Here is a 52,503-nt window from a genome sequence, read left to right as displayed (position 1 = left end):
CACCAGGGAATTAAGGGTAAAAAACCGGCGGAAATGGTCAATATAAATAACAAAAAATAAACTCTAGTTCATTACCGAATTACTAAACCTTTACAATTGCGAGGAGGTACGACGAAGCAATCTTTCATGCTAGCGCCGGTTCTTGCTCGAGAGATTGCTTCGTCGGCTGAAAAAGCCTCCTCGCAATGACGACTTTTTGATATTCCTATTCTTTTTCCAGATCAGCGGCGCCTTTTTTAAATAATTCAGCCTGTTTGCTCAGCTTTGTTTTAGCCTCTCCGCTTACTGCGGCAGCTTGTTGTGTTTTAGCCTGCGCAGCTGCGGTATAAGCACCCGCAAGTTGCTTATTTAAATAAGATTGCAATTTTAATCTTCCAATGGCGCCACCAATGTTCGTAATACCTCTCTCGGTAACTACAGGATTATTGTTGGCCCGCAGATATTGAAAATACTGACCAACTACTGCAAAAACTTCATTCTTATCGCCTGTTAGCATAATGCCATCGTAAAATGCCTGGTATTCATCCTTTGGTTCGCTGATGTATAACGATGCAATTGAGGGTGCAATATGTGCTCTGGTATCTTCATCTAAAGATGTTAAAGCAGCAATACTCTCTTGCGGAGCCAGTTTGGCCAAACCATCAACACCGGCTGCAATTACCTTATACGATCTATCTTTTAAACTTTCTAACACTAAAGTTTTGTAAGCCTGATCGCCAGTTTCAGCTAATTTCAAAATTGCAGCTGATCTTGTTTCGGTATTTTTATCTGTTTTCGCAATCTGGAGTAAAATTGGTAAAGCTGCTGCTTTAATCTGGGCATCTTCTAAATTAATGCCATCTATACTTAAAGCACGTAAATCTGCCGATTTATCTTTTAAACCTTCTAGCAATACCAGTTGACCGCTTTTGGCTTTACTCTGCATAATAAATTGTAAGGCTTCAATTCTATTGGCATAACTAGGCGCATTTTTGTATTGGAAATAATAATTTTCAGCAGTTTTATTATCATTGATTTCGCCAACTAAAATTTTATCTACATCAAAATCGATTAAATCCGGTTTAGTACTCACCTCAAAACTAAAATTCTGCTCGCGACTATTAATCAGAATCTCTTTTCTGATTTTTTGACCTCCCACGTAAATATCAATTTTGATCGGCAGTGTAAAAGTCTGCACGCTCGAATCCTGTGTTTGTTTAACTTTAATTGTTGCTTTGCCGTTTTCGTAGCCATAATCGATGCTTAAAACCGGGTGACCGCCATTGTAATACCACTGATTAAAATACGGACTCCAATCTTTTCCGGTAACATCTTCCATTGCCAAACGCAATTGGTGCGTTTCGCCATTTTTAAAGGCATTTGTAGTGAGGTAGCGGTTAAGCGACTTATAGAAAGCTGCATCGCCCATCTGGTTTTTTAAGGCATACAGAATAATCGAGCCTTTGGCATAGCTGATATTATCGAACATATCTTCTTTATCGTTGTAATAGAAGCGGGCCAAAACCGGACTTTCACCTTTTTTAGTTGAGCCCAGATAAGACTGAAGTTTTTCGTAACGCGATTTATCTTCAGCATCCTGACCTGCATCATGCCCATGCCAGATTACTTCGCCAAAGGTGGCAAAAGATTCGTTCATGGTTAAATTAGACCACGATTCGGCCGTTACATAATCGCCAAACCACTGGTGAAAAAGCTCATGTGCAATGGTTCCTTCTTCATTTTCGTCCAATAATTCACGATCGGTTTTTTGTACCTGCTCACCATGCAAAGTAGCTGTAGTATTTTCCATTGCGCCCGAAACATAATCTCTGGCTACTACCTGTGCATATTTGTTCCACGGATAATCTACACCTAACAGATTACTATAAAACTGGATCATATCAGGCGTTTTACCAAAAATCTGTTTGGCATAAGGCGCGTATTTAGGCTCCAGGTAATAACTCACTTCCTTACCTTTATAGGTATCTTTTGTAATTTTGAATTCACCTACAGCCATCATAAACAAGTATGGCGAGTGGGGAAGTTCCATTTTCCATGTATCGGTTCTGGTTCCATCAGCATTGGCTTTCTGGCTCACCAATTTTCCGTTAGAGAGTGTTGTATATTTCGATTTTACCGTTATTGAAATCTCTTCAGTCGTTTTCTGATCAGGTTTATCGATAGTTGGAAACCATGCCGAAGATGATTCAGTTTCGCCCTGAGTCCAGATCTGTGTTGGTTTGTTTTTATCCGTACCATCCGGGTTGATAAAATATAAACCTTTAGCATCGGTTATGGCCGCACTCCCTTTTACTTTCAGTTCATCAGGTTTGGCAGTATAAGCAATGTAAACCGTATACTTTTCAGTATTAGTGTACTTTTTATTTAGTGTGATGTACAGTTTATTATCCTTATAAACATATTTAAGCGGGGTATTTCCTTTTACGCCAACCAATGCAACAGTTTTAATATCCATTCCCTGCGCATCGAGTGTTAAAGAGTCTGTAGCGTAAAAATGAGGCTTTAAAGTAACCCATTCCTTACCATATAGGTACCGCTTAGCGTAATCAAAAGATACATCGAGTTTGGTATGTACCAGATCGTTAACTTTAGTTGCAGTTACACGATAAATATTTAAGTTGTTCAATTTTTCTACAGGCTGTTCCTGCGCAAAAAGTGGTTTAGCCATAAAGGCCGAAGCCAGCATTATGCCACAGGCAATAATTTTTTTATTCATTTTTATGTTGTTACAGTTAGTTTTGCTTTAAACCAGCGATTTGTACTAAAGTTAAAACGCAAATGTAGTTCCCTTTCGTTTGTTTTTACAAACACATTAAAACATTTAATTGGTTGCTACAGGCTTCAAGATGTAACCTTTAAGTTGTAGTCCTTTTATCAAACCTTCGGTACCTACTAAATGACCTGCCCCGACCGCTATAAACAGCGACTGGTTTTGCATTAAGGCAGGTAATTGATCCAACCACCTTTTATTCCGATTTTTTAACACTTCGGTCATAAACTCTTTCGTTTCCTCGTCTTGTATTTTAAAAAAATCAGTTAATTTATCGATGTCCTGGGTGATATAATAAGTTTTCAGCTCTTCCATTTTTTGTTTGCTTTTATCTCCCTCCCTAATCGATTTCAGCAGTGCTTTTTTTGTTTTTGCAGATCATTGTCGAATAAAAGTGCGCCCTGATACTCGGCTGTTTCTAATCCGTACAATGATTTACCATTGTTTTTAGCATATGCCTGGAAACTATTATCAATTCCTTCTCCTACATCTTTTAATATATCTGCATTGTCAAAAAACACAATCATAAACGATACCATTGCAGGCTTAAAGTTGTTTAGTTGCTTTAATTCAAAATCAGGTTGTTTGGTTTTGAAATAATCTTCTACCTCTTTAAATTCTGCTTTTGTTAATAAACTATCGAGTGTGTTGTTTTTCATCATTAAAAAAGGCGCCATTTTCTGCTGTATGGTACTATCCATTACAATTTCACCTACTACCGCATCGGCCGATTTCAATTTCTCCTGCAAAACCTTCATGGTATCAGCAAATTTTGCTGCTATTAAGTGGTGCGTACCAAACAAATAGGATGTTTTTTTTAATCCGTTACCAGAAATTTCCCACAGCAAGGTGTTGGTAGCCTTTTTAGTTTGTGCGTTAAGGCTGAGCCCGAAGCCTAAAAGGGCAATGAATAATAGTTTAATGTTTTTCATTGAACAGCTGTATTGAGTAAAATTAGGGTAAGATATTAAGAATTATGCTAAAGCTAAGCTAATGTAGCCCAATAGAAACTGCGCCCTTATAAAATATTGTTTTCGTAAAGGCAAATCCTTATTTTGGTCAAATATGAAAAACGCACTATTACTCCTTATTGCAATTTGCATCACCACTCTCGTTTCTGCCCAGCAATATGTTATTAATGCACAAATCACTGGCTTTGAAAATGGAACTAAGTTTTACTTAAACGATTCGGAGCTTGATACCGATATTGATAGCGCCATAATCAAAAATAACGTTTTAAATTTCAAAGGTACGCTTAGGAAAACACCTCAATCGTTATGGGTAAAAACAACTGTAGCCAACGAGTTTTATTACTTTACCTTACTAATGGGGAATGAAAAAATTAATGTAAGGGGAGATATTAAGGATTTTCCTTTTGACCTGAAGATAACGGGATCGAAAACGCAGGACATGCACAATAAAATGATAGACTTGACTAAAGCAGGCTATAAGCAACGGAACAAATTAGTAGCGGAATATTTTGCACTGACAGGCGATAGCGCAAAATTAAAGGGTAAAGCGATATGGAAGGTAATTGGGAAAATAGATAGTACAGACAGGATTACAAGAATGAATTTTGTAAGGCAGAATTTAAATAGTTTTGAAGCACTCGATGCTCTTTTCTATCTTAAAAGTGACTTTCCGAGAGATACAATACGTAAATTTTATAATTCTCTCCATGCAGATTTTAAGAATACCTTATATGCAAAAAGAATTGATACGTATTTAAAGGTTGGGGAGATTATCGATAAAGGAGATAGTTTCTACAATTTTTATGCTTTCGATAAAGATGGCAAGAAACATTCTTTATCTGAAGTATCGGGCAAATATATATTATTAGATTTTTCAACTACTTTCTGTGGCCCGTGTATTGAATCCATTCCAGAGTTAAGGGAAATCTCTCAAAAACTCAAAGATCATTTATCAGTGGTCTCCTTTTCATGTGATGCAGGGAAGGAAACCTGGTTGAAGGGCTTAAATAGAGATCAACCACAATGGCTAAGCCTCTGGGATGGGAAAGGATTTTATGGCGAAACAATCATCAAATATGGTGTTTCAGGTTACCCTACTTTTGTACTAATCAATCCACATGGAAAAATCGTCTCCAAATGGTCGGGTTATGAACAGGGAGCGCTATTTAAAAAAGTTCTTGGACAGATCTCTACAAAATCTAATTAATATTCTGTTTTGCATTTAAGCCCAAACCCAATGTGTAAAAGAGAATCACGAAGAATTTGATCTTTCTATTAAGTAAAGGTTTTCAGCCAATTGTGATAAGATAAGTGGTAAACATACCTACTTTCCTTTATTTTTTTGTTTTTTTGTGTAAACCGATAGAAATATGGCTACAGATATTCAATCTATTTTAAACAGATTAGGCGTAAAAGCAGACAATGCAGCCTATAGTACAGGGAGTAATTGGGGCGGAGCAACAAATGCAAAAACATTGGAAAGCTATTCTCCCGTTGATGGCAAGCTGATTGCTTCGGCTAAGGTCGCAAGCGCTGCTGATTATGATACTGTTGTAATTAAAGCCGAGGAGGCCTTTACTACCTGGCGTTCGGTTCCTGCGCCCAAAAGAGGAGAAATTGTGCGCCAGTTTGGTGATGCGTTACGCGAAAACAAAGATGCCTTGGGTGCCTTAGTTTCTTACGAAATGGGGAAAAGTTTACAGGAAGGTTTTGGCGAAGTACAGGAAATGATCGATATCTGTGATTTCGCCGTAGGTTTATCAAGGCAACTTTATGGTTTAACCATGCACAGCGAACGCCCAAACCACCGCATGTACGAACAATGGCATCCTTTGGGAATTGTAGGCATCATTTCTGCATTTAATTTTCCTGTAGCCGTATGGAGTTGGAACACCGCCCTGGCCTTGGTTTGCGGGAATGTTTGCATCTGGAAACCGTCAGAAAAAACCCCTTTAACGGCCATTGCGTGCCAACATATTATTGCGAAGGTTTTTAAAGATAATGATATAGCAGAAGGTGTTTGTAACCTTGTTTTAGGCGATAGGGAAGTTGGTGAACTAATGACAAATGATGGGCGTATCCCTTTAATTTCTGCCACTGGTTCTACAAGGATGGGCAAGGCAGTTGGTGCTGCTGTTGGCGCACGATTAGGAAAAAGCCTGTTGGAGCTTGGCGGCAATAATGCCATTATCATTTCAGAACATGCTGATTTAGACATGAGTTTAATTGGTGCCGTATTTGGTGCCGTTGGTACCGCAGGCCAACGTTGTACTTCTACCAGGAGATTAATTATACACGAAAGCGTATATGATGCCTTTACGGCTAAACTGGTTAAAGCTTACGGACAGTTGCGCATAGGCGATCCATTAGATCAAAATAACCACGTTGGTCCGCTGATTGATACCGATGCGGTTGCAGCCTATCTAGATTCTATAGCAAAATGTAAGGCTGAAGGCGGTAATTTTGTGGTAGAAGGTGGCGTTTTATCTGGCGATGCTTATACAAGCGGGTGTTATGTAAAACCATGTATTGCCGAAGTTCAAAATGATTTTAAGATTGTTCAGCATGAAACATTTGCACCGATTTTATATCTGATTAAATACAAAACACTAGATGAGGCCATTGCTTTGCAAAATGCCGTTCCTCAAGGATTATCATCGGCTATTATGACTTTGAATTTAAGAGAGGCTGAGCAGTTCTTATCGGCTAAAGGATCTGACTGTGGCATAGCCAATGTAAATATTGGTACTTCAGGTGCAGAAATTGGCGGTGCTTTTGGCGGTGAGAAAGAAACCGGTGGCGGCCGTGAAAGCGGATCGGATGCCTGGAGGGCTTACATGCGCAGGCAAACCAATACCATTAATTATTCTAACACGCTGCCTTTAGCACAGGGGATAAAATTTGATTTGTAATTCTGTTGGTCAAGATTTGAAATCCCGACCAGCTTGATTTGTAAATGCAGGTCACACAGAACCATCTTTTTAAAATAAAAAAGGCACTAAATTTAAAATTTAGTGCCTTTCTGGTAAAATATATGATGGAGTTAGAATAGTTTCTCTAGTATATCTACTTGTATATCATCGTAACGGGATTTGTTGTTGTTTGCCAAAAGTGATTTTCCTGTTAATCTGATACTACTTTCCTGAGCGGTAAAACCGGTCATGTCTATTTTGGATGCTACACCCAAAACAGCCTGGTGTGTATCAGTAGTGCCTTCTAATTTTAAGGATGCGCCATCTTTAACATTTGTTGATAAATTAACGGTATTGGCTTTAATATCTGCCGATGCCTCATCGTTTAAAACAATGCTTAAGTTTAACAGGTTGAAATTTCCGGTGGTGCTTACACTTGCCGTATTTGAAGCTTCGATAGCAGTTAAATTATTTACGTGGGCAATTACGGTTAAAGTATTTTTATCAAAAGAACTGATTCTAAGTTCTTCGCCCTGCTGTTGCACCAACGCATTTTTGGTATAATACTGATCATAAACCTCAACACGCTCTTTGGCATCCTGAACAAGGATCAGTTTCACATTTCCTGAAACTGCAATTTTACTGATGTTTTTAACTGTTGTTAATGCAGTGTAGTTGGCATTATTTTCTGTTGCGTTTGCTACTACTGTTGCGCTGCTTAAAGTAACCATTACTAATGCTGCTGCGAATAAATTTTTGATAGAAGTTTTCATGACCTTAATATTTTTATGTTTATAAATCTTTATTTTAAATCCCTAATTATTAGGTGGTTTTGTAATTAAGACTATAGACTATCAAAAACGTTTCAGCCAATTATGGGCTATTATACCATGCACTTGTATTTATAGACGAACGCCAAATTAATCTATACGAAACGGTGTTGATTTTTTGAAAGATGGACAAACAAAAATGGCCAGTCTGTTTAACGACCGGCTATTTTTATTGAAAAAAGGTTTAGCTTAAAGCTTTTTAATGAGCAGGTAACTTTTTGCCTCAAACCACGAATCGGCATCAAGATCATTTTCATAATATCTACCCTGCAATGAGGTAACTACAATGACATAATTATATCCATTAATGGCTTTAGAAACCCTCATCAGCCTTGCTGGATATAAGTATTTCTGTTTCTCATTAGAAGCCTTCAGCGTGCCATTTTTATATGCTTTAATGGCCTGAGCAAACAATTCTTTTAAATCGATATGTAATGCCTGTTGATTATTAACCAATAGCGAAATTTCTGATTTTATTTTATTTGTGGTTAAATCTGTACTGTATATACGGGTTACTTTTTTCTCTGGGTATCCGTTTAATTCGATCAGGTAATCGTAGCCCTTGATGTTTAAAACCTGGTTTTCATCATTTTGCAGGGTAATGCTAATGCCCGGGTCATATTTCAAATCGCCTTTAACCTTAAAAATTGCCAATGCCGTATCTACTTTTTCCATCCGCATGCTATAGCGATAGTTATTGGTACCGTCTATCTTTTCCTCTATTTTGGCAAGGTCTTTTTTGGTAAAAGGCTGTAGCGTTTTTAATCCATGTGTATAAACCAGATACCTGATTACGGCCGGTTTTTTTTAATATCGTCTTTTTTCTTGCTGTCCATTATCCGCTTTAAACGGTTTAACTGTGAATATTTAGACACCGAAAAAGCACTCTGTGGGCCATAAGTAGCCAGTAGCGAAATAATACACAAACTTATTGGGATTACCTTAATGTTCTGCTTTTTACTAAAAAGAAAATAGCTAGTTATACCTGCAAGCCATAGTGCCAGGGCCGTTAAAACATATCGGCTTTCTGTTATGCCATAATGACCAACCCTTTTCCAAACGGCAAGCAATAAAAGCACTACCAATGGAATCATCATAACATAAAAGAATCTGGAAAATAATTTAATCCAACTGTTGCCGTCCGTTTCTTTAACCGGATAAACCAATAGTAGCGATAGGATCCCAAAAACGGCGTAACCTAAAATCAGGCTTGATACCAAACCTTTAGGCAGCTCCCATAACACAGCAATTTTAATCTCATACACCAGCAAAATCGCTAAATATATTGTTACCAGCGGAATAAGCACAAACTGCGCAAATATTTTTATGCCTTTTGGATAGCTATGATCTTCTTCCAGCAATTGATAATCTGTTGGGACCCCTGCTAAAAAGAAAGTAGTATTAAATCCGGCACTAATAACGGCAAATAAGGTCATATATGTTTGCCATTTTATATTGGCATTAAACAATCCATCAATGGCAACCAGGGCAATTGCTAAGCCGGCATATAGTACAGCTGAATAAAGTGCCGAAGTTAGGAACCTAAGGAACAATGCTTTATTAAACTGCCAGAACCCGTTTACTTTCTCTTGACGGATAAAGGGAGCAAATGCGACCAGCAAATGAAACGCAAAGGCAAATAAGAAAATACGATAAAGATCTGCCGAGTAGTTTGCAGGATCGAGACTGAAGTAAAGCAAAACACAGATCAGTAAACCTCCCAAACGTAGCAGCCATTTTTTCTTTTGTGGGTATTGATTGCGCTCTGAAATTAAATCGAGCGCTAAGACTAATGTAAGTGCCAGATTTAAAATGGCAATAGCCTTTATTAAATGATCTTTTAAATTCTCATTTTGCTCTGAATAGTTCCGATAATCAGAAATATGGATATAATAACACCAGCACAACGTAGCGGCAACCGTAAAAATAAATTGCAGTGGAAAACGCTTAATCACATTCACAAATCCACTGTATAGCTGTTGGAGAGAGGGTAATTTCATCTGATTTTTTTATTAAAGATATGATCTTTTGTGTGTATGGTGATGCACGGGTTTTTAAATTGTTAAAAAAGGTTAAATCACCACAAGCAACTAATATATTAGTTATATTCGGCAAACAAAACCAAATCCTATCTATGAAACGCCTATTACTCTCACTGTGCTTTTTTGTTTTTATTACGACTTATTCCAGGGCACAGGGTCTCCATACGATTAAAGGCCGGACGATTGATACCGCATCGACAACGCTTTTATCAGGAACATCTATTGCCGTTTTAAATGCAAAAGACTCTACTTTGGTAAAATTTACCCGTGCAGCAGAAAATGGCTCATTCGAACTTACTGGCATTAAAAATGGAAAGTTTATCTTATTGGTTTCTTATCCTAAGTATGCAGATTTTGTAGATCATTTTACGCTCGATTCTACCACTCAGGTTAAAGATTATGGAAAGATTAATCTTACAGGCATGGCCAAAATCCTTGCCGATGTAATTATTAAAGGGAACAGAACAGCCATAAAAATTAAAGGAGACACCACAGAGTTTGATCCAAAAGCATTTAATATAGAACCCAATTCGAAGGTAGAAGATCTGATTAAACAGTTTCCAGGTTTTCAGGTAGATAAGGATGGGAAAATTACAGCCCAAGGCAAAACTGTTCCGAAGGTACTGGTAGATGGTGAAGAATTTTTTGGCGACGACCCCACGCTGGTAACTAAAAATCTTAGGGCTGATATGGTAGAATCTGTTCAGCTTTACGATAAGGCCAGCGATCAGGCTAGTTTTACCGGCATTGATGACGGCGAAAAAACCAAAACACTTAACATTAAACTAAAAGAAGATAAAAAGAACGGCTATTTCGGTAAAGTACAAGGTGGTTATGGCACCAAAGATTTTTATCAGGGACAGGCCATGTTCAATAAATTCTGGGGCAAAAAGAAATTTTCTGCCTATGGCATTTTAGGGAATAATGGAACGGTTGGTTTAGGTTGGGATGACCGGGATAAATACGGGGCATCGGGCGGGCTGACGATGAGCGATGATGGTGGAATGTATTTTAGTAGTGGAGGCGATGATTTTGATAGTTATGACGGACAATATAATGGTGATGGTATACCCGTGGCGAGAACTGGCGGCCTGCATTTTGATAACAAATGGAATAAGGATAAAGAATCGTTAAATACGAATTATAAAATTGGATCGATCAGGGTTCAGGGTAATAGAAACTCAATAAGTCAGAACAATCTGGAATCGGGCGTACAGAACAGCACATCTGATGAATCATTCGACAAAGACATGTTCAGACAAAAGCTTGATGCGATGTATGAGCTAAAAATCGATACGACTTTAACCATGAAAGTTAATGTTGATGGCGCGTTGAAAAAAAGTAACTCCTCAAGTCATTTTGAAACTAAGACTCTTGGTAAAAATGATAAATTTCTAAATTCATCAGACAGAACGCTAAGCAATGAGGTGGATGATCAAAGCTTTAACATGAACGTTTTATTCACCAAAAAACTGAAGAAAAAAGGCCGTACGTTATCCTTAAACTTAAATCAATCAATCAACAAAAGTAATAGTGAAGGGTACTTAAACTCACTTAATAAAAGAGTAGATACGGCTGGAACAGGGACAATAGATATCCATACGAACCAATTAAAGACTAACGATATTACTAACAGTGCCTTCAAATTAAACGCAGCTTATACAGAGCCTCTATCTAAAACCTTAACTGTAATTATAAACTATGGGTTAAGTTTAATGAACGGCAAATCAGATCGTTTATCTTTTAACCAATCTGGAAGTGGCAGGTACGATATTTTAGATACGCTTTACAGTAATAATTTCGAACTGAACCAAACCATCAATCAGGCAGGCGCAATTTTCAATTATAAAAAGGGTAAAACCGTTATCAATTTTGGATCGAAGTTTAGTGACGTAAATTTTAAACAGGATGATATTTACCACAATAAAACGTATGTAAGAAACTTTATTAATTATATGCCGCAAGCATCTTATCAATACCGTTTTTCTCAGCAAAAATCATTACGGATTAATTACAACGGTAATACCAATCAGCCTTCGCTTGATCAAGTACAGCCAGTTAGGGTAAATAATGATCCATTTAATGTTGTGGAAGGAAATCAAGATTTAAGACCATCGTTTAGAAGCAATGTCAGTGCTAGTTATAACGCTTACAAAGTTTTAACCGACCAATCGGTTTGGTTAAGTGCTTCTTACAGCTTTACTGCAAATCCAATTGTTAGTGATGTAACCACTGATGGTGTTGGTAAAAGCACCTATAGGTACATCAATTACAATGATAAAATGCAAACCAATTTCTATTTGTATGGACAAGTAAGCAGGAAAATAAATGCGCTTGGCGAAATAAATGTTGGTTTAAATGCAAACACCAGTGGGAGTTCTGCTTATAGCTTTATTACTACCAATTTGGGCCGGGCCTTAAATAACACCAAAAACTATAGTTATAGCGGGGGCATCAATTTTTCGAAGTATAAAGATAAAAGTTATAGTTTTTATACGCGTTTTGGCCCATCATACAATATAGCGAGAACAAGTGTTGGCAGTAATAGTGATGGATGGGGATGGAGCGGCTATGCTTCAGGTAATGTCCAATTACCTGGCAAATTTGAAATATCAACAGATGCAGAATATCGATACAATGGAAAAACACAGGTACTTAAAGAAAGCTTTGAGCGCCTAATCTGGAATGCATCGATTAGCAAAAAATTCTTTAAATCGGAAAATTTAAGATTTTCAGCAACTGTAAATGATATTTTAAATCAGAATATCGGTTTCAATCGTTCGGCATATAATACCATGATTAGTCAAAGCAGTTATACTACCATCAGAAGGTATTTAATGTTCTCTGTATCATGGGATTTTAATAAAATGGGCGGTGGTATTAAAACTCAAAAATAACTATTATGAAAACTACACTAAAATATATCGTCTTATTTGCTGTTATTTTCATCAACAGCAATCTTTTCGCCCAAAATATACACTTCGTAAAAAATGGCGTGATCGAATTTGAGAAAAAGGCTAATATATATGCTATAATCAAAAAGAAAATCAATAAAGATAATGAAAGCTATATGGCGCCTGCTTTAGATCAGTACAAAAAGAACAATCCTCAATTTAAGGTTGCTAAAAGTATTTTAAGCTTTAATAGCGATAAGAGTTTATATAAATGGCCAGCTGTAGACGAAACGCTAAATCCAAACTGGGCTGCAAGAGACGCTCTTGTTGACCTAAAAAATACCATCGCCACTGATTATACGACCAATACAAGCATTTCTCAAAAAGCGGTTTATGAAGATACCTACCTTGTTAAAGACAGTTTGCGTAAGATTAATTGGAAAATTACCGACGAAACACGGGAAATTGCAGGTTACGAATGCCGTAGGGCAAATGCCATTATTATGGATTCGATTTACGTAGTGGCTTATTACTCAAACCAGATTGCAGTTTCTGGCGGACCAGAATCTTTTACCGGATTGCCAGGGATGATTTTAGGTTTGGCATTGCCACATCAAAATATCACCTGGTTTGCTACTAAAGTAACAGAGGTTACCGTTCCCGAAAAAGACCTAACCCCACCAACTAAAGGAAAACCAATCAATAACAAAGATTTAACAGATAAAATAACTTCAGCTTTAAAAAATTACGGCCCTGAAGCGCTATCTGAGCTAAAGGCTTTTACATTTTAATAAGTATATTCATTCTTATAATTATGCCTATTTTAGCTAATCAATAGTATAGTAATGGGTAGCGCACTTTATAAGCACATAAATAAATTTATAGATTTGAGTAACGATGAACAGGAAATTCTTGCACCGTTTCTCAAATCTTTTTCCGTTAAAAAGAAGGCGTTTTTATTAGCGCAAGGACAAACCTGCAGGGCAAATTATTTTGTAGTAAAAGGCTGTTTAAGGCTTTATTTCATTGATATAAAGGGCGCTGAGCAAACTACTCAATTTGCCATAGAAAACTGGTGGATTACCGATCTAACCAGTTTTCTTTTTCAGGAACAGTCTGAATTTTATATCCAGGCGGCAGAAGCCACCGAGGTAATTGCCATTGAGCATCAACATTACGATGAAATGTTCCATAAGCTGCCTAAACTGGAAAGGTACTTCAGGTTAATCTTGCAAAAAAACCATCAAGCCTCCCAGCGGAGGATAAAATTCCTGTATAGCCAAACCGCCGAGGAAAGATATCGTCATTTTAATAGTTTATTCCCTGAATTTGTACAACGTGTACCACAGTATATGCTGGCATCCTATCTGGGCTTTACACCAGAGTTTCTGAGCAAGATCAGGGCTAAAAAGTAATTCTTTGTTATTCTCCTAGCACACAGTCTTAGTCTCATTTAACCTGGGCCACGGAGACACAGAAAGCACGGAAAAAATAATAAGGGTATTGGAAAAGTAAACAAATGATCTGTGAGACACAGACCATGGAACACTCCGTGTTAATCCGTGCATCTTTGGCAAAAAATTAGCCCTTTGTGTTAGCTAATCATTTCTTAAACTACATTAAGTTTTTTGATCGTTAAGTTGCAGACCTTTACATCGTAATCAAAAAACAAATAAAATGGAAAACAGAATCAACATCCAAAAAGTAGAACCTGCAGCTTATCAAGCCATGTATGGTTTAGAGAAATATTTATCAACAAGCAAACTAGATCCAATTCTTTTAGAACTGATTAAAATGCATGCCTCACAAGTTAACGGCTGTGCATTTTGTTTAAATATGCACTCAACTGATGCCCGTAAAATAGGAGAAACCGAACAACGTTTGTATTTATTAAATGCCTGGAGAGAAACAACTTTATTCACTCCGCAAGAGGAAGCTATTTTAGCTTTAACAGAAGAAGTAACCTTAATTAGTCACCATGTTTCTGATGCAACTTATCAAAAAGCGGCAAGTTTTTTTAACGAACAGGAATTGGCACAGATTATTATGGCTATAGTTACCATTAATGCCTGGAACAGACTTGCTATTACCGCTAAAGTAATGGTTGGCTAAGCAAATGCTGGTTTCAGCTTATCACAAAGACACGAGAACACCTGGTTAACATTCAAAATAACTTCGTGTTTTGGTGTCTTTATGGTTTAAGTAAATTAGTAAGTGATAAATTTATAGTACCCTTAACAACAATCCCTTTAAGTATTCTCCTTCTGGAAAAGAAATCCGAACGGGATGATCTTCTGGCTGGCAAAATTGTTTAATAATCTGAACTTCCTTGCCTGCATCGAGCGCTGCCCAGGCAATTATCTGTTTAAAGGTTTCGATATCAACTGCACCCGAGCAAGAGAAAGTAGCTAATAAGCCTCCTTTTTCTAGCAATAGCATGCCTAAACGATTTAAATCTTTATAGGCTCTTGCCGCGCGATCTAATGCCGAACGCGATGGTGCATATTTAGGTGGATCAAGTACAATTACATCAAACAGTTCGCCCGATTCTTTAAAAGCTCTGAGCTGTTTATTTACATCTGATTGAATGGCGGTTACTTTAGCTGCATCAAATTTGTTTAGGGCTACATTCTGTTTTAATGTTTCGACTGCCAAACCCGAACTATCAACGCTGGTAACGCTGGCGGCATCATTTGCCAGGCTATTTAAGCTAAAACCACCACTATAACTAAAACAGTCTAAAACCTTTTTACCTTTTGTATAACTGGCTAAAATACTTCGGTTATCACGCTGGTCGCAATAAAAGCCAGATTTTTGTCCTTCAGCAATATTGATGTTATAAATAATCCCATTTTCTTTTACGGCTAAAAATTCTGGAGGATTTTCGCCCCAAAGTAATCCATTTTCAATGGGTAAACCTTCGTGGGTACGGGCGGTTGCATCACTTTTATCAAAAATTCCTTTTGGACTTAACTCAGTTTTTAAAATTTCTACAACCTCCGTTTTAACCTTTTCGATCCCAGAACTTAAAATCTGCAGCGACAGGAAATCGGCATACTGATCGACAATTAAACCTGGTAGAAAATCAGCTTCACTAAACACTAAACGACAGGTATTGGTCTGTTTGCCTAAAATAAACTGACGGGAAGCTATAGCCTGTTTTAACCGTTTTTGATACCAGCTGGTATCAATGATTTGTGTTTCATCCCACTCTAATAAACGAACGGCAACACGCGAATTGTTGTTGAAATATCCATAGGCCAGAAATTCATGATCAAAAGCAAAAACTTTTACTACATCACCATCTTCAGGTTTTCCTTTAACTTTTTCTAATGCACCAGAAAATACCCATGGATGTCTTTGTAATGCCGCTTTTTCTTTGCCCTTTTTTAATGTGATTTCTACCATGGTGCAAAGGTAATAATTAGTTTGGAGTTGAGCGGCGGGAGTTTGGAAAGCTGGGTATAGAGCGCTTGGCCTAGTGTTAAGCGCCTAGTGCTTCGGCATCTTAACTAGTTCGGTATCTAAAATCCTGGTTTCAAATTCCGTAATCGGCCTTTTAGCTTCAATCATCGAGATTAACAGTTCAGTGGCCACCTGCCCCATTTCGAATGCCGGTTGTTTAACCGAGGTTAAGGATGGCGAAAACAATTCGACCAGATTAGAATTGGTAAAACCTGCAATCGCAATTTTATGTGCCACCTCAGGATTGGTTTTCTTCAGGGCCATAATACAGCCTGTGGTTAAGCGATCGCTCGAGATAAAAATCCCATCTGGCTGCAGTGGCAAAAGTTCTTTCACCGCTTGCTCCAGTTCTGCGCTATGCATCCCGCCATGCTGGCAATATTTAACCAGTTCGGGTCTAAATTCGATATGATATTTAACCAAGGCCGCTTTATATCCTTTTAATCTTTCTTTCGTAATCGAAAGGTTTTCGGAATTAGTTAAATGGGCAATGGTTCTTTTTCCTGATAAAATAAGATGTTCTGTAGCATCAAAAGAGCCCTTAAAGTTATTGGCAATTACTTTATGGGTTTCAAAATCTTCAGGCACACGATCAAAAAATACAATTGGTAAGCCCTTAGTGTATAAATCTCTTAAATAATCGATATCCTGTGTTTCTGAAGAAAGCGCAATTAGCAAACCATCAATAGAACGTGATGCCAAGTGTTCTACATTTAGCTTTTCCTGCTTGTACGATTCGTGGCTTTGAGAAATAATAACATGATAATCTTTATCGTAAGCGATTGATTCAATGCCATTTATAACCTGCGAAAAAAAGTTGTTGGCAATTTCACTTGCAATAATGCCGATAGAATAGCTACGGCGCTCCTTTAAACTTCTGGCAATCGGATTGGCACGATAATTTACCTTTTCAGCATAAGCTAAAACCAGCTTTTTTGTTTCCTCACTAATTTCGTAACGATCTCTTAAAGCACGGGAAACTGTAGAAGTTGACAATCCCAATGCTTTAGCAATATCCTTTATGGTAGATGTTTCAAATCTCATTTTTCGTATTGCGTACAAGTTACAAAAAATATCTCTTTAAGGGGATTTGCTCACCAATATTAATAAACGTTAAATTAACGTTTTTGGGAACGTTTGCACACTTTTTTAGTTAAATCTGGTTTCAATTGCTTTTTAGTTTGTAAAATTGTTACCTCAACGTAACCAAATATAAACTAACTATAACACCCCGAAATAGAATTATATTCTATATGCAAGCGATTGCAATATCCTAAATAACCAAATTACTTAAATAAATAACTATGAGCAGAGTTTTACTCTTTTTAGCACTTCTCTCTTTTTTTGGATTATCTGTGGTCCAAGCACAAAACAGGCAATTAACCGGAACTGTAAAGGATAAATCGGATGGGCAGGTATTGGTAGGAGTTAGTGTATCGATAAAGGACTCAAAAATTGGAGCGAGTACTGATGCGAATGGGGTTTATAAAATTACCATTCCGGCCAATGGCGCAACCATAACTTTTACCTATATAGGTTACAAAACCAGGAACGTCACTGTAACCAACCAAACAAAAGTTGATGTTAGCCTGGAAGAAGATGCAAACAACCTTCAGGAGGTAACTGTAAATGTGGGTTATGGAACGGTTTCAAGGGATAAACTTTCTTCTGCAGTATCGAGTGTAACAGCTAAAGATCTGGCCGATTTTCCGGTAAGTACTGCTGCACAGGCATTGGCTGGTAAACTTGCCGGCGTTTCGGTAACCACAACCGAAGGATCTCCAGGTGCAGAAATCGAGGTTAAAGTAAGAGGCGGTGGTTCATTAACCCAAAGCAATGCCCCACTTTATATCGTAGATGGGGTTCAGCTGGATAATGCGCTATCGTTGTTATCTCCAAACGAGATCCAATCAATAGATGTATTGAAAGATATTGCTTCTACAGCCATTTATGGTGCGCGTGCGGCCAATGGTGTGGTTATTATTACGACGAAAGGAGGTAAGGAAATGAAAACTGCCGTTTCTTTTGATGCTTATGCAGGCGCAAGGCAGATTGTTAACGAACTATCGGTGATGAATCCTTATGATTACGTTTCTTACCAATACCAGCTTTATAATTATAATACCTCGCAGGATGTAAAAGATGCATTTACCAAACGTTATGGTACTTTTGAAGATCTCGACATCTACAAAAACATCCAAAATATCGATTGGCAGGACAAAGTTTTTGGTCGTCAGGCTTTTTCGAATACGCAGGTGGTAAACTTAGCGGGCGGAACCAAAACCACCACTTTCAATTTTACTGCAAATAACACACAGGAAGATGGGATTATGCTAAACTCGGGCTATAGACGAACTTTTGCTTCGTTTCGTTTCGACCATAAAATTTCCGATAAATTCCGTACGGGCATCAACATACGTTACAGCCGTCAGCGCATAGATGGTGTGGGTACTTCGAGCACTGGCTCGCAAGGAACCAACCGTTTACGCAATTCGGTACGTTACCAACCTTACAACGGTGCAGGCGATTCTGGCGATCAGTTTGATGCCGATTATGGTGCAACTTTATTAACCAATCCGATTACCTTGGCTAATCAGGAGCTTAAATATGATTACCGAAATGATTTTATCAGCAGTGCCTATTTAAGCTACCAGATCTTAAAAAACCTAAGTTTTAAAAGTACGCTTGGTTTAAACTTTAGCGATCGTAAAACAAATACCTTTAACGGTCCTTTAAGCGGAGTGGCTCGCAACGCAGCTGGTTTACCAGTTGTGGTTTTAGCCAATTCGAGTACTAAAACCCTAACCAATTCCAATACGCTTAATTACCGGCCAAATCTGGGTGGCAAGCACGAACTTGATATTTTGATCGGTCAGGAGATCAACCAGTCAGACAATAACCAGAACAGCACCACAGTTAAATATTTCCCGGTTAACATTACTGCCGAAGAAGCTTTCGGAAACATTCAGAAAGCCAGCCCAGGAACAGGACAGGTTCAGGATGCACCAACAACCGGCATAAGTGGTTTTAGGTTGTTTTCTTATTTTGGCAGGGCAACTTACACGTTTGATAATAAATACATCTTAACCGCTTTGGTTAGGCGCGATGGTTCTTCTCTATTTGCCGCAAATAACCGTTGGGGCACTTTCCCTTCAGCACAATTTGCCTGGAGGGCCTCAGAAGAAGGTTTCATCAAAAATGCACAGTTAAACTGGTTAGATAATTTAAAGATCAGGGCGAGTTACGGTTCTGCAGGTAATAACAGGATAGACCCAGATTTATATAAAACGTTGTTTTACACCAATTCGGTGAGTGCAGGTTATGCGGCGAGTGATGCATCCATTACTCCAGGACTTGCCACAATAGCCTTAGCCAATCCTTCGTTAAAATGGGAAACCACCATTTCGCTAAACTTTGGTGTTGATTTCAGCTTATTCAAAAACCGTTTATCAGGATCAATTGACGTGTATCAAAACCACGTAAAAAACCTGATCCTAAACGCCGATATCCCATCTATTTTGGGAAATGCATTTCAGCTTCAAAATGTTGGTTCTACACAAAACAGAGGACTCGAGTTGCAGTTAACAGGCTTGATCGCTAAAACCAAAAATTTTACTTACAACAGTAGCTTTAACATCGCTTTCAACAGGAATAAAGTTTTGGGTCTTGCATCAGGCGTTACAGCAGTTAAGGCCGCTTCTGGCTGGGTAAATAATTTAGATGATTTCTATGTTGAAGTGGGCAAACCCGTTGGACAGTTTTATGGCTATGTTTCAAACGGTTTTTATACCCTTGATGATTTCGATCGCGCTACTTACGAATCGACCAATAGATGGGTTTTAAAGCCTGGGGTAACCGATAATGCAGCCATTATTGGCAAGGCGACCGTAGCACCTGGCGATATGAAATTATCAAAAACTACGAATTCGGCCAGCAATGTAATTACTGTTGATGATAGGACCGTTTTAGGAAATGCACAACCGAAATTTACGGGTGGTTTAAACCAGCAGTTTGCCTACAAAGGTTTTGACATGAGCATTTTCGTTAACTTCTCTGTTGGTGGAAAAGAATATAACGCCAATAAAGTAGAGTTTACTTCTCAGTACAATGTAAAAGACAATAACCTGTTATCGACAATGAACGACAGGTGGAAATGGTATAATACAAATGGTGCCTTAATTACCAATTGGGATCAGCTTGCTGCTGCAAATGCCGATACGAAAATCTGGACCCCGGTTACCAATAACTATTTCTTAACCTCGTACAGTATCGAAGATGCTTCTTATTTAAGGATCACGAATGTTACCCTGGGTTATTCGCTACCTCAAAAACTATTGGCAAGAACCAAAGTAATTAACAAAGTCCGCTTTTATGCTACTGTAAATAACCTTTATACCATCACCGGTTATACTGGTTACGACCCGGAAGCGAGTACACGCAGAGGCAATCCATTAACACCTGGTGTAGATTATGCGGCCTATCCACGTAGCCGCTACATTTTGGCAGGCTTAAATGTTACCTTTTAATTTGAACTGATCATGAACAAAGCATATTTAAAATATAAACTATTGGTAGTGCTGTTAGCTGTAATGGTATTTACCTCGTGCAAAAAATACCTTGACGTAACTTCGCCATCAACCACTTCGCCCGAATCGGCTTTTGGAAGTACATCAAATACCAATGCCGTGTTAATTGGGGTTTACAATAAACTATGTGGCGACAATGGCTATGGCAACCGCTTATCGGCGCTTTTTCCTCAAATGGCCGACGACTTTAGAACGTCCGGAAATTATACCAACGGATCAGACCGCAGGGGAATAAGCATGTATGCCGCAACACCTGATAACTCTGACTTATATAACCCCTGGTTGCAGTTATACAGCGGAATTTCGAGGGCTAATTACGCCATTAAATACATTCCGCTTTCTCCTTTATACACCAATGGATCGGATGCTGAAAAAACAGAAATGAAACGTTATTATGGTGAAGCTTTAGCATTAAGGGCGCAGTTTTATGCAGAATTATTGCGTAACTGGGGTGACGTACCGGCATATTTTGATGCACCTACCGATGTGGAGGATGTATATATTCCAAATGTTAACCGCGATGAAACCTATAACCGTATTATTGCTGATTTAAAAATAGCTGAGGAACTGGTGCCATGGAGAAGTGAATTACCAAGTTATGGTGATTTCCGTTTTACCAAAGGTGCTATTAAAGGATTAAGAGCAAGAATTGCCCTGGCAAGAGGAGGTTATTCTTTCCGCGCTACCGAAAATGCAATGGTGAGAAGGGCCGACTACCTTGATTTTTATAAAATAGCTAAAGATGAATGCCTTGACATTATGAATCACAGGGGCGATCACAGCTTAAATCCGAATTTCGAAAATATTTTTAAAACACTGCACACCACCACCCGTTATGATGATGCACACGAGCTAATGCTCGAAGTAGGTGCTTTTGGCACCAATGCTTCTACTGATAGTAAAATCGGCTATTACGACGGTCTGGTTTTTGCCGCCGGTTCATCTTATGCTTCGCAGCAGGCAGGTGGAGGAGTAAATGCCATCCCAACTTATTTTTACGAATTCGATCAAACCAAAGATTGCCGCCGGGATGTAACCATCGGCACCTACCAGATCAATGCTTCTTCATTAAAAGTCCCTGTTCTTCCTACCTCGCAAACCAATTCTAAATTCCGCAAATCGTGGACAGCATTTAACAACGCCAGTACTTCTCAAAATTTCTCTATTAATTGGCCAATTTTACGCTTTGCAGATATTTTATTGATGTATGCTGAAGCTGATAACGAAATTAATGGCGCACCATCAGCTACCGCTATTTCAGCATTACAAGAAGTCCAAAAACGTGCTTATCTGGGTTTCGAAACACAAATTCCAGTTACACCTATGGATAAAACAGGCTTTTTTGATGCTATTGTTAAAGAACGTTTGTTAGAATTTGGTGGCGAGGGCATCCGCAAATACGATTTAATCAGGTGGAATCTTTTACAAATAAAACTTGAAGAAACAAGAGCGAAACTAAGGTTGTTTATGACAAATAGCGGAACTTTTGCTAGTGTACCAAAAACGGTTTATTACATTGCATCTGCTTACAATTTATCGCCAAGTGTTACTGAAGTAGCCACAATCAATTTTTATGGCGGCAATGCAAATTTCGCATTATTCCAGCCCACAACGGCAACTTCTACACCAGCAGGTTATACTTCTCTGGCATGGTCTACCAATATTACTGAAGATGTAATTACCAGTGCGGCGAAAGGTGTTGCCCCAGGTTACGTTCCGGCAAAATCACTATTCCCATTTCCGGCAACAGCACTTATCCAGAACCCAAAAATCAAACAAAATTCTAGTTATTAACTGCTTTTTAGGTATTAATCATGAAAAAATATATTAACCGATTGGGCTTTAAAATAACTTTCCTTTTAGGAATAGTGATTTCCATTTCAGCCTGTAAAAAAGATGATCAGCCCAAAGCAGCTGCACGCTCTTTTAAACCCAGTGATGTTAAAGTTAGCGCATCGGCAACTTCGGCAAAACTAACCTGGACGGCGCCATTAATGTCTGCAGGGAAAGCATTAAAATATAGTATCGATTTTTCTACCGACTCGCTCTTCTCTAGCATAAAATATTCTACCACATCCGATACCACCGGCATTTCGGTTACAGAAGACAACTTATCTGTCAGGACAAAATATTTTGCAAGGGTAAAAGCCAACGCAACCGAAACACAGCCGGAATCTAAATACCTGGTAAGCTCATCGTTTCAGTTAACAGGGATTCAGTTGTTTTTGCCGGTTAGGGATTCGGAGATTAAAGAAACCGGCATTACCCTGCGTTATACCCCAACAGTTGGTCTTACATCTATCGTATTAACACCTTCAACAGGAAATGCAATAACGGCAACGTTAAGTACAGGTGATGCGGCGGCTGGATTAAAAGCGATTACCGGTTTAACCGCAGGTATTAAATACAATGCAGAGCTCTTCGCTGGCACTAAAAGCAAGGGCATCACTACTTTTACTACCCAAATGCCTACCAGCTACACTACAGTAATTTCTGCTACCGATGATCTGGCTGCTACCATTGCAGCAGCAACAAACGGTGCAGTAATCGGCTTAAATCCGGGCACCTATAATTTAACTGCGGCAACAACATTTATTACGCAGAAAACCATCACCCTAAAATCGACTTCGGGCAACGCCACCGATACAAAAATCAACTATAAAGAATTTGATTTAGAGGGTACTGGAGCCGGTTTAACCTTATCAGGATTAGAACTTGATGGTACACCCGGGGCTTCGCCTTATTTCATCAATCTAATCGGCTCGCAAACCAATAATGCATCAGCTGCAACCTTTACCAATCTAGTAATTGATAATTGTATTGCCCATGGTTCTACCACTGCGTTTCTACGTGGAGACAGGGGGGGCGCAGCAAAAGATTTTAAAATTACAGGCATTACGGTCAACAACTCTATCGTTTACGACATGGGTGCAAACGGAACCTCTACTTATTATACCTTCAACATTACCAAATTGCAGTTTAATACGCTTACGGTATCTAAATCTACCTTTTACAACTGTGGCCCTGGCCTAGTACTTACTTCAACTGCTTTTGTGGGTGATCAAACGCCAACCGTTCTGATCAGTTATTCTACCATCAATGCATTTGGAGGAAGCGCTAAGTATGCATTGCTGGATGCCAATACCAACCCAATCAATTTTAGTATTCAAAATAGTATTTTGGCCAATACACCAAGAGCCGGAACAGTAAATGCAGCAGCTATAAGGGGTACCGGAGCAGGAAGTTCTATTACCATTTCGAACACCAATTATTTTAACCTGAACAGTGCATTAACTGGAGGCACGGCCCTAACTTTCGGTACAGCAACCTTAAGTGTTACACAGCAGCAAAATTTAGGATGGACAGCAAGCACTACCGATTTTACGCTGCCAGTAGGTTCAACATTAAGAACCTCTAGTACTACCGGAACTGCAATTGGCGATCCGAGATGGGCTTTTTAATCTTATTATTTATAAAGGGCAGGTTTTTATCTGCCCTTTTTTAATGAACTTTATATTTCCGAAACTCGATCATAATGAACAGATTATCCCATTTTAAGTCGGTTACCTTAATTATCTTAAATACCTTTTCCTTTCTTTATCTCCATGCTCAGGATCCAAAACATCCTTCTGCCATAACGGTTTCTCAAGATGGTAGCGGAAATTATAAAACCATCCAGGAGGCGGTAAATTCGGTTAGAGATTTAGGCGAGCAGGAAGCTAAAATTTATGTTAAAAATGGCATTTATAAGGAAAAGCTTATCATCCCGTCATGGAAAATTAAAATTGCCATTATTGGCGAAAGTGTAGAAAATACCATCATCACCAACGATGACTACTCGGGTAAAGCCAACCCAGCGGAAAAAGATGCTTTTGGCAATGCGAAATTCAGCACCTATACCTCATTTACGGTATTGGTTCAGGGCAATGATACCCATTTCGAAAATTTAACGATCATCAATTCATCTGGCCGCGTTGGCCAAGCTGTGGCTATACATGTTGAAGGAGATCGTTTCATAGCAAAGAACTGCAGGTTTCTGGGTAATCAGGATACGCTTTATGCCGCAATCGAAAATAGCCGGCAATACTATCAGAATTGTTATATCGAAGGCACAACCGATTTCATTTTTGGCAAGGCCACAGTAGTCTTCCAAAATTGTACCATCAAGAGTTTAAGTAATTCTTATATCACGGCAGCCTCAACTTCAGCGCAACAAAAATTTGGATTTGTTTTCATAAATTGTACGCTCATTGCAGAGCCGTTAGTAACGAAAGCGTACCTTGGCAGGCCATGGAGACCGTATGCAAAAACAGTATTCATCAACTGTAATTTAGGCAAACATATTCTGCCAGAAGGGTGGAACCCATGGAAAGGCGATAAGATGTTTCCGGATAAAGAACGAACTGTTTTTTATGCAGAATACAAAAACAATGGCGATGGCGCATCGCCAAAAACAAGATTACCCTGGACCAAACAATTAACAGATAAAGAGGCAAAAAACTACACTTTAAAAAATATATTAGGCGGAGCGGATCAATGGAATCCACTGCATTTATAGATCTATAGAAAATATGAAAACCAACCTCTTCAAAATTTTAGCCGCCGGTGCTTTAGCTGTTTTACTGTCTTTTACCTTCATTCAAAAGAAAACAAAATTGTACATCATCGGCGATTCTACTGCCGCCAATAAAGAAGAAAAAGCTTTCCCCGAAACAGGTTGGGGAATGGCGCTACAGTCTTTTTTTAAAACAGATGTTATGGTTGATAACCGGGCTTTAAATGGCAGGAGCACAAAATCGTTCAGGGCAGAGAAGCGTTGGGACCCGATATTGGCACAATTAAATGCTGGCGATTATGTTTTTATCGAATTTGGACATAATGATGAAAAAGTTGATAAGCCAAGTGTTGGTGTATCATTAGCCGATTTCAAAATCAACTTGGTTAATTACGTAAAAGAAACCAGAAGCAAAAAAGCTTTCCCTGTTTTACTTACGCCAATCTCCCGCAGAAGTTTTAAGAATGGAGTTCTAATGGATTCGCATGGCGATTATCCACGCATTACCCGGCGTGTGGCCGATTCATTAAATGTTCCGCTGATTGATATGCTGGTTAAAACGGAAAGTTTGTTAAACCGCCTGGGCGAGGAACCATCTATCAAATTATTCAATTATGTTGATTCAGGAAATGTAAACTATCCAAATGGTAAGAAAGACAATACACATTTAAGCCCAGAGGGAGCCAAACAGGTAGCAGGTTTGGTAGTGAAAGGAATAAAGGAGTTGAAGTTAAGCTTAGCGAAGAGTTTGAAATAATATTTTGCATAGCTTAGTGAACCACCAACCTTGGGCTTGAGTTTAAAATAAAAATTTAGTTTGTCAATCCTGAATGTAGCGAAGGATCTCTTCATTATGGGCTTGTGTTCTATCGTATGGGGATTCTTCATTGCTTTCTGAATGACAGAAAAATAAAAAAGCCACAAATCCACAGATACATCCATGTTTTTGCGGCTTGGTTTATAAACTGACCATTTAAAAAATATATTTCGTACTTAAAAAGTTCGAATCATCTCCTTTAACAATTTCGTTCAATAACTTTTTATTATCATCTGTAAATTTGGTTGCCACCAAAGAACGGATCGAGAACGAACGCAATGCATCCACTACAGAAAGTGTTCCTTCAGCACTATCTTTACGACCGGTAAAAGGGAAAACATCTGGCCCACGTTGACATTGGCAATTGATATTTACTCGACTCACCTGGTTAACCAAAGGATCTATCAATGATGAAATTACCGCAGCGTTGTTGCTAAAAATACTCACTTGCTGGCCGTGTGGCGAACCGATTAAATATTCGATAGGTTCTTCCAGATCATCAAACGGAACAACAGGAACAATCGGACCAAACTGTTCTTCGCGGTAGAGTTTCATATTGCTGTTTACCGGGTAAACGATGGCTGGATAAACAAAAGTTTCTAAAGTTTGTCCACCATTTTTGTTTACTACCTTAGCGCCGTGCGAAACTGCATCATCAATACATTCTTTTAAGTATTCAGGTTTGTTCAGCTCTGGCAGCGGTGTAAGGTTTACCCCTTTTTCCCAAGGCATACCAAATTTCAGTTTTTCTACTTCGGCTGATAAACGTTTTAAAAATTCCTGCGCTAAACTGCGGTGCACATAAACGATCTTAATAGCTGTACAACGCTGTCCGTTAAAAGAAAGCGACCCTAAAACAGTTTCAGAAACCGCCAGATCAAGATCTGCATCTTTAGTAATGATCGCTGCATTTTTTGCATCCAAGCCTAAAATTGCCCTTAAACGGTTTACTTTAGGGTGCAGTTTTTTCAGTTCATTGGCAACCTTACTCGATCCGATTAAGGTAAGTACATTAATTTTTCCCGATTTCATTAAACCTGGAACAATTGTATTGCCACGACCATAAATGGTATTCACAACCCCTTTAGGAAAGCTGGAACGGAAAGCCTCTAATAAAGGATAGTGCAATAAAGTACCATGTTTAGGTGGTTTGAATAAAAGCGTATTGCCCATAATCAAAGCGGGGATCAAGGTAGTAAAAGTCTCGTTTAACGGGTAGTTGAACGGTCCCATACAAAGTACCACTCCCAGCGGAGAACGGCGCACCTGGGCTACAATACCTTGTTCTATTTCGAAACGTGATGACTGCCTGTCGATATCTTTCAATGCATCGATCGTTGCATAGATGTATTCAACCGTACGGTCAAATTCTTTAACCGAATCGGCATAAGATTTTCCGATTTCCCACATAATCAGTTTGGCAACAATTTCCTTTTGCTCAATCATTTTATGGGTAAAGTTTTCTACGCAGCTAATCCGATCGGCAACGCTCATGGTTGGCCATTGCCCCCGACCATTATCATAAGCAGCCACGGCTGCATCTAAAGCCTCTGTTGACTCTTTTTCTGTACAAACAGGGAAACTACCAATACGCTTTCGCTTTAAACCTTCAGGGGTTTTTACGCATACTGGAGAAAACACTTCATTAAATGGTCCATTCCATGGTTTCATTTCTCCATTAGAAAGAAACTCCTTTTGATTGATTTCTTCCTTGAGCCTAAATTCATCTGGAATCTGGCTCTCTTCAACGAAAATACTTTCGAGATTTAGCAATGTACTCAATTTGGGTTTGTTATTAGGTTAAATTAATGTTAAGTCTATAGTTTAAGTATAGATTAACGTTTTTAAAAAAAGTATTAAAGATTTAGGCACAAAAAAGTTGCCTAAATCTTTTGGGTTGAATTATTTAACTTCTATCAGTTTATATTTTGGAACAAGTGTTTTCATTACCGTCCAGCCAATTAAATAAGCAACTGCACAGAAAGAGAAAACGATAAAATAACCTGCCTCTTTACCGTGGAAGCCCATAAAAGTCATTTGGGTATCGCCGGCAAAGGTAAACAGTACTCCAGAGCCTTTGTTAATGAAAAATGATCCTAAACCTCCGGCCATACCCCCAATTCCGGTTACAGTAGCAATGGCCTGACGAGGGAACATATCGCTCACTGTAGTGAATATATTTGCCGACCAGGCCTGGTGTGCAGCACCAGCAATACCAATAATAATTACCGGCAGCCAGTAGCTATAATGACCTAAAGGCTGAGCCAATAAAGCCAATAGCGGGAAGAAAGCAAAAATCAACATAGATTTCATTCTGCCTTCGTAAGGGTTCATTTTTTTCTTACCGATAAAATAAGATGGTAACCATCCCCCAATAATCGATAATAAAGTGATTACATATAATATAAATAATGGGAAAGCGCTCTCAGTCCCGCTCATTTTATAAATATCTTTCAGGTAGGCAGGTGACCAGAACAGGTAGAACCACCAAACTCCATCAGTCATAAATTTACCGAAAGCAAAAGCCCAGGTTTGTTTAAACTTAAGACAATCGACAAACGATAGCTTTTTTACTGGCGATGCTGCTGTAACGGTTTCGCTAAGCTGCTCGTGTGCAACTAAATCCTGCTGGATATAAGCCAATTCGGCCTTACTTACCCGCGAGTGATTTTCTGGTTTACCATAAAGTAAAATCCAGAACAACATCCAGATAAAACCTAACGCCCCGATAATAATAAACGACATTTCCCAGCCATAGGCATCGGCAATGTAGGGGATGGTTACAGGGGCCGCCAACGCACCAACAGTTGCCCCTGCATTAAAAATACTGGTAGCAAATGCACGGTCTTTTTTAGGAAAATACTCAGCTGTAGCTTTAATGGCTGCCGGAAAGTTTCCTGCCTCGCCCAGTGCCAATACAAAACGGGCAAAAATAAACAACGAAAGGCTGGTTGATAGGATTAATGTAGTATTACCAACCGTAGATAGCGCCTGTTTGGCACCTGCAAAGCTCATGGCCCAGGTACCGGTAATAATACCTGAAGTGGCAATGCCGCAAAAAGCGTGGATACAAGCACCAACAGACCAAATTCCGATTGCCCAAAGGAAACCTTTTTTGGTGTCCATCCAGTCAACAAAACGTCCTGCAACCAACATTGATCCAGCATAAAAAAGAGAGAATAACGCTGTAATCGTTCCATAGTCACTATCTGTCCAATGAAATTCGGGAACAAAATAGTCTTTCCACGTAAGAGAGAGTACCTGTCGATCTAAATAATTAATGGTGGTTGCAACAAATAACAGCGCACATATGGTCCATCTGTATTTGCTTGTTTTGGGTTGGTTCATTTGGTTAGGTGTGTTTAATTTTATTTGCTCTGCTGAATTAAGTCAAGCGCTAATTTTGTATTGTCGAATAACTCCTCGTAAAGACCTTTGCTCATCACGTCTTTACTGATTAATTTGCTGCCCATACCAACGGCACAAACACCTGATTTAAACCAGGTTTTTAAATTGTCGGCATTAATTTCTACACCGCCAGTTGGCATAAATAGCTGGCCAGCGAAAAGATCTTTAATTGAGGAGATAAATTCAGGCCCCAAAATATTTGCTGGAAAAATTTTGATCAACATGGCTTTGTGCTCTTGTGCGATGCTGATTTCGGTCGGAGTCATACAACCTGGGATCCAAAGCATACCGATTTTGTTTGCAATTTCGGCAACTGCCGGATTTACGATAGGTGCCACAATAAAATCTGTTCCGGCTTCTATAAAGGCATTTGCATCGGCAGGGGTTTTAATTGTTCCAATACCTAAATAAAGATCGGGCATTTCCGCATCACGGATTTCTTTTAACTTTTTAAAGTTTGGCAGCGCAGATTTACCACGATTGGTGTATTCGAAAACGCGAACACCAGCTTTATACAAAGTGCGTAATATTTCTACACTTCCCGATTCGCTATCCTGATAAAAAAGGGGTAACATACCCTGCTCTAAAATGGCATCTAAAATTTTGTGCTTGTTGCTAATCATTGCGTATTATTCTTTTTTCTATATCGGCTACAGTACTGGTTGTAGCATCGCTTGGAATGTATAATTTATCGTATGCTGCTGCTGTGGCAAAATTCAAGGTTTCTTTGGCCGATAGTTGGTTATAAAAACCATAAATCAGGCCAGCCATAAAACAATCGCCGCTACCTACTTTATCTAAAATTTCTTCAGAAACATATTCTTCAGAAACCGTTAATTCATTAGCGGTATAAATGGCTGTATAATACCTGATACCTTTACCATGATCGAACCTGAAGGTATTTGCAACCGCCTTGCAAGATGGAAACAAACTTAATATTTCTTTAGAAGTATCTGTTGCCTGTTGCAGTAACGTTTCCTTTGCATAACCCTCAGTTGGCATTAAATCTTTGTGAAGTGCGGTACCCAACATTTTATTGGCAGCCCAAACATTGCCCATAATCAGCGTGCAGTATTGAGCCAGCTCAGGTAAAACATCAATCGGATCTTTACCATATTTCCAAAGCTTGGCGCGATAGTTTAAATCGAGCGAAATGGTGATATTTTTTGCACTTGCCACTTTTAAAGCTTCTAGGCAAACATCGGCAATAGATTGATTTATTGCCGGGCAAATGGCGCTAAAATGAAACCAGCCAACACCATCGAAAACTTTATCCCAGTTAATCTGTCCAACTTTTAAATCGGCATAGGCCGAATTTGCCCTATCGTAAATTACGCCTGCATTTTTAAGGTCTTTCCCTTTCGGAAGATAGTATAAACCCAAACGCTCGCCGTGGTAAACCATTGGTGTTGTATCAATGTTCCGTGCATCCAGATAATCAACAATTTCGCGTGTTACCGAATTATCAGGCACAGCCGATAAGTAAGTTGATGGAACATTCCAAAGCGCCAGTGCCGTTGCTACATTCAGCTCTGCACCACCAACATAAAATGGTAGTTTGTTTTCTTTTAACCATTGCCCATCCATATCCGGACAGATGCGCAAAAGTATTTCACCAAAGCTTAAAACTTTTTCTCCTTTTTTTGATGAAGCGAATATTTGGATGCTCATTTTTGTGTATCATCGGCGTATTTCATGCTGTTTTCTGCAACGGTATGAAAATGGAAGGAAAACGATTGAAATGATTTGATTCCAACGAAATACCTCTTTAAAGCCCTATTTTGGTTAAAATTTAAAGTAATTTTTTGCGTTAAAGTACGAAATATCCTGCACAATTTTGCCAACCCACTCCAAGTCGTTAGGTAATTCGCCATTCTCAATGTCCTCTCCAAAGAGGTTACAAACAATCCTTCGGAAATATTCGTGACGAGGGAAAGAAAGAAAACTGCGCGAATCGGTAAGCATACCCACCAAACGGCTTAAAAGCCCCATATTCGATAGCGCATTTAATTGTTTGATCATGCCGTCTTTTTGATCCAGGAACCACCATGCCGAACCAAACTGAACCTTCCCTGCAACAGAACCATCGTTAAAGTTGCCAATCATGGTGGCAATTAATTCGTTATCGGCAGGGTTAAGATTATAGATAATGGTCTTTGCCAGTTTATCCTGATTATCTAAACGGTTTAAGAATTTAGAAAGCATCCGTGCCTGACTAAAATCGCCGATTGAATCCCAACCGGTATCAGGGCCTAATTGTCTTAACATCCGCGCATTGTTGTTACGCAATGCACCTAAATGATATTGTTGTACCCAACCTTTTTCATAATCCCATTCTGCAAAATAGACCAGCATAGCCGATTTAAATTTTAGGTTTTCCTCGTAAGAGATATGTTGTTTACTGCGGATTTTATTAAAAATCGAGGCAATTTCTGCTTCAGTATAGTCTTCAGCATAAATTTGCTCTAGGCCATGGTCAGACACTGAACAACCATTATCTGCAAAGTAATCGTGGCGGCTTTTTAAAGCATCAATATAATCCTGAAAATTGCTGATTGTTTTATCTACAACACTTTCTAATTTGTCGATATACTCGTTTAAACCTTCAATATCATCACTGTTCATTGCTTTATCCGGACGGAATGCAGGCAACATTTTAAGGCTGGCGCCTTCCCTTGCCAATTGCTGGTGAAAGTTTAAGCTATCCAACGGATCATCGGTAGTACAAACGGCTTCTACATTCATTTTGGCTAATAAACCGCGCACAGCATACTCAGGTGTTTGCAGTTTTGCAGAACATTCATCGAAAATTTTCTGTGCCGTTTTACCCGAAAGCAAATCATCTATGCCGAAATAACGCTGAAGCTCTAAGTGTGTCCAGTGATATAACGGGTTGCGCAAGGTATAAGGAACGGTTTCTGCCCATTTCTCAAATTTCTCAAAATCAGATCCTACACCTGTGATGTATTTTTCATCAACACCGTTGGCGCGCATCGCCCTCCATTTGTAATGATCGCCCGCAAGCCAAACCTGGCTGATATTTGCAAATTGAGTATTATTGGCAATCTGCTCTGGTATAAGATGATTGTGATAATCGATAATCGGCAGTGATTTTGCAAAATTATGATAAAGCTTTTCAGCTGTTTTACTCTGCAAAAGAAAATTTTCGTCTAAAAAAGGTTTCATACTATGTGTTTTGAGATAAGAGATTTTAGATGATCAAAACGCTTATCTATTCATTTTTTATTTATCCCCGGTCTGTGTCCCCACAGACCGAAACTCAATTTATATTTTACTGTTAGTGGCCTGTGAGGACAAAGACCATGGCGGTTTGAAATATTTTAAAACATCTAAGACTCACGACTTCGGACTCATGGCTCTGGACTACAAGCTCACTCCCCGTTTCCATGGAATAAAATCATCCTGATTAAGCAATACGGCTTTAGGAATTACTTCACCACTGGCTGCTTTAATGCAGTATTCTAAGATATCTTCGCCCATTTGTTCGATGGTCTTTTCACCTTCAATCACAGGCCCACAGTTGATATCGATAATATCTCCCATGCGTTTGGTTAATGCATTATTGGTTGAAACCTTAATGGTCGGGCAAACTGGGTTTCCCGTGGGCGTACCCAAACCTGTAGTAAACAAAATTAGGGTTGCTCCTGATGCTGCTTTTCCGGTAGTGGCTTCAACATCATTGCCGGGAGTACAAACTAAGTTTAATCCTGGTTTTGTAGCCGGTTCGGTATAATCTAAAACATCTTCAACAGGCGACGTTCCTCCTTTTTTAGCTGCTCCGGTACTTTTAATGGCATCGGTAATCAAACCATCTTTTATATTTCCAGGCGATGGGTTCATGAAAAATCCAGAGCCCACATTTTCTGCCGATTGATTATAAGCAGTCATCAATTGGATGAATTTGCGCGCTGCGGTCTCATCTTTTGTACGGTCGATTAATTGTTGTTCGGCACCACAAAGTTCAGGGAATTCGGCAAGCAGTACAGTACCGCCTAAAGCCACCAATAAATCGGATGTATAACCTACTGCCGGATTTGCACTGATTCCACTAAAACCATCGCTTCCACCACATTTAACACCTAAAACTAATTTGCTTAAAGGTGCCGGCTGGCGCTCGATTTTATTGATTTCGGTTAAACCAATAAAGGTTTTTCTGATGGCTTCTTTAACCAACTGTTCTTCGCTCTGCGATTGCTGCTGCTCAAAAATGAACAAAGGTTTATCAAAATTCGGGCTACGCTGTTTTAAATCGTCCATAAAATCTTTAACCTGTAAATTTTGGCAGCCCAAGCTTAACACCGTTACACCGGCCACATTGGGGTGGTCGGCATATGCTGCTAATAATTTACTTAACACAGCAGCATCCTGGCGGGTACCACCGCAACCACCCTGGTGATTTAAGAACTTAATGCCATCTACATTTTTAAAAACACGGTTAGCTGATGGATTCGCCTGTCCGATAGAGGCTGGATCGGCCTCAGCTAAAATTTCACCATTTTTATAAGCCTCCACCAGTTGGTGTGCATAAGACTTATATTTATCGGTTACCGCATAACCCAATTCATTGTGCAAGGCTTCACGGATCACATCCAGATTACGGTTTTCACAAAAAACGGTTGGAATAAACAACCAATAATTTGCAGTACCCACGCGGCCATCACTGCGGATATAACCATTAAAGGTTCTGCCTTCAAACTTAGAAACATCAGGTGCATGCCACTCGTAATGGTACGGACGGAACTCGTAAGGATCTGATGCATGTTTAGTATTTTCAGTATCCATCAAACCACCTTTTAGGATAAAATGCTGTGCTTTCCCTACCAGTACACCATACATAATGATGTGGTCGCCCGCATTCATATCCTGCATAAAAAACTTGTGCTTAGCCTGGATATCATCCTGTAAAATATATTCTTGTCCATCGTAAATAACGGTTTCGCCTTTTGCCAGGTTTTGCAGGGCCACAAGTACATTATCGTTAGGATGGATTTTTAAAATTCTAGTAACCATTTTAAATTGTGCTTTCTGAATGCAAGTTACTTAAAGTTTCTTTTGCACCCTTATTCTGTAATAAATGAACGTACGATTTTACGGCCGCGTTAAAGCCTGGGTAATTGTTCAAGTTTTTATCCCAAAGACGTCTGTCGCCGAGTGTATTATCTATAACCGTTTCAGGATTTTTCCAGTATTCGTATAAAATTTCTGCAAATTCATCCTGTACCGGGTAGGTTTTTCCGTTTACACTGGTCGAGTAATTATTACCATCTTTATTCACATTCATGAAAAGGATATATGCAGCCACACCTAAAGCGGTAAGTTGAGGCACTTCATTTTTTAACGCATAATATCTTCTGATGAGCGGCATATTACGCATTTGCATTTTTGAGGTAAAATTTAATGTAATAGCCTGCCACTGGTGTTCTAAGGATGGGTTGCTAAAGCGGTCGATTACGCTTTCTGCAAAGGCAATCGCTTCATTATAGGTAATATCTTCGTTAACCACAACAGGCGCAATTTCATCTTTCATCAATTTTAATACGTTGGCAGAGAAATCTTTATCCGCCATAGCCTCTTTTACTGTATTAAAACCTGCTAAAATGGCCAATCCACAGCTGATGGTGTGTGTACCATTAAGTAAACGAAGTTTTAGCTCTTTAAATTTATCGATCGACGGAACAATAAAAACACCTTTATCAGCTTTTGCAAAGGATAAAATCTCCTTCACTTTTTCGCTTGATGATTCGATAGCCCAAAGTCTGAAGGGCTCGGCCATGATCATAAGTTCATCTTCGTAACCCAATTCATTTTCAATCGCTTTTTGATCTGCTTCTGGAAGTTTCCCGGGCACAATCCTATCAACCAAAGTTTTGCAAAAGTGATTGGCTGTTTTTAACCAGTTTTCGAAATCCCAGCCCAATTTGTTCTGAACAGCGAGATCCAATAAAATTTCTTTCAGTTTATTAGCGTTATCACTGATTAATTCCGTTGGTACAATCACCATACCGCTTTCTTCTGATCCATTAAAGGCTTTGTATCTTTCGTACAGAAAAGCCAATAATTTGCCTGGGTAAGATTGTGGGGGATTATCAGTTATTTTATCTTCGCTTTTAACAATTCCAACTTCAGTGGTATTCGAAATTACAACCTGCATTTCTGGCTGGTGGGCAGCTTTTAAAATTTCTGCCCAATCTTGCGAGGCTGATAAAACACGACTGATTGAAGCGTTGATTGAATTTTCTGCCACATGAACACCATCTTCGATCCCTTTTACACAAAGTGTGTATAAATTATCCTGTTTCGAAAATGCATCTGCACCACCTTTTGAAGTAGATTTAACCACTAAAACACGCCCATTAAAAATTCCTTTCTGGTTGGCTTTATCAATAAAATAATCAGGTAATCCACGTAATAAAACACCTGTTCCAAACTGGATTACTTTTTCTGGTAATGCTAAAATTTCGGCTGTAGGTTTTGTAACCTTATCGCCGTTAATATTTTTTAAATTTTCTTTGTTTAAAATCATTGGTAATGTTATTTAACCACCAAGGCTCAATGGCACAAAGTGTGATTTATAATTATCGGTTTAACCTGTTATACTTTACTGTTTTCCGTTTGTGGCCAACCACTTCGGATATTCTTTCTCTATAAATTTTTGTGCCCAGCTACCATACCAGGCATAACCATTTCTACGCTCTGGAATTAGCTCTTCTAGCTTTAACTTGATGCTATTGTCCCTATCTCCAAAAATTGGGATATTTTTATCGAGATCGTAGAAACGTGCCCACACCATTGATGTTGGATCGGCAACCAGCATCGCATTTTTTTCTTTCGTTGTTGGGTCAGTGATTCGCTCGAAACGGTAACCTGCAATTTTGTACGTATTAAACCAATTATAAGCAGCGGTTATGGCGGTTTTAATTTCGGGCGATGGATTTTTAAAACGCATTAAAAAGCGTGTAATGCCCATCGATTCGCTCGTACTTAATGATGCGGGTTCGAAATTTCTGGCTTTTGCAGGCAGCATGGTATCTTTATCATATTGTGCCCCCCAGATGGTTAAGATTCCATTCTGTTTTACTTGTGTTTTTAAAATACAGGCTATGCCTTTAGCTACCGCTTTTTCGGCTTTTTTGATATAGGCTGGATTTACCACCTCAAAGTCATTTTTCCCAGTTGCAATGTCTTCAAGAATGTTGAGTACATTAATCATGGCATCATCATTATATGTGATTTCTGAACGATATAAGGCTTTATCAGGATAATACTGAGGCCAGCCGCCATTGGCGTATTGCGCCTCCAGTATATAGTCAACTCCTTTTTCTGCGGCTTTTAAATAGTTTTGATTCTGCGTTTTTTTGTATGCCTTAACCAGATATACCACTTCTCTGCTGGTGGCTTTATTATCGAATGTGGCATGCAAATCTTTAGTGGATTTTATTTTGGCTAATAACTCAGGGGTTAAAGCGGCATCATAGTTAACCACGCTTTTATCTTCCAACTGCTTAGGCCAACCGCCATTACCCAATTGGTAAACCAACATTTTATCTGCTGTAGAATCGGTAGACTGCTGTGCATAACACGACAACATTAAACTGGTACAGAATAGGGTTAACAATATTTTTATTTTCATCATTACTGTTTGTTAGTTTGTTCAGTTCCGTGGCTAATATTTATTTTATCTACGCCAGAGTTAGTGTTTGCCACCGAGGCACGGATTGACACGGAGGACTTTTCGCTTCTATCTGCTGTGGTCTGTGTCCCCACAGACCATCACTTAATTCTTTTTCTGTGCCTCTGCGTTTCCTGTGTTTAAATCCTATTTCTTTCCTGGAACCTGCTTAATTAACCAGTTCACTAAATCATTCGTTGCCTTAAAGTTTTCAAAATCTGCAGGCAATTTCCTGCCATCTATATATTCATTATAAAACCATGGATCACCTACCGCGAAAACAGTTCCCTTACCATATTTTGCTGTTGCAACAATCACGTCTCCTCTATCTGTTAAGGCCGAAACGGCAGGACTTTTTGCTACTAGGGTTGAGATCTCTTTGATATAAACTTTCTTGGCCGTTTTAAAAATTGAATTATCGCCCGGGATTTTCACTGCACCCTGCTCAAAGTTCGAACCTTGAACCTTGTTGCGGCTGTCCTCATTAAAGTGAATACCAAAAGTTTCTGGCAGTACATTAAATTTCGAAATTTCACAGTTTCCTGCATCGTTTAACAGCAGCACTAATACTCCACCAGCTTTAACCCAATCGCTAATCTCTTTGGCATGGGCAGCATTCATGAAATTTGGGTTTGCCGTTTCTTTCTCCGTATCGGGATCTACAATAATGTAAATGTTGCTTCCTTTTAAATTTGCTGTTGTTGGTGCTGTTTTGAGGGTAGCGGTTCTTACCCCAGCATCATTAAATACTTTTCCAAATAAAGAGAAGCCGTTGTTATCATCCTCTTCCCAAAGGTAATGGAAAGGAGTTTTATCTCCGGTTGGACCGGTCATGTATTCATTATTGAAGAAATTATCAAGGGTAACGGTTAAACCTTTTCCAGGTTTTGGCAGCTGATCTATTTCCATTTCGGAAGCCGCACAGATAAACGCACCTACACCTTTTGGGTCGTTGGTGATTACTTTTTCACTGATGTAATAATCGAAGCTTCCATCGCGATATTTAGGCTTTCCACCCAAGCCAGATACGGAAACGGTTTTGGTCAGGTTAATTCTTTCTGTTCCTGCTTGTTCAACAAATTCTTTCTTTAAACCTGTGTAACCTTTATTTGCTGCAGCCATAAATGATGGCGCCAACCAACCTTTGCGTACCCCTTTGGCCAAGCCATATACAAACATGCTTGAGGCCGAACTTTCCAGGTAATTTCCTTTTCTTGTTGGCATATCTAAAATATCGAACCAAACACCAGATTTTTGATCCTGGTATTTTACCGCCGCGGTTGCGGTACGGTTTAAAATGGCCATTAATTCTTTCTGCTGTGGGTGGTTAGCCGGGAAATTATCTAACACATCTACCAGGGCCATAATGTACCAACCCATTGCCCTGCCCCAGAAATTTGCTGAGCGGCCTGTTTTTTTATCGGCCCACTGCTCCGTTCTGCTTTCATCGTAACCGTGATAAAGTAATCCTGTTTTGGCGTCGCGGGCATTTTTCTCCATCAGGATAAACTGCTTGGCAATATCATCGAAAGCTGCATCTTTTTTCATTAGCTTGGCATACTCCGCATAAAACGGTTCGCCCATGTATAAGCCATCCAACCACATTTGATTGGGATAAATTTTCTTGTGCCAGAAGCCACCTTCCTGGGTACGTGGCTGTTTTTGTAGCTGATCGTATAATTTTGTTGCCGCTAAGAGGTATTTCTGTTGCCCGGTAACTTTGTATAACAATAATAACGAACGGCCATTTTTAATGTTATCGATATTAAAATCGTCAGGCTTATAAGTATTGATATTTCCTTCCTTATCCAAATAGGCATCCATTGAGCTTTGGATATACTTGAAATATTTTCCATCTCCGGTATTCCGCCAAACCGTTGCAGCGCCTTCCAGTACCACCCCCATGTCGTAGGTCCATTTAGGTCCTTTAGCATCTTTTAACAGTGTAGTATCCTGAAATAATTTTTCCATCGCAGTTAAGGTTAACTGTTCTGATAATTTCTTTTGGGCAAATCCACTTTGCGATAAAACAGAAAAACCGATGAGCGCAGCTGCTATATATAAAACTGATCTTTTCATTATTTTGAAATTTCCAATGCTTTTTTATCTACTTCGGCACTTAAAAGTGAAACTGTTTTGGCTTTAGAAACATCTGTCGCACTAATTTTTACGCCTTTTGTTTTTTCGCCCGCAACACCGAACAAAACCTTGCTGTTATCAGGGTATTTTAAGTTGTTAATATTGATATTGGATCCGTTCTGGATCGTCACTACCGGATTGGTGTTTTCGGTAATTACGTTTATGTTTTTAAGGAAAATTCCGTCAGCCTCAATAATTTCAATACCTTTCTTCGCTTTTATAGTTACATTTTCCAGGTGGATATCTTTGATGTTCATTTCTGGCAATCCTCTAAAAAATATGGCTTTCTCAGCACCATTGGCTACCACATCTTTTATATAAAAATTTTTGAACTGTGGAGTAGCTTCTGTAACAGGAATGGTAACCGTTTTAATGGCTTCACGTTTTTCTCCAGCCAAAGGGACCGGATCAACGGCAGCATAATACATATCAAACAGAATCGCTTCACCGGGGATATCGATCATGTTGATGTTATTGATATAGATATTTTCTACCACACCACCCCGGCCACGGGTAGTTTTAAAACGCAGGCCTATATCGGTACCAATAAAAGAGCAATCGTATACCCAGATATTTTTCGCCCCACCGCTCATTTCGCTGCCAATTACAAAACCACCGTGCGCATGGTAAACCACATTATTCCGAACAATTACATTTTCAGTTGCTACGCCACGTTTGCGTCCAGCTTCATCTCTTCCTGATTTAATGCAAATCCCATCATCACCCACATCGAAAGTGTTGTCTTCAATCAACACGTTTTTACACGATTCTACATCAACACCATCACCGTTCTGCGCAAACCAAGGATTTTTTACCTGTAAGTTTCTTAAGGTCAAATCTTCACAAAGTAAGGGATGAAGATTCCATGCTGGCGAATTTTGAAAGGTAACACCTTCTAAAAGAATTTTTTTACAGCCCGTTAAAACTAATAAATTCGGACGGAGAAAATCTTTGATATCTTCATAATCTGTGGCTGTTTTACCAGCTTCGATTACGCCTGCATTTTTAGTATTCGAACCTTTAACTGTTTTCTCTGAAGGGTACCACATTTTTCCATCTGCCCTCACTACGCCTCCAGATGCCACCAAGGTTTTCCATTGCGTTTCGGTTAGTTTATCTTTTTTAACCATTCGCCAGGCGCCGCCGTTCCCGTCAATAATCCCGGTTCCGGTAATAGCGATATTTTCGATGTTAACACCCGAAATCGGGCTTTGGTTACGCCATGCAGGCTGACCTTCCCAATTTCCCTGCACCAGTTTGTATTGATTAAAATCTGCTGTAAATTGAAGGATAGCATCGCGTTTTAGATGCAGGTTTACATTGCTTTTTAATTCGATTGGTCCGGTTAACCACAAACCCGAAGGAATTAACACCACACCTCCACCTTGCCGGCTAACACTGGCAATCGTTTTATTAATGCTTTCTGTATTTAAGGTAATGCCATCGCCTTTTGCCCCAAAGCGGATAATGCTTGTTGTATCCCTTTTAAATTTAACCTGCTGAGTAATGGGTAAACTTTGCTTTTGTTGCGCTATGGCAGAATCTGCAGCAAATAAAATTAAGCATGCGAGAACTACTTTAATATGGCATAAACGACCAGAAATATGTTTCATTATTTGCGCTGTTAAATTATACTTGGTTATTGTAATAACAAGTGTACGTTGTTTGCAGCTAAAACAGAAGAGAAATCTATGCAATCGTTACCGGAAAATGAGGTAAAAAGACGCCAACCAAAACACACTTAACAACTGTATATCAACAAATTATAGCCATTATTTCAGCTCTGCATTCCACCCACGGAAAACGTTTTCCAAAATGTAAGCCTTATATTCATTATCAGTTAATTGGTGCGACCAATTTACCCTATTTTTTGGGTCGGCTCCTTTTCCGGTACTTTTATATTCGGCATAATAAGCCGTTTTCTCATTACTTTCTTTACCCCAATTGTTCCAGCCCTCAGGACGGATCAGATCAGGCAGTTCGCAATCAAGATAGGCAACTTTTGCATAAGGCCTCCAGGGACGGCCTAAATAAAAACTATTAGCAGGAGCGTCTCCTTTAATTTTACATTTGTTGAATATATAGCCATATTTTGTGGTATCTGCAGTTGAAGCAGCCGTGATATAACCTGCCTTTTTACAAAAAATGGTGCAGCTTTCGAACCAGGCTGTCGAAGCCCCGAAAATAAAATCTACCGTTCCTTCTATATAACAGTTTTTATAATATTGGCGGTTGTTCCCTCCATAGGTATAAAGCGTATCCTGAAAGCCTAAAAACCTGCAATTGGTAAAAATTAATTTATCACCCCCAGCCCAAACCGCAACGGCTTGACCCACCGGACCTGAAGAATTTTCGAAGGTGATATTCTCAGCAGAAAATCCTTCTCCATATATATAAAAGCTGGAAGAGCCCGAAGTACCTTTTTCTTCTCCAAAAGCATTCTTCTTCTGGGCGTAGTCATCATATGTTAAAATGGTTTCGTTTAAACTTTCACCAATAAACCTTACGTTCCTTTTAGAAGCGGCCAATACCAGTTTTTCTCTATAAATGCCCTTTTTGATAAAGATTACAGTTGTTTTATTCCTGAAATCGGGCACCGCGTGGATAGCTTCCTGTACGGTTTTAAAATTTCCGCTTCCATCGGCAGCCACAATAAAATCGGGTTTAATATCTAGGGCATAAACAACTGATGAAGTGGTTATCAGTAAAAATAGGATGATTGCTTTCATATTAATTTGGTTAGACTTAAATTAAAATCGGCCACGTAAAAGTATAAACTTTGTAACGCAGCCGTATTATTAAAATATATGATGAACAATTTTAAATATTAATATTTATCCGAAAGAAGTTTTTTGGAGATTAAACATTGCAATCGATGTCGGGAACGATTGCACAATAACAACTTGTCTAAAAATAAAAAAAGACTTAATCTTGTTATTACCCAAGGCCTCATGCTGATCATATAGCTATCTAATTGTTTCAGCACCTTGTAAACTATTACTAACCAAATATTAAAAAACATCATTGTAAAATGAAATATCTATTTAGTTCAATCCTTGTTTTAAGCCTTGGTATAAATACGTTTGCACAACTCGCTCCAAAAAGTGGATATATTTCTAAAGTTTGGGTTTCAGACTTAGGTAACGGAAACTATAAAAACCCAGTTATCAACGCTGATTATTCCGATCCCGATGCTATCCGTGTAGGAGATGATTTTTATATGATCGCTTCGAGTTTCGATGCTATACCTGGATTACCGATTCTGCATTCTAAAGATCTGGTCAACTGGAAAATAATTGGCCATGCTTTAAAACGTCAGCCTCCATTCGATCATTTCGAAAAAACCCAGCATGGCAATGGTGTTTGGGCACCTTCTATCCGTTATCGAAATGGCGAATTTTATATTTATTATCCAGATCCTGATTTTGGCATTTATTTAACCAAAGCAAAAACCATAACAGGAGAGTGGTCTGTACCAAAACTAGTGGTTGCAGGTAAAGGATTGATTGATCCTTGTCCATTTTGGGATGAAGATAACAAAGCATACCTGGCTTATGCCTATGCAGGGAGCCGCGCAGGAATAAAAAGTGTAATAGCCATTATGCCACTCACTAGTGATGGCTCAAAAACAACTGAAACAGGCAGGATTGTTTATGATGGCCATGAATTAGATCCAACCATTGAAGGGCCAAAATTCTATAAACGCAACGGTTATTACTATTTGTTTGCACCAGCCGGAGGCGTTTCTACAGGCTGGCAATTAATCTTAAGAAGTAAAAATATCTATGGACCTTATGAAAGGAGAGTAGTAATGGATCAAGGGAAATCTTCTGTAAATGGCCCTCACCAAGGTGCCTGGGTAAATACTCAAACAGGTGAGGATTGGTTTCTTCATTTTCAGGACAAAGACGCTTATGGCCGCGTAATTCATTTGCAGCCTATGAAATGGATTAATAACTGGCCTGTTATCGGTATTGATATAGATGGCGATGGTAAAGGAGAGCCTGTTATTACTTACAAAAAGCCAAATGTAGGTAGGGCTTATCCGATTGAAAACCCTGAAGAAAGTGATGAATTTGCCACAACAAAATTAGGCTTGCAGTGGCAATGGCAGGCAAATCCGCAACCAACCTGGTTATTTACCGATGCAGATAAAGGCCTATTAAAATTATACACTGCGAAAATCCCTGATGATGCCAAAAACCTTTGGGATGTTCCGAACCTGTTGATGCAGAAATTTCCTGCTGATGAATTTATGGTAACAACCAAACTTTTGTTTAAACCTAACCCAAAATTGGAAAATGAAAAAACGGGTTTGGTGGTAATGGGGAGAAGTTATGCGCAGGTTAGCATTAAAAGCAAAAAAGACGGATTTTACCTCATGTATGGCATTTGCCAAAGTGCCGATAAGGGAAAAACGGAAAATGAAAAGGAAATTATCAAACTAAAATCGGGATCGATATATTTTAGGGTTAAAGTTACCACTGGTGCAAAATGCCAGTTTAGTTACAGTGAAGATGGAAAAAACTTTATTAATATAGGAGATGAGTTTCAGGCAACAGCAGGACAATGGATCGGCGCAAAAATGGGAATATTTGCCACCAGAGATACCCAAACCAATGATTCAGGAATTGCCGAATACGATTGGTTCCGTGTACAACCATTAAAATAATAAAGATGAAAAACCACAAATACCTTATTGCAGCGTTTGGCACCATTTTATTAATGTCTTTCATCATCAAACCTAAACCCGTTAAAGTTTATTTGATCGGAGATTCTACGGTTGCAGATTATACTTTGGAGGAGGGATATATGCAGAAAAAGTATCCACTTACAGGTTGGGGGCAGGTTTTTCAACAATTCTTAAAAAAAGACAGCTTAAAAAAATTAAACAGGCTGATTAAAAGCGATAGTGCTTTGGTTATCGATAAGGCAAAAGGAGGAAGAAGCACCAGAACTTTTTTTGAAGAGGGAAGGTGGAAAGAAGTTTTATCAGCCTTAGTAAAGAATGACCTGGTATTGATCCAGTTTGGCCATAATGATGCCGCAAAAGACAAACCTGAACGTTATGTTGACATCCCGGGTTATAAAGATTTTTTAAGGATGTATGTGAAAGAAACAAGGGCGAGAGGTGCTGTACCTATCCTAATTACACCGGTTACCCGCAATTACCCTTGGAAAGATGGCAAACTAGGCAGTGCCCATGGTGAATATCCACAAGCGGTGAAAGATGTTGCGAAAGAATTAAATACCCCCATTATAGATCTAACCTCACTTTCAGCAGGTTTTTTCACTACAAAAGGGAATGAATTTGTAAGCAAACATTATTTTATGAATTTAGACTCAGCCAAATATGAGGCTTATCCGAAAGGCCAAAAAGATAACACGCACTTCCAACCAGAAGGTGCCAAAGCAGTTGCGCAGTTGGTTTATAACGAATTAAAAAACATTAACCGCAAAATGAATTAAAGAAACGGAAAGTGTGCGAGGTTATAATTCCTCTGAACTTTCCGGCAAGTGATCATACTCTCCTTTCCAGGCATAAAAGCCAAATATCATCAACCCCAAACTGATCGGGAGGAAAATAAAAAGGATAATTGCCCATTGCAGAATGGTATTGGTGCGTTCGATATCAGTATGGGTCAAGCCCACTTTATCTATGGCCTGGATAAACAAAAAAGTCATTGTTAATGGCCCCAAAACCATCCAAACCAATCCTAAAAATTTCTTTAACGTATTCATCTTCTTCGTATCTAGTCGTTAATATTTTCGTCTCTCTTATTCGATAAATAAATTGCACCAATAACCAGGCTCAATGCCGCTATACCTATCGGATACCATAGACCGGATAACGGTGTAGCGCCCGAAAAGCTTGCGATTAGTGTTGCAATAAATGGCACAAGTCCTCCAAAAACACCGTTGCCGATATGATAAGGCAGCGACATAGAGGTGTACCTAATCTTAGTAGGAAACAATTCCACGAGGAAAGCTGCAATTGGCCCATAAACCATCGTTACCAGCAAAATCTGGAAAAAAATTAAACCGACAAATTTCCAGAATACTGGCGTAGGCAAAACTTTATCTTTTACTACTTCTTTGCCTAAGAGAATTCCTTTGGTTGCAGAAACTGTATCAATTTGCACCTTGTTAAAAGATGCACCGCTTTTTAGGATTACTTTAGTAGAAACTGTTCGTAAGCTATCAGTTGAGTTCGCAATTAAAACAGAAGTTACCGGAGCTGGGCTAGCAGATAAAATATCAGTCTGCTCCACTTTTGTGTAATCGGTATCATCCAAAAACAGCTGATAGATTGGGCGATAGAATAGAATACCCAGAAGCATACCGCTCAGCATAATCCATTTTCGGCCAACTTTATCACTCCAGGCACCAAAAACCACAAAAAATGGTGTGGCAAAAGCAATTCCCCAAAGTAAAATATACCTCGAGTCGTTAAAATCCAATTTACAGGTATTTTCTAAAAATGATTGCGCATAAAACTGGCCCGTATACCAGATTACCCCTTGCCCCATAGTAGCGCCAAACAGTGCCAGAAGTACCATTTTAAAATTCGCCTTGTTGCTAAAGCTTTCTTTGAGTGGATTCTTTGAGACATTTCCCTCAGCCTTCAATTTAGAAAACATGGGCGATTCGTGCATTTTCATGCGGATATAAATCGAAACTACAACCAATACAATCGATAACAGAAAAGGGATTCTCCAGCCCCAATCGCCAAAGGTTTCTGCACCTAAAATATTCTTCGTAATTACGATAATCCCCAACGAAAGGAATAAACCCAGTGTTGCAGTGGTTTGGATCCAGCTGGTAAAAAAACCACGTTTGTTTTTTGGCGCATGTTCTGCCACATAGGTTGCAGCACCACCATATTCACCGCCCAAAGCCAAACCCTGTATTAACCTTAATACTAAAACTAAAATTGGGGCAGCATAGCCGATACTTTTATAAGAAGGGATTAAACCGATAAAAAATGTCGATCCACCCATCAACACCAAAGTGAGCAAGAAAGTATATTTTCGGCCGATTAAATCGCCAAGTCTACCAAAAACCAACGCACCAAACGGACGAACAATAAAACCTGCTGCAAAAATTGCCAAAGTGTTGATCAAGGCCGATGCACCCGCATCTTCTGGAAACAGCTGATGGCCAATGATAACCGCAAGGCTACCAAAAATGTAAAAATCATACCATTCAATCAGTGTGCCTAACGATGATGCACCGATTACTTTAAAGATATTGTTCTTGGGTAAATTGTCGCTCATAAGTAATTAAGAATATTTGGTTTCCCAAGATAAACATTTGAATGACAATTGGCAACCTGTACTGTCTGCCATTTAATTTGTTACATGAGCAAACATTTCGGCTTTAGTTTTGTATTTTCATCCGTAACGAATTTATTTTTCATCAGATAATATGCTTTTAATACAAAACATTAGATTAAGTAGAATTTTAAGAAATACGTGGCACGTTGATCTGATCATGATTGCCTCTTGTACGGCAGCTTACTTTGTACGCGAGTATTTAATTGCGCATCATTTTTCCATTCCATCTATTATTCCAACGGTTTTAGGTACAGCCATTGCCTTTTTTATTGGTTTTAATAATAACCAGGCTTATGATAGATGGTGGGAGGCCCGGAAAATATGGGGAGCCTTAGTAAATGATTCACGCTCCTTTGCAAGGGCTTTGATTAATTATGTTGATAAGGATGAAGAAAGCGTAAAACGCATGATTTACAGGCACATTGCTTTCTTGTATGCATTAAAAGCGAATTTAAGAAACACTGTAGATGAAATTTATACCAAATACTTACCCGGAGCAGATTTAAAAGAAATAGAAAAACATAACAATAAGCATAATGCCCTTTTAAATATTCAGTCAAGAGATTTACAGAAGTTATCAAAATCAAATACAATTGATGGCTTCCGTTTTATCGAGATCAATGAGATGCTTACACGGTTTTCCGATTCTATGGGCATGAGCGAGCGCATTAAAAATACCATATTCCCAACCACCTATACATATTTAACTAAAGTGTTTATCTGGTTGTTTGTGGTAACATTTACACTGGTAATTAGTCAGGATGCAGGGCCGGCAGCCATATTTTTGGGCTGGTTAATTGGTTTCGTATTTGTATCTACACAGATTAACGGAATGAGCCTGGTTAACCCTTTCGAAAACAACTCGGCAGGCGTCCCGCTTAACCAGATCACCAGAACAATAGAGATCAATCTTTTGCAGATGCTCGAAGAAGTCGAAATTCCCGAACCCGTTAAACCCATAAATGACGAATATGTTCTTTAAGCTTTAGATTTCTTCCCTATAAATATGAAGAAGAGAGATAAAAGCCAGAAGATAAACATTATCACAACCATATTCAGAATGGCCATTGGGTAGCCTAATTGTACTACATCTATAAATGGATAGGGATATTTATGAATCAGATACCCCCTAACAACAATAAATATCACGTAAAGAAACGGATAAGTTAGCCAACTGACGGCCTGTTTATATTGTAGCGTTGATTTTTAACGAAGAAAACCCAGAAAAACAAAAAAATCAAAGGGTTAAGTACATGCAGAAGTTCATCGGCCAATCTGGCCCAACCAATAGGTGATAACAAGCCACGTAGCATGATGTTGTAAATTAGGCCTACCACTACAATGTAGATCATTATGGCCGTTAAAGTAGATGCCCGGGTAAATAAACTTCGTGATTCACCTTGTGAAATAAAAGATAAACGGGTAAAACAAATGGCAACGATAATATTGGTTAGTACAGTAAAGTAAGATAAAAACGCTTTAATTGTTGTAAGATAATCCTTGTTTAAGAGCTGTAAGCTTACATGGAACTGCAGCGCTAAGGAAAACCATACAACAATTGCAGCACAAATAACAAAAGGCCTGAAATTTTCTTTTAAATCCATAGCAATAAGATCGAGGTGAGACAAAAAAATCCCATCTTAAACTAAGGTAAGTATTTAATATGCTAAGTTAGAAATGATAGATGCCACCATTAGTTAATTTTCCAAAACTGCCATTAACTTCTCTTCAAAAAGCATCGACTTAGCTTTGAACTGTGGGTCAGAAAAGGAAATATTGGCTGTGGCATAAACAATCTTTCCATTTTTCCCAACCAATATATTCGATGGAAAACCGTGATTAATATTTAGTTTTCTTATCTCGTCTTTGCTCAAAGATATAATTTCGTATTTATATCCGTTCCGTTTTTGAAAACGCTTGGCACTAACTGGGCTATCGTGGGTTATACCGATAAACCTTACAGCCTTTTTGCCATATTTAGTCACCAAATTATTTAATTCGGGCATTTCGGCAATACAAGGCGGGCATTTTTCGAACCAAAAATTAATCACTACTATCTGGTTTCTTAAATCAGTACTGGAAAATGGCTTTTTATTAATGGTTAGTCCCTTAAACCCGGGAAGATCTTTTCCTGATAAGTCTTCGAAAAAAGTTTCCTGTGTAGCCCATTTAACCGGGGCATCTTGCGCAAATGCTGTAAAAGAAAAAACAGAGAACAACAGAATAAGGTAAGTTTTCATTAGCGCTAAATATAAAAAAAGTCCTACTAATTCGGCAGGACTTCAGAGTTTGATAAATTTACTTATTTTATCTTTTTACTCAGGTAATCAATTGCAGCATTCAAGGTTACATCCTTATTTACCATAAAATCTTTCACCGTTGGAATTATTTCGATATCAGGTTTTACACCATTGCCCACAAATTCACGCCCATCTGGATAGGTATCCTTTTTGGTACAAACCCTTGCACTTCCACCACCAGGCAGATCAAACAAGTATGGTTGTCCTGTACTTCCAAAAGAATTTCTACCAATTTTGGTCATATGCTTTTGGTTATCCGCGTAAATCAAAAAGTCTTCAGCTGCCGAGGCTGTATTGTGACCAATTAATAAAACTGTAGGAACTACGATGCGCTTTTCCGAAAGTTGATTTTTCAACGGACGGTAATCTAAATTGTAAAAATAGTTATCCTCATAGGTTAGGAGTGCCTTTTTGTCCCATTCGCTATTTGCTGTATCTTTTGCCGAGGTATATTTCCCCCAAGCCTTAAAAGCCGAGGTTAATTGTCGGGTAGAATAGCGGGAGCCATAAAGTAGGCTATCATTGGTTAGGTATTTTAAGATGTAACTTCCAATGCCTGTGTTTCCTCCTCCGTTATTTCTTAAATCAATTATTATTGATTTTGCCTGATATAATTCTGGCAGTTTAGCGATAAAAAGAGAATCTATTTTTTGATCTTCAAACGAATTCAGTGCAACATAAGCTACCTTATTAGGGTACCATTTAAAATCCAGCAGGGATAATTCTGCGGGGAACGCAGGAAAAACCTCCTTTTCTTCTGTACGCTGATGGGTGAGTTTTAAGGTCAAAATCTGTCCCTTTGGTTTTCTGATTTTGATTTCGAATTCACTTCCTTCAAGTCCCTGTAGCAATTTACTTATGCTCCAGTCTTGTAAAACATAATCGGTTGATGAAGATATGTATGGAGAAACATCCTCAGCTATATATTTGGTGGTTGGTTTTCCATTCACCTCTATAACCTCGCTTCCAACAGGGATTTCATCCTTTTTGCTGAGATTAACCCGCGTGATAATCGCTTTGTTTTCTACATTTTCGATAAAGAAGCGATAATTGCCAAACATTGTATTCATTGGTTCAAAATCTTTACCACTTGGCATGTAAATATTTGTATGCCCATCTTTTAGCATTGCACAGAACCGCTGCATTTCACGGTAGTAATCGTAATCTGTTTTGGTTTCCGGAATGGAGGTAATCAGCGCTTTATAAGTGCTGTCCCATTTAACACGGTCAACTTTGTTTAAATAAACAAAATTGTAATTTACTTCCTGCCAAAATTTGGACAAACCATAAATTTTATCTGCTTTGGTTAATTTATTAGACTGAGCAAAAATCGCCATAGGCAAGAGCATTAATAAAAGAATCTTCTTCATATCATTTGTTTGTTTTTTTTATCTGACTTTAGGCCTCAATTTTTATACCATTGAGAGAAATCGCTTTGGCATTAAAAATTATAGCGTTTAAAAAAAGATGGTGTTCATAATCGGGCATCATATATCCGATATCGGACAATATAAAACAAAAAAGTCCTACCCACATGGCAGGACTTCAAGATTTGTTTGGTTTAGAAAATCTTATTTAAAGGTAACTGAACCGTATTCGGTTTTAATGGATACAGTTGCTGCACCACCATTACCTATTTTGCCAGCATATTTTTTAGTTTCATCGTCTTTACTTACCAGGCTTGATGTTACGTTCGAACCATATTTAAAGCCGGCGTACGAAGTAGAAACATTAAAATTGGCATTATAACGATCTGCAAAGCCCAATCCAATGCTTACATATTCGCCTCCGAATGTGAAGTTTTTACAAGCCGGGGTAATTTCGCTTACATTTAAACGGTTGTAATCCATTTTGATATTAGCATCGCCATTTAGTGCGCCTAAAGTAACATTCGAATATTCTGCATTAACGGCAATTTTACCTGCCGACGCAATATTTAAATCGCCATAAGCCTGTTTAGCAACCGTATTGCCTTTAACCGTATTGATGTTTACTTTAGCGTATTCTGAATTTAAAAGTAAGTTACCACCAATGGTCCCAATGGTTAATCCTTTACCATACTGTACTTTAATATCAGCAGATTTTCTGATCGTATTAATGTTTACAGCAACATATTCTGCATTAAGCTCTAAGGTACCAACAGCACCAATGGTTACAGGTCCGTTATATTCGTGCTTTACCACAGCAGCATTTAAGTCCTGAATATCGCATTTACCGTACTGAACATTAATGTAGTTATTGGTATTACTTAAGTTACCAGCTACAAGGTTACCATATTCTACTTTTAACGAGGTTGGCCCTGCGAAATTACCTATTTCTACATTACCATATTGCTGTAAAACAGTTAAGGGATTTACTGCTGGCATAAACACGGTATAGCTCACTTTTACTTCTCTCCTCCAGGTAGTTACGCCGTTTTTCATTCCACGTCCATAACGTCCGCTTCTGTCGCCCATATTAGTCTTGATAGAAACCACATCACCATTTTTAGTGGCATCGATATTCACCCCATCAATCAGTTTCTGTACATCGCTGTCTGAGTTGCTATAAGCCTTAATATCTATATCAACACGTACTTCTTTTTTATCCCAGGTTTTGATTACGATAGATCCATATTGGTTGTTTAAATTAACCTTATCGTTATTATCTACATTAAAACTCTTGCTAAAAGATTTCGAACGTTCGGCATCACTGCCTGCCTGCTTATACTTTAAAGTGTTAACCATCGCCAGTGTTGACGATTTCTCTACATTTTCTATTACTATTTTCTCTGATGGACTATTCACCACCCCTTCTTGTGCATTAGTTTTTACGGCAATTAAAGCCATAAAGGCTAAGAGTATTTTTATTGTTTTCATGTTGTTAATTGTTAAGCATTAAACAGCTTAAAACCTGCCGGCTGGCATAAGCGATTCAATGTAGTGAGCGTTTCCCCTCAAATTCTTTTCCCGAAAGCGCGTAATTTCAATTTTTTGTATTGCGTTCAAGCTTTAGTCTTTAAGCTTTTCTAAATCTGGTTAACTCTTTTGTAATCGTCAACCTGATTAATAATCAATAATTGTTGTTTTAATAATTGCAATTGTATTTCACGGTTTTTTACCATAGCCTTTACCACAAAAGTTTGGTTTGGCGAGGTTGGTAGCTCTGCTTTTAATCTTTCGTAATCTTCGTCAAGCTTTTTCAGATCAGCAGTAAATTTTTTATACAATTCTGGATTTGCAGAAGCGAAAATGGCCAAACTATCTCTTTTTTCGGTAATTAAACCAGCAAAATGAACCTCTTTCTTTGCATACGAGGCACTAACGTCGGCTATTTCTAAATCTTTGTTTTGTAACCTTCCTGCGTATAACCAAACTAAACCGAAAACTACTACGATAGCCGCCGCTGCACTCACCCATAAATAAAGCTTTACAGGCTTTTTTTTCTTCTTGTTGTCTAATTCCTGTTCAATCTTTGCCCAAAGCCCTGCCGATGGTTCCATTACATCGAAATCTTTACGGTTTTGCTTAACAAAGGTTTCTAATCTATTATTCATCTCTCATCCCTTTCTGTTCTAAAATACTTTTTAATTTCTTTTTCGCCCTCATATATTGCGTGCGACTGGTATTTTCACTAATTTTTAAAATATGTGCAATCTCTTCATGGTCGTAACCCTCTAACAGGTATAAACTCAACACTACTCTATAGCCATCTGGCAATTCAGTAATGGCAGCCCTAATTTCATCAGCTTGCAACCGTACTTCACTGTCATCAAAACTATCCTCATCAGGCACTTCCGATATTTCAT

General features: G+C 38.7%; 40 protein-coding genes and 1 pseudogene (1 of these 41 cut by a window edge). 14 read left to right on the top strand and 27 right to left on the bottom strand.

Going from position 1 to position 52,503, the window contains the following annotated elements:
• Positions 1-205 precede the first annotated feature (205 nt).
• From HDC90_RS08010 to HDC90_RS08000, 3 genes are all read right to left on the bottom strand, one after another.
• The gene (locus tag HDC90_RS08010) at positions 206-2,716 is read right to left on the bottom strand and encodes a M1 family aminopeptidase (protein ID WP_184465441.1); all 2,511 of its coding nucleotides are present in this window, start codon (positions 2,714-2,716) and stop codon (positions 206-208) included.
• Positions 2,717-2,821: 105 nt separating this feature from the next.
• A complete protein-coding gene (locus tag HDC90_RS08005) occupies positions 2,822-3,085 on the bottom strand; it encodes a TraB/GumN family protein (protein ID WP_255497552.1) in 264 nt (87 codons plus the stop codon).
• A 35-nt stretch (positions 3,086-3,120) separates the two neighbouring features.
• Positions 3,121-3,702, bottom strand: coding sequence for a TraB/GumN family protein (locus HDC90_RS08000; protein ID WP_184465440.1), 582 nt, complete (start codon positions 3,700-3,702; stop codon positions 3,121-3,123).
• Positions 3,703-3,835: 133 nt separating this feature from the next.
• Between HDC90_RS08000 and HDC90_RS07995 the strand changes: the two genes are divergently transcribed.
• Together HDC90_RS07995 and HDC90_RS07990 are read left to right on the top strand one after the other, a co-directional pair.
• On the top strand, positions 3,836-4,948 hold the full coding sequence (locus tag HDC90_RS07995) for a TlpA disulfide reductase family protein (protein ID WP_184465439.1): 1,113 nt from the start codon (positions 3,836-3,838) through the stop codon (positions 4,946-4,948).
• Between the two features lie 163 nt (positions 4,949-5,111).
• Positions 5,112-6,653: an aldehyde dehydrogenase family protein gene (locus HDC90_RS07990; RefSeq protein ID WP_184465438.1), complete on the top strand. Its 1,542-nt coding sequence runs from the start codon at positions 5,112-5,114 to the stop codon at positions 6,651-6,653.
• Between the two features lie 131 nt (positions 6,654-6,784).
• Here the strand turns inward: HDC90_RS07990 and HDC90_RS07985 are convergent, their stop codons facing one another.
• The 3 genes from HDC90_RS07985 to HDC90_RS07975 form a co-directional block, all read right to left on the bottom strand.
• The gene (locus HDC90_RS07985) at positions 6,785-7,426 is read right to left on the bottom strand and encodes a GIN domain-containing protein (protein WP_184465437.1); all 642 of its coding nucleotides are present in this window, start codon (positions 7,424-7,426) and stop codon (positions 6,785-6,787) included.
• 246 nt (positions 7,427-7,672) lie between these two features.
• The gene (locus HDC90_RS07980) at positions 7,673-8,158 is read right to left on the bottom strand and encodes a hypothetical protein (protein WP_184465436.1); all 486 of its coding nucleotides are present in this window, start codon (positions 8,156-8,158) and stop codon (positions 7,673-7,675) included.
• 116 nt (positions 8,159-8,274) lie between these two features.
• Positions 8,275-9,483, bottom strand: a complete 1,209-nt coding sequence (locus tag HDC90_RS07975) for a DUF4153 domain-containing protein (protein ID WP_184465435.1) — start codon at positions 9,481-9,483, stop codon at positions 8,275-8,277.
• Between the two features lie 134 nt (positions 9,484-9,617).
• Between HDC90_RS07975 and HDC90_RS07970 the strand changes: the two genes are divergently transcribed.
• From HDC90_RS07970 to HDC90_RS07955, 4 genes are all read left to right on the top strand, one after another.
• A complete protein-coding gene (locus tag HDC90_RS07970; RefSeq protein ID WP_184465434.1) occupies positions 9,618-12,422 on the top strand; it encodes an outer membrane beta-barrel family protein in 2,805 nt (934 codons plus the stop codon).
• 5 nt (positions 12,423-12,427) lie between these two features.
• Positions 12,428-13,210, top strand: a complete 783-nt coding sequence (locus tag HDC90_RS07965) for a GLPGLI family protein (protein WP_184465433.1) — start codon at positions 12,428-12,430, stop codon at positions 13,208-13,210.
• A gap of 96 nt (positions 13,211-13,306) precedes the next feature.
• Positions 13,307-13,834: a Crp/Fnr family transcriptional regulator gene (locus tag HDC90_RS07960; protein ID WP_370576583.1), complete on the top strand. Its 528-nt coding sequence runs from the start codon at positions 13,307-13,309 to the stop codon at positions 13,832-13,834.
• A 262-nt stretch (positions 13,835-14,096) separates the two neighbouring features.
• Positions 14,097-14,531, top strand: a complete 435-nt coding sequence (locus HDC90_RS07955) for a carboxymuconolactone decarboxylase family protein (protein WP_184465431.1) — start codon at positions 14,097-14,099, stop codon at positions 14,529-14,531.
• A 111-nt stretch (positions 14,532-14,642) separates the two neighbouring features.
• Here the strand turns inward: HDC90_RS07955 and HDC90_RS07950 are convergent, their stop codons facing one another.
• Both HDC90_RS07950 and HDC90_RS07945 read right to left on the bottom strand, forming a co-directional pair.
• Complete coding sequence (locus HDC90_RS07950) at positions 14,643-15,827, bottom strand: class I SAM-dependent rRNA methyltransferase (protein ID WP_184465430.1); 1,185 nt, start codon at positions 15,825-15,827, stop codon at positions 14,643-14,645.
• Positions 15,828-15,911: 84 nt separating this feature from the next.
• Positions 15,912-16,928, bottom strand: a complete 1,017-nt coding sequence (locus HDC90_RS07945; protein WP_184465429.1) for a LacI family DNA-binding transcriptional regulator — start codon at positions 16,926-16,928, stop codon at positions 15,912-15,914.
• A 260-nt stretch (positions 16,929-17,188) separates the two neighbouring features.
• On the opposite strand from HDC90_RS07945, the gene HDC90_RS07940 reads away from it, so the two are divergent.
• The 5 genes from HDC90_RS07940 to HDC90_RS07920 all read left to right on the top strand — a co-directional run bounded on the left by HDC90_RS07940 (position 17,189) and on the right by HDC90_RS07920 (position 25,782).
• Positions 17,189-20,410, top strand: a complete 3,222-nt coding sequence (locus HDC90_RS07940; protein WP_184465428.1) for a TonB-dependent receptor — start codon at positions 17,189-17,191, stop codon at positions 20,408-20,410.
• 12 nt (positions 20,411-20,422) lie between these two features.
• Entirely contained in the window at positions 20,423-22,264 is a 1,842-nt protein-coding gene (locus HDC90_RS07935; protein ID WP_184465427.1) for a RagB/SusD family nutrient uptake outer membrane protein, read from the top strand.
• A 20-nt stretch (positions 22,265-22,284) separates the two neighbouring features.
• Positions 22,285-23,931: a fibronectin type III domain-containing protein gene (locus HDC90_RS07930; RefSeq protein ID WP_184465426.1), complete on the top strand. Its 1,647-nt coding sequence runs from the start codon at positions 22,285-22,287 to the stop codon at positions 23,929-23,931.
• 74 nt (positions 23,932-24,005) lie between these two features.
• The gene (locus HDC90_RS07925) at positions 24,006-25,028 is read left to right on the top strand and encodes a pectinesterase family protein (protein ID WP_184465425.1); all 1,023 of its coding nucleotides are present in this window, start codon (positions 24,006-24,008) and stop codon (positions 25,026-25,028) included.
• Positions 25,029-25,041: 13 nt separating this feature from the next.
• On the top strand, positions 25,042-25,782 hold the full coding sequence (locus tag HDC90_RS07920; RefSeq protein WP_184465424.1) for a rhamnogalacturonan acetylesterase: 741 nt from the start codon (positions 25,042-25,044) through the stop codon (positions 25,780-25,782).
• A 216-nt stretch (positions 25,783-25,998) separates the two neighbouring features.
• Here the strand turns inward: HDC90_RS07920 and HDC90_RS07915 are convergent, their stop codons facing one another.
• From HDC90_RS07915 to HDC90_RS07865, 11 genes are all read right to left on the bottom strand, one after another.
• On the bottom strand, positions 25,999-27,624 hold the full coding sequence (locus tag HDC90_RS07915) for an NADP-dependent glyceraldehyde-3-phosphate dehydrogenase (protein ID WP_184465423.1): 1,626 nt from the start codon (positions 27,622-27,624) through the stop codon (positions 25,999-26,001).
• 120 nt (positions 27,625-27,744) lie between these two features.
• A complete protein-coding gene (locus HDC90_RS07910; protein ID WP_184465422.1) occupies positions 27,745-29,190 on the bottom strand; it encodes an MFS transporter in 1,446 nt (481 codons plus the stop codon).
• A 20-nt stretch (positions 29,191-29,210) separates the two neighbouring features.
• Positions 29,211-29,873, bottom strand: coding sequence for a bifunctional 4-hydroxy-2-oxoglutarate aldolase/2-dehydro-3-deoxy-phosphogluconate aldolase (locus HDC90_RS07905; RefSeq protein WP_184465421.1), 663 nt, complete (start codon positions 29,871-29,873; stop codon positions 29,211-29,213).
• Complete coding sequence (locus tag HDC90_RS07900; RefSeq protein WP_184465420.1) at positions 29,866-30,921, bottom strand: sugar kinase; 1,056 nt, start codon at positions 30,919-30,921, stop codon at positions 29,866-29,868. Before HDC90_RS07900 ends, HDC90_RS07905 begins: the two co-directional genes overlap by 8 nt.
• A 114-nt stretch (positions 30,922-31,035) precedes the next feature.
• Complete coding sequence (gene uxaC, locus HDC90_RS07895) at positions 31,036-32,436, bottom strand: glucuronate isomerase (RefSeq protein ID WP_184465419.1); 1,401 nt, start codon at positions 32,434-32,436, stop codon at positions 31,036-31,038.
• A 198-nt stretch (positions 32,437-32,634) separates the two neighbouring features.
• Positions 32,635-34,281, bottom strand: a complete 1,647-nt coding sequence (locus HDC90_RS07890; RefSeq protein ID WP_184465418.1) for a UxaA family hydrolase — start codon at positions 34,279-34,281, stop codon at positions 32,635-32,637.
• 1 nt (position 34,282) lies between these two features.
• Positions 34,283-35,794: a tagaturonate reductase gene (locus HDC90_RS07885; protein WP_184465417.1), complete on the bottom strand. Its 1,512-nt coding sequence runs from the start codon at positions 35,792-35,794 to the stop codon at positions 34,283-34,285.
• A gap of 75 nt (positions 35,795-35,869) precedes the next feature.
• Positions 35,870-36,904 (bottom strand): pectate lyase, encoded by a 1,035-nt coding sequence (gene pelA / locus HDC90_RS07880; protein WP_184465416.1) that lies wholly within the window; start codon positions 36,902-36,904, stop codon positions 35,870-35,872.
• A 183-nt stretch (positions 36,905-37,087) separates the two neighbouring features.
• Positions 37,088-39,019: a glycoside hydrolase family 88 protein gene (locus HDC90_RS07875; protein ID WP_184465415.1), complete on the bottom strand. Its 1,932-nt coding sequence runs from the start codon at positions 39,017-39,019 to the stop codon at positions 37,088-37,090.
• Positions 39,019-40,692, bottom strand: coding sequence for a glycoside hydrolase family 28 protein (locus HDC90_RS07870; RefSeq protein WP_184465414.1), 1,674 nt, complete (start codon positions 40,690-40,692; stop codon positions 39,019-39,021). The genes HDC90_RS07875 and HDC90_RS07870 overlap by 1 nt, the downstream gene beginning before the upstream one ends.
• A 159-nt stretch (positions 40,693-40,851) precedes the next feature.
• Positions 40,852-41,808, bottom strand: a complete 957-nt coding sequence (locus HDC90_RS07865; protein WP_184465413.1) for a pectinesterase family protein — start codon at positions 41,806-41,808, stop codon at positions 40,852-40,854.
• Positions 41,809-42,110: 302 nt separating this feature from the next.
• Between HDC90_RS07865 and HDC90_RS07860 the strand changes: the two genes are divergently transcribed.
• Positions 42,111-43,751 carry a glycoside hydrolase 43 family protein gene (locus HDC90_RS07860; RefSeq protein WP_184465412.1) on the top strand — a complete coding sequence of 547 codons (1,641 nt, stop codon included), beginning with the start codon at positions 42,111-42,113 and terminating at the stop codon, positions 43,749-43,751.
• Positions 43,752-43,756: 5 nt separating this feature from the next.
• Positions 43,757-44,548, top strand: coding sequence for a rhamnogalacturonan acetylesterase (locus tag HDC90_RS07855; RefSeq protein ID WP_184465411.1), 792 nt, complete (start codon positions 43,757-43,759; stop codon positions 44,546-44,548).
• Between the two features lie 21 nt (positions 44,549-44,569).
• Here HDC90_RS07855 and HDC90_RS07850 read toward each other — a convergent pair whose 3' ends face one another.
• A complete protein-coding gene (locus HDC90_RS07850; RefSeq protein ID WP_090981022.1) occupies positions 44,570-44,821 on the bottom strand; it encodes a DUF6814 family protein in 252 nt (83 codons plus the stop codon).
• 11 nt (positions 44,822-44,832) lie between these two features.
• Positions 44,833-46,356, bottom strand: a complete 1,524-nt coding sequence (locus tag HDC90_RS07845; protein ID WP_184465410.1) for an MFS transporter — start codon at positions 46,354-46,356, stop codon at positions 44,833-44,835.
• Positions 46,357-46,507: 151 nt separating this feature from the next.
• Here HDC90_RS07845 and HDC90_RS07840 point away from each other — a divergent pair, with 151 nt between their 5' ends.
• Complete coding sequence (locus tag HDC90_RS07840; RefSeq protein WP_184465409.1) at positions 46,508-47,398, top strand: bestrophin family protein; 891 nt, start codon at positions 46,508-46,510, stop codon at positions 47,396-47,398.
• Here the strand turns inward: HDC90_RS07840 and HDC90_RS07830 are convergent.
• The 6 genes and pseudogenes from HDC90_RS07830 to HDC90_RS07805 all read right to left on the bottom strand — a co-directional run.
• Positions 47,395-48,020 (bottom strand): annotated as a pseudogene (locus HDC90_RS07830) (Pr6Pr family membrane protein). The gene HDC90_RS07840 and the pseudogene HDC90_RS07830 sit on opposite strands and share 4 nt — an antisense overlap.
• Positions 48,021-48,113: 93 nt before the next feature.
• On the bottom strand, positions 48,114-48,656 hold the full coding sequence (locus HDC90_RS07825; protein WP_184465407.1) for a TlpA disulfide reductase family protein: 543 nt from the start codon (positions 48,654-48,656) through the stop codon (positions 48,114-48,116).
• Between the two features lie 62 nt (positions 48,657-48,718).
• Positions 48,719-50,086: a S41 family peptidase gene (locus tag HDC90_RS07820; RefSeq protein ID WP_184465406.1), complete on the bottom strand. Its 1,368-nt coding sequence runs from the start codon at positions 50,084-50,086 to the stop codon at positions 48,719-48,721.
• A 201-nt stretch (positions 50,087-50,287) separates the two neighbouring features.
• Positions 50,288-51,574: a hypothetical protein gene (locus HDC90_RS07815; RefSeq protein WP_255497549.1), complete on the bottom strand. Its 1,287-nt coding sequence runs from the start codon at positions 51,572-51,574 to the stop codon at positions 50,288-50,290.
• 149 nt (positions 51,575-51,723) lie between these two features.
• Positions 51,724-52,251, bottom strand: a complete 528-nt coding sequence (locus HDC90_RS07810; RefSeq protein ID WP_255497546.1) for a hypothetical protein — start codon at positions 52,249-52,251, stop codon at positions 51,724-51,726.
• Positions 52,244-52,503, bottom strand: the 3' portion of a protein-coding gene (locus HDC90_RS07805; RefSeq protein WP_370576582.1) for an RNA polymerase sigma factor. Its footprint extends 250 nt past the window's final position; the window shows 260 of its 510 coding nt (coding positions 251-510); its start codon lies off the right edge, out of view; its stop codon occupies positions 52,244-52,246. Before HDC90_RS07805 ends, HDC90_RS07810 begins: the two co-directional genes overlap by 8 nt.

Origin of the sequence: Pedobacter sp. AK013 (assembly GCF_014205835.1) — a bacterium.
Lineage (GTDB): Bacteria > Bacteroidota > Bacteroidia > Sphingobacteriales > Sphingobacteriaceae > Pedobacter.
This window is presented reverse-complemented; position numbering and strand designations above follow the sequence as displayed.

Coding starts and splice junctions, on each gene's coding strand:
- HDC90_RS07855 (WP_184465411.1), top strand. CDS start 43,757: ATGAAAAACCACAAATACCTTATTGCAGCGTTTGGCACCATTTTATTA.
- HDC90_RS07965 (WP_184465433.1), top strand. CDS start 12,428: ATGAAAACTACACTAAAATATATCGTCTTATTTGCTGTTATTTTCATC.
- HDC90_RS07885 (WP_184465417.1), bottom strand. CDS start 35,794: ATGATTTTAAACAAAGAAAATTTAAAAAATATTAACGGCGATAAGGTT.
- HDC90_RS08005 (WP_255497552.1), bottom strand. CDS start 3,085: ATGGAAGAGCTGAAAACTTATTATATCACCCAGGACATCGATAAATTA.
- HDC90_RS07970 (WP_184465434.1), top strand. CDS start 9,618: ATGAAACGCCTATTACTCTCACTGTGCTTTTTTGTTTTTATTACGACT.
- HDC90_RS07985 (WP_184465437.1), bottom strand. CDS start 7,426: ATGAAAACTTCTATCAAAAATTTATTCGCAGCAGCATTAGTAATGGTT.
- HDC90_RS07875 (WP_184465415.1), bottom strand. CDS start 39,019: ATGAAAAGATCAGTTTTATATATAGCAGCTGCGCTCATCGGTTTTTCT.
- HDC90_RS07920 (WP_184465424.1), top strand. CDS start 25,042: ATGAAAACCAACCTCTTCAAAATTTTAGCCGCCGGTGCTTTAGCTGTT.
- uxaC (WP_184465419.1), bottom strand. CDS start 32,436: ATGAAACCTTTTTTAGACGAAAATTTTCTTTTGCAGAGTAAAACAGCT.
- HDC90_RS07990 (WP_184465438.1), top strand. CDS start 5,112: ATGGCTACAGATATTCAATCTATTTTAAACAGATTAGGCGTAAAAGCA.
- HDC90_RS07890 (WP_184465418.1), bottom strand. CDS start 34,281: ATGGTTACTAGAATTTTAAAAATCCATCCTAACGATAATGTACTTGTG.
- HDC90_RS07945 (WP_184465429.1), bottom strand. CDS start 16,928: ATGAGATTTGAAACATCTACCATAAAGGATATTGCTAAAGCATTGGGA.
- HDC90_RS07870 (WP_184465414.1), bottom strand. CDS start 40,692: ATGAAACATATTTCTGGTCGTTTATGCCATATTAAAGTAGTTCTCGCA.
- HDC90_RS08010 (WP_184465441.1), bottom strand. CDS start 2,716: ATGAATAAAAAAATTATTGCCTGTGGCATAATGCTGGCTTCGGCCTTT.
- HDC90_RS07935 (WP_184465427.1), top strand. CDS start 20,423: ATGAACAAAGCATATTTAAAATATAAACTATTGGTAGTGCTGTTAGCT.
- HDC90_RS07820 (WP_184465406.1), bottom strand. CDS start 50,086: ATGAAGAAGATTCTTTTATTAATGCTCTTGCCTATGGCGATTTTTGCT.
- HDC90_RS07860 (WP_184465412.1), top strand. CDS start 42,111: ATGAAATATCTATTTAGTTCAATCCTTGTTTTAAGCCTTGGTATAAAT.
- pelA (WP_184465416.1), bottom strand. CDS start 36,904: ATGATGAAAATAAAAATATTGTTAACCCTATTCTGTACCAGTTTAATG.
- HDC90_RS07840 (WP_184465409.1), top strand. CDS start 46,508: ATGCTTTTAATACAAAACATTAGATTAAGTAGAATTTTAAGAAATACG.
- HDC90_RS07910 (WP_184465422.1), bottom strand. CDS start 29,190: ATGAACCAACCCAAAACAAGCAAATACAGATGGACCATATGTGCGCTG.
- HDC90_RS07955 (WP_184465431.1), top strand. CDS start 14,097: ATGGAAAACAGAATCAACATCCAAAAAGTAGAACCTGCAGCTTATCAA.
- HDC90_RS07940 (WP_184465428.1), top strand. CDS start 17,189: ATGAGCAGAGTTTTACTCTTTTTAGCACTTCTCTCTTTTTTTGGATTA.
- HDC90_RS07925 (WP_184465425.1), top strand. CDS start 24,006: ATGAACAGATTATCCCATTTTAAGTCGGTTACCTTAATTATCTTAAAT.
- HDC90_RS07930 (WP_184465426.1), top strand. CDS start 22,285: ATGAAAAAATATATTAACCGATTGGGCTTTAAAATAACTTTCCTTTTA.
- HDC90_RS07905 (WP_184465421.1), bottom strand. CDS start 29,873: ATGATTAGCAACAAGCACAAAATTTTAGATGCCATTTTAGAGCAGGGT.
- HDC90_RS07900 (WP_184465420.1), bottom strand. CDS start 30,921: ATGAGCATCCAAATATTCGCTTCATCAAAAAAAGGAGAAAAAGTTTTA.
- HDC90_RS07865 (WP_184465413.1), bottom strand. CDS start 41,808: ATGAAAGCAATCATCCTATTTTTACTGATAACCACTTCATCAGTTGTT.
- HDC90_RS07975 (WP_184465435.1), bottom strand. CDS start 9,483: ATGAAATTACCCTCTCTCCAACAGCTATACAGTGGATTTGTGAATGTG.
- HDC90_RS07810 (WP_255497546.1), bottom strand. CDS start 52,251: ATGAATAATAGATTAGAAACCTTTGTTAAGCAAAACCGTAAAGATTTC.
- HDC90_RS07825 (WP_184465407.1), bottom strand. CDS start 48,656: ATGAAAACTTACCTTATTCTGTTGTTCTCTGTTTTTTCTTTTACAGCA.
- HDC90_RS08000 (WP_184465440.1), bottom strand. CDS start 3,702: ATGAAAAACATTAAACTATTATTCATTGCCCTTTTAGGCTTCGGGCTC.
- HDC90_RS07950 (WP_184465430.1), bottom strand. CDS start 15,827: ATGGTAGAAATCACATTAAAAAAGGGCAAAGAAAAAGCGGCATTACAA.
- HDC90_RS07995 (WP_184465439.1), top strand. CDS start 3,836: ATGAAAAACGCACTATTACTCCTTATTGCAATTTGCATCACCACTCTC.
- HDC90_RS07845 (WP_184465410.1), bottom strand. CDS start 46,356: ATGAGCGACAATTTACCCAAGAACAATATCTTTAAAGTAATCGGTGCA.
- HDC90_RS07815 (WP_255497549.1), bottom strand. CDS start 51,574: ATGAAAACAATAAAAATACTCTTAGCCTTTATGGCTTTAATTGCCGTA.
- HDC90_RS07980 (WP_184465436.1), bottom strand. CDS start 8,158: ATGGAAAAAGTAGATACGGCATTGGCAATTTTTAAGGTTAAAGGCGAT.
- HDC90_RS07850 (WP_090981022.1), bottom strand. CDS start 44,821: ATGAATACGTTAAAGAAATTTTTAGGATTGGTTTGGATGGTTTTGGGG.